A 45,719-nucleotide genomic window follows, 5' to 3' on the forward strand; every position below is an offset into this window, starting at 1 on the left:
GTGCTCGGCATCATCGGCGCCGTCGCCAAGGGCCTGCTCTACCTGCTGTTCATCGGCGTCGCCGTGCTGATCCTCGCGCTGGCCGTCTCCGCAGTCCGGTTCCGGCGCGGAGGCCGACGCCCCACCCGCTGACGCATCCGACGCACCCGCCATACGGCGCGCGGCGGGTGCACCGGTGCGGCCTGCGGATCAGTACTCGGAACCGCTTCGCCGGTAGGTGCCCACGACCTGGAGCCACGCGGTGGGGCCGAAGTACGCCTCGACCACGTGCGGAGTGTCCTGGAAGACGCGCACGATCCGCAGCGCTCCGCTCGGGTGCAGGTCGTACTCGTACGTGGTGCCGCCGGGTTTGTCCTGGTACTGCATGTCCAGCGGCCCCGTGGACGGCTCCGCCGGTGACCGGGCCTCGGTCGAGAGTTTCACGTAGACGGACATGTCGTTACCGCCCTTCCCGGTGGCGTGCAGCTCGTGGGGCCCACTGGTCAGGACGGTTCGCCGGGAGGCTCGGAGCTGATGCCGGTGGCAATGAGGATCTGCCGTGCCGAGTCGGTGCCACCGGCTTGAACCGCCTGCGCCATCGCCGCATGTGCCGCCTCCAGACTCGCCTGCGGAGGGATGACGAGCAGGCTGAAATGATCGCGATCACCTCGCGTGATGATCACTGTGTCATCGCCGACCGGGTACCGGTCGATGTGGACGGACCGGCCGTCGATGACCAGCCGGGCCGGGACGTCGTCCCACGCGTCCGCGTCCAGACCGACGCTCGCGATGGGCCCCAGGTGCTCGGTCAGCGCGGTGACCAGGCCGGGCAGCTCGGCGCCGATGTCACGGGAGCGCGGCCACCACGCGCCGTCGAGCGCTCCCTCGCGCGAGCGCGTCGTCTCCAGCCGCAGCAATACCGAACCCGGCTTCGCCGACTGACGGAACCTGTCCGGCAGGAACCCCGGGAACGAGGTGTCGGAGTCAACCGCCATGGCCCGCCGCCCATCCACAGGCCCCGAAGGAGCCCGCTGATCGCCGAGGGGGACGCGCCGGTCGCGGACATCCAGACCACCCCCGGTATCCCCACCGTACTCCGCTCCGTGGTCTCGGCCTGCCTACGGTCCGTGACGCACCTGGCAGCGGTCGTAGAACCGGTCCGGAAGGCGTACGGCATCCGCGATGATCATCGCCGGAGAAGAGCGGGAGTCCCACGCCTGGCTGCGGTGTCGCTGATGCCTGGCCGGAAAGCCGCATCTTGATCGCTATATTGAATTTGGGGGGTTGCGCTGCAGTAGAGGGCAGGAACACCGGATGGGCGCGTCTGATGACACGGACCAGAACCCGATCGGAGCCATCGGACGAGTGACCGTTTCCATCCCTCTCGGTGGTCCGGGTGAGGTCCTGCTGCCGGTACGCGGCGGAAGCGAGGCGTACGCGGCCTGGGCCGACGAACCGATCGCCCGGCACACGCGCGTCATCGTCGTGGAGTGGACGTCCGCGCGTTCCGTTGTCGTCGTCCCTTTCGCATCCCCGTAATCCGACATGGCAGGAGTCCGCACATGTTGTTCTGGCATGTTCCCGCACCGAACGAGGCACTGCTGATCTCCGGCTCCAAACGGCAGGCACAGGACACCCAGTTCCGGATCGTCACCGGGCACGGCAGCTTCGTCCTGCCGGTCAAGCAGAAGGCTCGCATCCTCTCCCTGGCGCTCCGGGAGGCCGAGATCACGGAGGACTGCGTAACCCAGCAGGGCATCCGACTCAACGTCCGGGCCGTCGCCGTGTTCAAGGTCGGCGACGACTTCGCGTCGATCGCCAATGCGGCCCGCCGGTTCCTGTCCGAGCAGAATCGGATGGAAGAACTCGTCGGCCGGATCTTCGCGGGCCACCTGCGGTCCATCATCGGCGGGCTGACGGTGGAGCAGATCATCCGCGAGAGGGACCGGGTGGCCCAGGAGGTCAAGGAAGGCAGCCACAGCGAGATGGAGAAGCTGGGTATCGTCGTGGACGCGCTGCAGATCCAGGAGATCGAGGACGCCTCCGGCTACATCACCAATCTCGCCGCCCCACACGCCGCCGTCGTCGCCAGCCTGGCCCGCATCGCCCAAGCCAAGGCCGATCAGGAGGCCACCGAGCGCGAGCAGCAGGCAGCCGCTCTGCGGGCTGAGTACGAGCGGGACACAGCGATCAAGCGCGCCGGTTTCCAGGCCGAGATCGAACAGGCCAACGCTCGGGCGGCCCAGGCCGGACCGCTGGCCGAGGCCCGGGCCTCGCAGGAGGTCATCGAGGAGCAGACCGCACTGGCCCAGCGGCAGGCCGACCTGGCTGCCCAACGACTGGAGGCCGAGGTGCGGCGCCCGGCCGACGCGGAGGCGTACCGGCAGCGCACCCTCGCCGAAGCCCAGCGCGACCAGGCCAAGTTCCAGGCGGAGGGCGAGGCCTACCGGCGGACCACCCTCGCCACTGCGGAGGGGGAGGCGGTCAAGGTCCAGGCCGACGCGAGCGCCTATGCCGAACGGACCACGGCACAGGCACAGGCCGACGCCAACAACGCGCGCGCCGCCTCACTCAAGGGCGGTAACCAGGAGCTCATCGCCGCCAACCGGGTCATCGAATCCCTGCCCGCACTGGCCGACTCGGCCGCCCGCGGCCTCGCCGGAGCGAACCTGACCGTCCTCAACGGAACCGAGGGGGTCAGCCAGATCGTGGCAGGAATCGTCGGACAGGGCCTGGCGATTCTCGACACGCTGAAGCCGTCGCCCAACACCCCGGGTCGAGGGCAGCAAAGGCCCGCGAGGGCAACCGTCGACACGGCCTCCGAAGACAGCTGACCGCCGTGATCGACTCCGTCGAGGAACTGCAACAACAGCTCGGTGCCCCCGTGGAGGTGGAGATCGCATGCAAAACGGGGACGTCCGGCGCGGGTCCTCCGCGTGGCGATCGGGATCGGACAGCAGCGGCGGTGGTCGGGGGCGGTCGCCTGCCACTGGACGAGCGGCGCTCAGGCCACCAGGTCCCGGGCCCGGTCGGGCTCAGGCGAGGATCAGTTGCCACTGCTGGTTGGCGGCACCGGTGCTGGTTTCCTGCTCAAGGCCGGCGAGGTCGGCCGTCGAGGAACCGACGACGCCGACCAGTTTCTGGCTTCGGGCGCTCACCAGGTTGACGTATCCGTCGCCGACGTCCTTCAGCGTCCACTGCTGGTTGGTCGCCCCGGTCGGGGTCCACTGGATGATCGCGGCGCCGTCCGACGTCGAGCCGCCGAACACGTCCATCGCCAGGCCGGAGGCTCCGTTGACGAGGGTGAAGACACCCGGCCCGGCGGGTTGCAGCGTCCACGACTGGTTGGACCCGCCATCGGGCGAGTACTGGATCAGCCCTGTCCCGGCGGCGCCCGAGGCCGCGGGGTCGTCGATGGCCTTGCCGCTGCCGCGGTTGACCAGTACGAACCTGTCGAACGTCGCCGACTGTCCGGGCGGGAGGGTCACCTGCCTGCTCCACGCGCCCGATGCCACCGTGGTGGTGGCACTGGCCGGGCCGATGTTGTGCAGGGTGAACGAGGTCACCTGCCCCGCACTCCAGGCGAGGTCGACGGTGAATCCGCCGCGGACGCCGACTCCGCTGACACCGCCGGAAGCCGACCAGGCCGACGGCAGCGCCGGGAGCAACTGAAGCAGGCCGGGCCGACAGTAGACCAGCATCTCGATCACGGCGGCGGGCAGGCCCATGTTGGCGTCGATCTGGAAGACCTGCCCGCCGTAGATGTCGAAGAAGTTCCCTGCGGTCCCGGTCGAGCCGTTCACCGAGGGAGTGAGGCCGTTGACGAAGCACTGGTAGGCGTTCGCCGGGTTCTTCAGCCGTGACCAGCAGATCGAGCGCCAGGCAACACCCCAGCCGTAGCTGGTCATGCCGCGCGCGGTCAGGAGGTCCGTGACACCGGTGAGCAGCTCCGCCGGGCTCTGGTCGGCGGTGATCCGGTCCCCCGGGAACAGCCCGGCCAGCGGCGACAGGTGGCGGTGGGTGATGTCGGAGGTGTCCAGGTCCTGCGGTGTCATCCACTCCTCCAGCCACCCGGTCAGGTTGCTGACCTGCGGCAGGTAGAGCCGACTCCGCAGCCCGCCGATGGTCGCGGCATAGGCCGCGTCCTGGCCGAGGGTGGCGGCCGCGGCCTGGTAGTTCCGGAACAGCTGCCAGACCAGCTCCTGCGCATAGGTGATGCCGATCGCGTTCGTCGGGCCGTGCTCGGGTGACCAGTCCGCGTCGTCGACCAGCACGGTGTGGCTCACTCCGGCCGCATCCGTGTAGCTGGTGGTGGTCAGCCGCGCCTCCCAGAACTGGCACGCACCCTTGAGCAACGGGTAGATCTTCGCGAGGTACGCGGAGTCCTGCGAGTACTCGTAGTGGGCGTACAGCTCGTTGCACAGCCAGGCGTTGCCCGCCGGGTGCCACCACCAGCCGAGGCCGCCGTAGATGTTGGCGGAGATCGCGACGGTCCAACCCGCGGTCAGGCCCGAGGAGTTGCGGAACCCGTTGGCGGAGGAGTCGAACAGTGCCCGAGTGTGCTCCTCCCACTGCGGTAGCTGGTTGACGCAGTAGTCGGCGAAGGCCTGGTAGCAGGACGGCAGACCGGCCCGGTCCGGGAGCCAGTAGACCATCTGCACGTTGATGTCGGTGTGGTAGTCGCTCATCCAGTCGGGCGAGTTGTCCAGCTGCCACGGTCCCTGGAGGTTGATCGGCAGGCTGGTGCGGGAGCCGCTGATCATCAGGTACCGGCCGAACTGCACGTAGGCGGCGTGCAGTTCCGGGTCCGATGCCGCGCCGGAGGCGTACGCTGCGGTCAGCCGCTGGTCGGTCGGCAGAGCTCGCTGCGCGGCGGTCGAGCGGCCGAGGTCGAGCGTCATCGCCTGCTGCAGCCGCTGGTAGTCGGCCAGGTGGGTTCCGAGCAGTGCGGACGCGCCGAGGCCGACGGCCCGGGATGCCTGGTTCGCTGCCACCTTCGCCGGCGCGATGGTCGGGTCCATGAACCCCGCTGCTGTCGGGGAGTAGTCCGTGCCGCCGCTGATGACGAGCAGGACGTCGGTGCAGTTGGTGAAGGTCACCGCCGTCCCCGAGGCGCTGGTCGCGCCGGCGGTGCCGGTCGCGTGGACCAGTGCCGCGTAGGCCAGGCCGTTGGCGAGCGTGCCGGTGAACGACGCCCTGGCCGATCCGGGGTTCACGGTGGTGCGTTCGGCGTGGGTTCCGTTCAGGCTGAGGGTACCGGTGTAGCTGCCGCCGCCACTCTGGCTCAGGTGGATGACGATCACGTCGTCCGGATGGCTCGCCCAGACGTCACGGCGGTAGCTGACACCGCCGGCCTGGTAGGACACCGATGCAAGGCCGTTGCTCAGGTCCAGCTGCCGCCGGTAGCCGCTGACTGCGGAGCCCGAGTGGGCGGGAATGCTCAAGTACGCCTTGGCGAGCAGCTGCTGCGTGCCGAAGTCGGCGGCGGTGTAGGGAAACTGCCCGCCGGAGTCGAGGGATGCGTTGGCCGTGCCCTCCCAGAAGGTCACGTCGGTCACGTGGTAGGCCTCGTACCCGGGATCGCCGGTGAGCAGGGCGCCGATCCGACCGTTGCCGACCGGCAGGCCCGTCGCCGTCAGAGCGGACTCGGTGCCCGGTGAGGCGTACCAGAGCGCTGTCGCCTGGTCGGCCGGCACCAGACCCGCCGCCCTCGCGGTGGACGGGGTTGCCGCTGCGGCACGTGGAGTGAACGTCGGCAGTGCCGGCACCGCCAGCAGCGCCCCGAGGGCGGCTGCGCCGCGCAGCAGTGATCTGCGCGAGGAATGGGCTTCCGACACCAGAGCCTCCAACAAGAGATCGAGCAGGCGCTCACGACCCACGGCTGTGCGTCCAGTACGAGTTGACGGGGAGACATGTTCGGACATGTCAAACATGGAGCCAGAATGAGCAACAGTCAACAACTCTGAACAGAATCGCGCGCATTGCTGCCCGGGGCCCGGAACCGGCTGCATGGCCGTGGCGTCGGACTCCCATGGCCACCATCACGATCAGTACGAGCAGCAGGAGCACGACGTAGGCGGCGGAATGAACGCGGTCACGGACACGGCCGGGGGCCGGATTCGAACCTGCGATCCCTTGACCCCAGGCCCGCATGACGCCTGATGCCACCTCATGATGCCCAATCCGTGAGAGGCAGAACGGCGCCGCCTGCTGCCCGCCGAGCACCTGGTAGACGGCGGCTACGACTTCCATCGTCCTGCTCGGGCCGCACCTCAGGTTTGCCCGACCGCCTGGTTCAGTGGCACAGGGCGTTGTCCACGACACCCTCCACGCGCATCGAGGCTGCCCCGTCGGGCGACATGCTGGTCACCGCGACGCTGGCGGTGCGACCGTCGTCGGTGGCTCCGACCTGGGTCTCGTATCCCGGGATGTCACCGCCGTGACCCCAGTAGACCCCGCCGCACGACAGTGGCCTGCTCACAATGCCCAGTCCGTAGCGGGCGCCGGGGCCCAGGGATTCAGCGGGGAGGGTGGTGCGCATCTCGGCGAGCTGGGCCGCCGGGAGGAGGCGGCGGCCAGGAGCGCGGTGAAGAACCGGTTGAGGTCGGAGTCGGTGGAGATCATCTGACCTGCCGACCAGCCCATGGAGGGGTCCAAATCCGTGACGTCGCGCAACGGCGCGCCGGCCGAAGCCCTGAAGTAGCCCTCGGGATGGGGTTCTCGGATGGCCGTGTCACCCGGGGCGGGGAAGTAGGTGTGGCGCAGCCCGATGCTCTTGATGATGCGCTGGTCTATCTCCTCGGCGAGGGGTCGGCCGGTGACCTCCTGGACGATCAGGCCGGCCAGAATGTAGTTCGTGTTGCTGTACTCCCATTTCGTCCCTGGGGAGAAGTCGGCCTTGTGCTGGAGGGCGATATCAAGGAGGTCGCGGGCGTCGAAGTAGCGGTGCTGATCGGCGGCGAAGTCGATGTACTTGAGGTAGTTGGGAAGTCCGCTGGTGTGCTGCAGGAGCTGACGGACGGTGATGCGGCGTCCGTCGATCCCGTCCCCGCGGACGAGGCCCGGCAGATAGGTGTCGACCGTGGCGTCGAGGCCGATCTTCCCTTCGCCGACGAGTTGCAGCACGACCACCGCGGTGAACGTCTTGGTGTTGCTGCCGATCCGCACCTGACCGTCCTTGGGCACCTTCGCGCCGGTGGCCAGGTCGCCGACCCCCGCGGTGTAGGTACGGGTGCGGCCGTCGCGGTCCGTGACACTCGCCAACGCGGCGGGCGCGTTGGTGCGCACCAGTGCGTTCACGCCCTGCTGGACGGGGTCAGGGGCGGCGGCCGGCGCCGCGGGGGTGCTCAAGGTGGCGACGCTCACGGTGAGTGCGGCCAGGACCGTCGCGTATCCACCGGTGGTCCGGAGCCTCGGGTGGGAAACCCGGAACATGAAAGAACTCCTTCGGGGCTGGGCTGTCTGATGTCCAGCTCATCAGCGTGCCCGGCGCGAATCGTCGGAGCGGGGAACGAGAACGGACCTGGGAGCGGAGGACCAGAAAGGCTGCCGATCAGGACCGTGCTCCCGGAACGGGACCAGCGTCGGGGCCCAGGACCGTGGGGCGACGTACCCGGCAGCGGACACGGCACCCGGCCGGGGTACGGGCGGATCGGCATGCGGGAGCGTCTCGCCCCGCACGGTGGGCCCCTGGAGGCCGGACGCTGGCCGGGGGCGACTTCCACGTTCGAAGTGAGTGGTGAGGATCGGTGATGGCGGTGATCTGGGCGTGGCCGTTGACGGTGTAGGTGGTGGTGTGGCCGTGGACGTTGGTCTCGGTGTGGGTCTTGAGGCCGGTTGCCGGGTCGGGGTCGCCGTAGGTGAAGTGGAAGCGCAGGGTGCCGTCGGCGCCGCCCTCGTCGATGACGCGGTCGAACTGATCGTAGGTGTACAGGTATTGGAGTTGTTGCGGTCGGTCCAGGACAGGATTCGGCCGGTGGAGTCGTTGGCGAAGCGCATCGGCTTGCCGGAGGAGTTGTAGACGCTGGCGAGGTGGCCGTCGGTGTAGCCGTACCGCATGAGCAGTACATCGCCACCGCTCTCGCTTGCCTGGGCCAGACGCAGAGCCGTGATGCGGTCTGCGTCGACAGTGACCAGGAGGACTGGGGGGCAAGACGTCCGTGAGAGGCGCGTGAGAGGCGGTGTACGAGAGCCGCATCGGCTGTGCCCTCACGACCTGATTTGTAGCGGGACAGAGCCGTCAACTGGACAGGCCCGGTAACGGTCCGCAGGTCGCGTCGGCGGGTGACTGAACGGGAGGCCTCAGCGGTGCGTAAGCCTGCGCGAACCCCGAAGTCGCCTCCCCAGCCCGGAAGGTCTCGATGCCGTGCGCGCCATGAGCAGGATGAATCTGCTGTTCACGCTCACCTCCCTGTCCGTCGTACTCGTCGCCGTCGAGCGCTTCTCCTTCACCACCAAAGTCATACTGCAGCCATACGGATTCCTGCGCCTGCACGAGCTGCTGCAGATGACCACATTGATCCTCGTCACGGTGATCGTTCCGGCGCTGATCTTCAGGGAGGTCTCCCGCGACTTCTCGGCCCTGCGGTCGAGGGAGGGGAAATGGCTCTTCCTCCTCTTCGTCACCGGCGTGTACTTCTATGCCACCGGAAACGGCCTGCACGAAGTCGCCTCGGCCGCCTTCAGCGAGTACTGCGATCCCAACGCCTTCACCGGCGATCTCTGCGGCGGCCTGTTCTTCAACGACTTCTACACCGGCAACGCGATGTTCTTCGTCGGCGCCCTGCTGATGAACACGAGCCTGCTGATCACCGAGAGCAGGAACCCGGACGAGTCGTCTGCCAGGAGCTCCCAGGCAGCCCTCGTGGTCAACGCGGCGGTGTACGCGGTGACCATCCTGGCGTACGCCGGGTTCGACCGGGCCCCCGTCGGCCTGGTGTACTCCGCCGGGATGTTTTTGATCGCAAGCGCGTTCTTCCTGAAGGTCCGTCGGCAGTACCGGAAGTTCCCGTTCACCACCTACTGCGCCCTCGTGTACGCGCTCGGCGGGTCCGCGTCGATAGCGGTTCGGATATTCGCGTGAAGCCCCCGATGGCCGTTTCTCACGGCCGAGGTCGCGCTCGACAAGGCCTGGACCTCGGCGTCCTTCCGCACTGCCGCCCACATATGGAGCGACTACCTCGTCAACCCCCGGGTCGCACCGCGCGCCCACCGGCCTCCCGTCAGCACCAAGGGCGTCGTCAAGGTGATGGACGGTCGCACCGCGCGCCCACCGGCCTCCCAGGCGCGAGCGCAGATGGCTGGGCGATGCGCCACGGGCGGATCCCCTCTCGCCGCGGCAGTAGCGTGAGGGCGGCACGCCGACCACAGCGGTGAAGTCCCGGGTGAGGCGGGACTGGTCGGCGTATCCGAGATCGGCGGCGAGCTCCGCCCGGTCGACCTCACCGCTGTTGGTGCGCTGCGCCACCTCGTGCAGACGGGCGCGGCGCAAGCTTGAAGCGGGCGGTGGCCTGGTCGACCCGGAGCAGGCTGTGGTCGTCCGTCATCTTCCGGACCATCACGGCTACTTGTACCGGCTGCAGGTCCGGCCGGGCAGAGACACGGGTCCGCAGGAAGGACTCGACGAGGGCGACCATCGCGTCCGTCTCCGCTCAGACGAGGACGCGCGGCCAGAGCTCCGCAGCCTCCGGACCGAAGGTACGGTCGGCGGACAGGACCTGGTCGGTGAGATCCTGGACCGAACCTGCGGCGAAGGCGCGGAAGCCGCCCGGGAGGAACTTGACCCCATGCACCTGGCCCGCCCCGACCAGGCGGCGGGTGCAGACCCCGCCGCCGGCCTGCGGACCTGTCTGCGCCAGGCCCGAGCTGCCCGACCTGTACACCTCGCTGTGCAACGCCGCCGCCGAGACCGTTCGCGTCGTCCAAGGCATCGAGGACGCCCCGGCCATGCTTGGCGCCCCGACCCCCTCGGCCGGGTGGGACCTGCGCACGGTCGTGAACCACGTGATCCTGTGAACCGCCCACAACTTCGCGCTGCGCGCCGAGGGCGGCGCGGTTCCGGCCGAGTGGTACGAACGTGACTTCACCGCCGAGCCCGACTGGACCGCTGCCCATGCCGAGCAGGTCGACAAGGTGCTTGGCGCGTGGTCCGAACCGGCGGTCTGGCGGCGGGACATGCCGCTGGGCGACTCGGCAGCCCCGGCGACGGCGATTGCCGGGATGATCCTGCTCGACTACGCCCTGCACGGTCGGGAGGCCGCACAGGGCTCCGGCCAGGTCTACCAGCTTGACGAGACGACGGCTGCTGCCGTGCTCGGCCAGGTCGAGCAGTGGGCCGACGCATTCCGCCAGTACGGCGGCTTCGCGGAGCCCGTCCCGGTCGCCGCCGACGCGTCCACGTTCGACCGCGCACTGACATTGTCCGGCCGCCGGCCAGTGGCCGGTCGAAGCCCGCCTCAAGGCTGAGAAGGGATCCTCCCTCCGAGACACCGGGCATGGATGCGGCGGGCCTACTGCGGGGCGTTCACCACCGCACCGGCGCCGGAAGAGGGCGGGCGGGGCCTGCAGCTGACGGCCAGTACGAGCCGGTTCGGGCGGACGGTGCGGCCGAGCACCGGCTGTACCGGCTGGTCCGACACCGGCAGGAAGCGCCAGCGGGAGAGCAGGGCGACCAGTGCGATGGTCGTCCCCTGCCAGGCGGACCCCGCGCCGACGCACCCGTGGTCGTCCGAGCCGAACGGGATCAACATGCGCCGTGCGGCGGGGCCGTTGTACCGGTACGGGTCGAAGCAGTCCGGCTCGGGGAACAGGCCCGGGTCGTGGTGCAGTGCGTACGGGCTGATGAGGATCTCGTCGCCGGGCGCCAGTCGCCGATCGCCGAGCAGCACCGGTTCGGACGCGCGGCGGAGCAGGAACGGCCGCGCGTAGCAGCGCAGTGCCTCGCCGACCACCTGCCTGGTGTACAGCAGGGCTGTGAAGTCGGCGGCGGTGGGCGGCCGGTCGCCCAGCACCTCGGCGATCTCGGCAAGGATCCGTTCCTCGATGTCCGGCCGGCGCGACACCTCGTGGAGCACCCAGGACAGCACGGCGGCCGGCGCCTCCGTGCCGGCCAGGACAAGGCCGGTCAGTTCCTCGGCGATCTCGTCGTCCGTCAGGGCTGAGCCGCCGGCCTCGCCCTGAGCGGCGAGCAGCAGGGACAGTGCGTCGGTGTGGTGCTCAGGAGAGCTGCGGCGGTGGTCGAGTGCTTCGGCGAGGGCCGTGCGGACCGCGTCGGGCGTCGGCCGGAGCGGCGGCTCGGCGGAGGCGAGCCCGGGGAGGTCGTCGAGCATGGCCGGGAGTGTTTCGCGCAGTGCCCGGGTCAGTTCGAGCCCAGCCGGCCCGGCGACGAGCGACCGGGTGATGGTGGCCAGCGAGAGGTGCGTCATCTCGCGCGGGATGTCCAGCTCGGTCCGGTCGGTCCAGGAGCCCGCCGCCTCCGCCGCTGTATCGGCGGCGATCCGCGCATGGTCGGCGAGCCGGGACCAGTGGAAGGCCGGCTCGATCACCCGGCGGCGGGCCGCGCGGACGGATCCGGGGCACGCCGCGAGCCCGTGGCCGAAAGCCGGGCCCGGTCCGTCAGGAGCCGACCCGGCGTCGAACTTCGTGGCCTCGTCCACCAGGATCTGTTCGACCAGGTCCGGGGAGGTCACGAGGTGCAGCTTCCGAGACCCGAGGCGGATCGCGACGACCTCCTCGGCGGAGCGGACGGCGGCCACGAAGCCGCGCGGGTTCTCGAGCAGGTCGGTGAGCTGCGGCCCATCGGCCGCGCCGGAGCGGTGGGGGCACTTCTCGGTGGGCACGGCGCGCTGGGCCGGGGTCGCGGACATGGTCTCTCTTCGCTTTCGGGGTGTCGCCGACCCGCATGACGGGTGCGGTGGCACGGAAGTTCAATCGCGTCCGGACCGGGTTCTGCCGAGTCCGGCGGGCCGGGGAGTGGAGCCGTGCGGGCACCGCACCCGGCCCGCCGCAGCGGGTCAGTCGGCCATGGCCGGGACCGGACCCGGCGTCGACTCGGGAGTCTCCGCTTCGGCCCGGTAGTCCTCCGGGCTGGTCTCGTCGGTGCCCTGCGGAGTCCGCGCGAGGCGGAACAGGACGGTGAGCACGGCGGCGACCAGGAGGTTGAGCACGAAGGCGGTCAGGCCGATGTAGCCGTTCTGGCCGATCAGTGGGATCAGCGTGGTGCTGCCGCCGAAGTGCTTGGTGGCGGGCGTGGCGATCCCGTACGCCTGCCAGGTGCCGTAGGCCATGCCGACCGCCCAGCCGGCCAGCAGCGCCCAGTGGTGGAACCACCGGGTGAACAGGCCCACGGCGACGGCCGGCAGGGTCTGCAGGATCCACAGGCCGCCCAGCAGCTGGAGGTTGATCGCGAACTGCTTGTCCATGCCGAGCACAAAGGCCAGCGCGCCGACCTTGACCAGCAGCGAGGCGATCTTGGCGACCTTGGTCTCCTGCTCGGGCGTGGCGTTCGGCTTCAGGAACTCCTTGTAGATGTTCCGGGTGAACAGGTTGGCCGCGGCGATCGACATGATCGCCGCGGGGACCAGCGCGCCGATGCCGATCGCCGCGAAGGCCACGCCGGTGAACCAGCCCGGGAACAGTTGGTCGAACAGCTGCGGCACCGCGAGCTGGGCGTTGTAGCCCTTGACGTCCTTGCCCACGCCGGCCGCGATCGCCATGAAGCCGAGCAGCGCCAGCAAGCCGAGCATCAGCGAGTAGGCGGGCAGGAGCGCCATGTTCCGGCGCACGGTCTTGCGCGACTTGGCGGCCAGCACGCCGGTGACGTTGTGCGGGTACATGAACAGCGCCATCGCGGAGCCGAGCGCCAGCGTGGCATACGCCCACTGGGCGTTCGGGCCGGTCACCATCGAGCCGGTCGGCTTGTGGGTGATGGGGCTGACCGTGCTGAACTTGGTCGCCGCCGCGTCGAAGATGTGCCCGTAGCCGCCCAGCTTCATCGGGAGGTAGACCACCGCGACGGTGATCACGATGTACACCAGGGTGTCCTTGACGAAGGCGATCAGCGCCGGCGCCCGCAGACCCGAGGAGTAGGTGTACGCGGCGAGGACGGCGAAGGCGAGGAACAGCGGCAGGTCCTTCATGAACCAGTTCCCGCTGCCGCCGACCCCGAGCACGTCCAGCACCGCCTGGATGCCGACCAGTTGGAGCGCGATGTACGGCATGGTCGCCAGGATGCCGGTCACCGCCACCGCCAGCGACAGCGCCTTGGAGCCGTACCGCCCGCGCACGAAGTCCGCCGGGGTCACATAGCCGTGCACCCGGGCCACCGACCACAGCCGGGGCAGGAACAGGAACACGAGCGGGTACGCGATGATCGTGTACGGCACCGCGAAGAAGCCCGCCGCACCCGTGCCGTAGATCGCCGCCGGCACGGCTATGAAGGTGTACGCGGTGTACAGGTCACCGCCGAGCAGGAACCAGGTGACCCACGTCCCGAAGGAACGCCCGCCCAGGCCCCACTCGTGCAGGTGCAGCGCGTTGTCCGCCTTGCGCCAGCGCGCGGCCAGGAAGCCGAGCACCGTCACCAGCAGGAAGAACAGCACGAACACCACGAGCGCCGGCACATTGACGTGATTGCTCATCACACATCACCGCCCCGGACAGCCTTGCGCTGCTTCTCGTCCCGCCCGAGCAGCAGGTACGCCGCACCGGTGAACACGGCCGACACCGGGATCCAGGTGATCTGGTACCAGTAGAAGAACGGCATCCCGCCGAACGCCGGCGTCAGCTTGGCGTAGGAGGAGACCCACAGCATCGTGACCACCGGCACGGCCAGGGCCAGCCCGGCGAGCACCCGTTCCGGTGCCACCGGCGGCAGGCTGCGCGACACCTCTTCCCCGCTGGTTCGACGGACTTCCGTTGACATCTGTGCAGCCTCCGTGTTTCTGATCCAGCATCCGCTCGGTCGGGCTCTCCCGGCTGGCGCATGCCCACCCTTACGGCGGTGCACCGGCTCGGGTTCAAGCAGTGGAGGGGCTCATTGCCCGGAGAGCCGTCCGGGCCGCCAACCGCGCGGGACGACCACGGCGAGGCCGGCGACCAGCAGGCTCACCCCGAGGGAGACCGCGCCCCAACGGCGTTCCTGCCCACCACAGTTGGCCGAACCCCCGGGTGACCTACCTCACATGCCGGAGTTGGGGCGCGGTTGAGGAATTCGCGGACCGGTTCCGTCAAGTCGCCGGACGGCTGCCACGGCAACAGGCGGCCGACGGACTACCGAGGGAACGACATGATCCGAGCACGCGCAGCGGTACTCGCGGCAGCCCTGGCAGTGGGCGCGGCGGCAGTGACGGACTCCGAGCGGAACGGCCGCGAAGCCCCAGCCGGCCGACAGCGCGACGGCGTCCAGCCCCGTCAACTACGTGCCGGGTACGGCGCAGGAGAACAACGCCCCCGCCGGCACTGGCGACTTCGCCGACGGCCCCGCGAACTCGCCGGCCGCGATGAAGTGGGTGCAGCTCAGCGCCGGGGCGGCGGGCGTGCTCAACCCGGTCGTCCACAACGCCGCCGGCTTCACGCTCTACCGGTTCGACAAGGACACCACGAAGCCGTCCAAGTCCAACTGCAACGACGCCTGCGCCACCACCTGGCCGCCGGTCCTCGTCCAGCCGGGCTCGCGGATCTTCCTGGACGGCGTGTCCCGGGCGGACATCGGCGTCGTCAAGCGGGACGACGGCGCCCTCCAGATCACGATCGGCGGCTGGCCGGTGTACCGCTTCAAGAACGACACCGCACCCGGCCAGGCCAACGGCCAAGGCGTGGGCGGCACTTGGTTCGCCGTGACGCCGGAGGGCGGCAAGGCCGGCCAGTCCCCGCAGGGTACGGACACCAACACCCAGCTGGACTACCAGAACGGCACCGCCAAGCGGCACGACGCGCCGCCGAACACCGGTGACATGTACAACGGGCCGCGCAACAGCCCCGAGGCGATGAAGTGGGTGCAGCTGACGGCCGGTTCGGCCGGCGGGCTCAGCCCGATCGTGCACGACGGCGCGGGCTTCACGCTGTACCGGTTCGACAAGGACACCGCGACCGTCCAAGTCCAACTGCAACGACGCCTGCGCCACGACCTGGCCGCCGGTCCTGGTGCAGCCCGGTTCGCGGATCTTCGTCGACGGCGTGCCCACCTCGGAGATCGGAATCGTGGACCGCGCCGACGGAACCCGTCAGGTCACCATCGGGGGTTGGCCGGTCTATCGCTTCAGCAAGGACACCACCGCAGGGCAGACCAACGGTGAAGGTGTCGGCGGTACCTGGCCTGCGGACCCCACCGCCCACTGGCGCCGGCCTCCGGGCGGACTGCCGCACGCCGCCTGATGGGAGCTACCGAGTCGGAGAGACTCGGTGCCGTAGCCGCCGGCAGGTGAGCACTCTCGCGGCCGGAGCCGTTCGAGCACTGAAGTACCTGACCAGGGGAGGAAGAGTTGCTGCTGATCTGAGGAGATCGACCCCGCGGTGACCGGCGATTCGTCGCGGTGAACCAGTGTCTGCACACGTCCGTAAGACGGCGGGTGCAGGAAATCCCTGCCCGGGCAGAGCAGTAAAGGCCGGCCGTGAAGACCCTTGCCACCCCAACCAGCCGGGACACCGCCGACTGTGCGCTCTTCGGCCCGTCCTCGGTGACCTGGCACCTGCACGCCGATCCCGCGATGTGGGCCGGTGGGATCAGCGCACTCCACCTGCAGGCGCTGCATCCCCTCGCGGCGCTCGGCATCGTCCAGAACTCCTCGTTCGAGACGGACCCCTTCGGCCGGCTCTTCGGCACCGGCTCCTTCATCGTCGCCACCACCTGGGGCACCTGTGCCCGGGCGGAACAGGCCGGCGCCCGGGTGCGGGCCGTGCACGAGCGGCTGCGCATCCACGATCCGCGCAGCGGCGCGCTGCACCGGCTTGACGACCCGGACCTCCTGCTGTGGGTCCACTGCGCGCTGGTCAGGTCCAACCTGCACGCCGTCCAACGAGGCGGCCTGCCGCTGCGTGCCCGGCAAGCGGACGACTACGTCCGCGAACAGCGGCGCATCGCGGCACTGGTAGGGCTCGCCCCCGGCGATGCCCCCGGGTCGGTCGCCGACCTGGAGGACTACCTGGCGGGCATGCGGCCCGTGCTGACCGCCTCCGCCGAGGCACTGGACATCCACCGCTTCGTCTCCCGCCCACCGCTGCACGGGCCGCACCGTGCGCTGCGCCCCATCTGGAGCGCGGCCTCCCGCCTCGGCTACTCGCTCATGCCCTCGTGGGCCCACGACCTCTACGGCCGGCCCGGTCGGCCCGCAACGGTGGCGACCGGGATGCTGCGCGCCGCTCGGGCCGCGGCTCTGCTGGTCCCGTGGCGCACCCGGCTCGGCTTCCCCACCCGCGATCTGCACCAGGCCGTCGAACGACTGGGACGGACGGCCCTGCCCTCCCGCCGCCGACTGCGTGGGCGCACCACGCCTACGGCGACTGATCGCAGCCAGCGAGGCCCGGTTCAGCGTCGGCGCAGTGATCTTCGTCGCGGCTTCCCTCTGAACATCGGCCTGGCCGGGGCCGTCATCCAGGCTGAGCGACACACACAGCGCGTCCCGGATCACGAGGAGATCTTCATGACGGACTTCTGACAGCAGTCGGGCTCTCGCCCTGTCTTGGTGGTCAGTCACCGGTGCCGGTGGCCCTGCCCCGGGCGTACCGGTCGAGCATCGGCCAGTTGTGACCGATGCGCATGCTTCACAGCCGCCGCATCGCCACCACGGCGGCCCCGTACACGTAGAAAACGGAAAAAGGTTGCACGCGACCGTACGCGCCATGTTCAGCACAGTTCCGCCAGACCGGGGTCCCGACTCCCCGGCCGACCCGCGGCGCCGCCTCCTGCTCGAACTCGGTGCAGGCCTGTTGAGCGGCGGCCTGCCCGTCCACGATGTGGAGGAGGAGTTGCGCAGGCTCGGACGGACGCTGGGAGCGCCCGATGTGCGGGTCGCCGCCCTGACCACCGGGCTGTTCGTCGCGCTGAGCGCGGACGACGCAACCGCGTTCGAGCCCGTCGGCCCCGCACTGCGGTTCGATCAGACGGCCGACCTCCTCGACGTGGTGCACCGGCTGCGCGCGGGCGGACTCGAAGGGCACCGTGCGCTGCGCGACCTGGACGCGATCCGCCGGGCACCGGCGCGCTGGCCCGCCTGGGTCGCGGACCTCGGGATGGTGCCGGTCGGGGTGGGGCTCTGTCTCTACCTGCAACCAGTGGCGTCGAACGTCCTCGCCGCCGCGATCGGCTCGCTGCTCGTGGCGGGCCTCACCATGACGGCTCGCCGGCTGCCGCTGCTGCGGCCACTGCTGCCGGTCACCGCCGGCTTCCTCGTCTCCGTTCTCGTACTGGGAGCAGCCCGGGTCTCACTGCTGGACGGTCCGCTGCGCACGATCGTCGCCACCCTGGCGGTCCTGCTGCCGGGCGCTCTTCTGGTGACCGGACTGTCGGAGATCGCTGCGGGTGCGGCCAGCGCCGGAACGGCCAGGTTGGTGTCCGGCTCCGTGCAACTGGCGCTCTTCCTCACCGGCGTGGTGGCCGCCGCCACCGTCACCGGCGTTCCCGTCTCCGCGCTGGCCGACACCCAGGTGGCCACACCCAGTTGGTGGGTGATCTGCCTGGGACTGGCGCTCGCCGTGGCCGGGCTCGTGATCAACGTCAACACGCCGCCGCCGGCCATCCCGTGGATCGTCGCGGTGATCGCGGTGGCGGCCGCCGTCCAGGTGACGGTGGGCTCCGCCAACGGCGCGGCAGTGGGCGGCCTGGCCGGCGCGGTCGCCGCCGCGGCTGCGGCCACCGTCGCGCATTGGCTATGGGGCGGCTCATCCTGGCAGGTGCTGTACCTTCCCGCGTTCTGGGTCGTGGTACCCGGCTCCTTCGGCCTGCTCAACACCGCACAGATTGAGGTCGGCAACGGGGCACACGCCGTGCTCGCAGCTGTGTCCGCCATGTTCGGGGTTTCCATCGGCACGCTGATCGGCTCGGTTATCAGCCGGATTCCCCAGCCCACAGCCGCTCCGCCGCGGCCGCGGCCCTGACCACGCAGACAGCCGCGATGCCACCGGCTTCACACGAGTGGCGCAGTCGGCGAACGCCGCGGCCCGCCACCCAACCGCTCGCACGGTTCATGGGTCAGGAACTCGAGCCGCCGGGGATCGGAGGCGAAGATCCGGTTGCAGTGCATGTGCAGCACGGTTGCCAAGCCCGGGACTTCGGCGCAGGATACCGGTCCGCTGACCGAGCTGGCGCACTGCCTGGGCCGGCACTTCAGCACGCCCGCCAGGCAGCGCTACGCGACACGGGGCCTCGACCCGCCGCACCGGCTGGTGTATCTGCTCGACCACGAGTACACCCAGCGAGGCCTGAGCTGGGAGCGGCTCAAGGGTGCCGACGCCGAGCGCGCCGCGCTGCTGCACGCCGCCGCCGGGCAGGCCGGCTGCGAATCGGTGCTCGCCCTGTGGCTGCTGCTGGTGTCGACTGGGTTGCGCCGTGGTGAGGCGCTCGGGCTCACGTGGTCGGACGTCGATCTGAACTCCCGGCAGCTTCGCGTGCGTCGAAACCTCCAGCGGGTCAAGGGCCGTCTGGTGTTCGGCACTCCGAAGACAGCGCGCTTGCTGCGGACCATCGCCCTGCTGGCGTCCTGCGTCGCTCGCCTCCGGGAACGCCGGGAACAGCAGGTTCAGGAACGGGCGGAGGCCGGGATGGACTGGCAGCCGCTCGACATCCAGCCCGACGGGTTGGTATTCACCACGCTGACCGGAACCGCACTCGACCCCCGGAACCTGAACCGCAGCCTCGCCGCGCTCTGCGCGAAGGCGAAGCTGCGGCCGATCCGGGTCCACGACCTCCGGCACACGTGCGCCTCGCTCATGCTCGCCGAGGGGGTCGCCGTCCGGACCATCATGGAGACCCTCGGACACAGCACCATCAGCATGACCCTCGACACCTACGCGCACATCATGGAGACCACGCTGCGCGAGGCTGCTGACCGGATGGATGACGCGCTCGGCTGCCCTTGCCGAGAACCTCATCCGCCCTGGTGAGAAGCACCGTGTGAGGGTGCACAAGTGTCGACCTCGTCGGTCGGGTCTGCGCTCTGGCAGAGCCGACGAGCTCCGCGGCATGATGACCGACCGTGCTGCTACGACTGGCGTACCTGGGTGTGACGAACGCGTTCGCAATGCTGCGACTACTGCCGATGAGCGACCGTGCCAAGGACGTGGAGATCCTTGCCCTGCGCCATCAGATCACCGTGCTGGAGCGGCAGCTGAACGGACAGCGGGTCCGCTTCGAACCAAACGACCGGGCATTCCTGGCAGCACTCCTCCAGGGTTTGCCGACGCAGGTGCTGCGTCGGATGCGCTTGCTGGTGCGGCCCGACACCGTGCTGCGCTGGCACCGCGACCTGGTCGCCCGCCGTCGCGCCGCCCGGTCCCGGCCGAAGCGTGGGGGCCGACCGCGCACCGTGTGCTCCATCCGCGCCCTGGTCCTGCGCCTGGCCGCCGAGAACCCGGGATGGGGCTACCGGCGCCTGCACGGCGAGCTGCTCGTCCTCGGCGTGAAGGTGGCCGCGTCCACAGTCTGGGAGATCCTGAAGGAGGCCGGTATCCCGCCGGCACCCGAGCGCACGTCCAGCACCTGGGCCGACTTCCTGCGCTCGCAAGCGGCCGCACTGCTGGCGTGCGACTTCTTCGAGACGGTCACCCTGTCCGGGGCCCGACTGTACGTGCTCGCGGTGATCGAGCACGCCAGCCGCCGGGTCCGGATCCTGGGCGCGACCGCGCATCCGACCACATCCTGGGTGGCGCAGGCGGCGAAGAACCTCGTCATGGACCTCGAGGACGTTGGCTGCCGGGCACAGTTCCTGATCCGGGACCGGGACGGGAAGTTCCCCGAACTGTTCGATGCCGTCCTGCAGGACGCGGGCATCAAGGTCGTGCTCAGCGGCATCCGTATGCCGCGCATGAACTCCCTCATGGAACGATGGATACAGACCTGCCGCCGAGAGCTACTGGACCGCACTCTGATCTGGAACCAGCGGCATCTACTCCACGCCCTGCGCGAGTTCGAGAAGTTCTACAACGAGCACCGGCCGCACCAGGGCATCGCGAACGCCCGACCCCTCTGCGCCCTTCCCAAGCCAATCAACAACCCGGAGCAAATCGCTCGCCTCGATATACGCCGAACCGACCGACTTGGCAGACTCCTCCACGAGTACCAACATGCAGCCTGAGCAGGGCGGATGAGGTTTTCGGCAAGGGCAACCCCGCTGCCCCCCGCCGAGTGCGACCGCTACGTGGCCGAGGCCGCGTGCGTCGCCGAACGGCTGGGCGCCCGGGAGGTGCGCCGGTCCCGGGCCGAGGTCGCGGCCTATCTCGCCGGGATCCGGCCGGAGTTGCGGGTCACGCCGCCCGCGCTGGAAGTGCTCCGCCTGCTGCGCGGCTTCGGCCGCAGCCGCCGCGAGCGCGCTGCCGTCCGGGTGCTGACGAACGCGTCGATCGGTCTGCTGCCACCCTGGGCCCGGGCCGAACTCGCTGTCCGGCGGCCCTCGTTGGTCCGTACGGTCTGGGACCACCCGCTGGCGCGGGCCGGCGGCCGGGTCATGGTCTGGGCCTGCGGTCCCTCACCGATCCGCGGCGCCACCCACGCCCGGGCCGCCGCCGCGCCCCGGGCGGCGGGGACCTGACGCACCCCCGGGGCCCGCGCGGCCGCGCCGTCACAGTCCGGCCAGGATCTCCTTGGCCTGGGCGGACTCCGGCAGGCCGATCGAGGTCAGGAGTTCCACCGCCTCCATCAGCCGTTGCCGCGCCAGGTCCCGTTCACCGGCCGCCTCGAACGCGGTGCCCACCAGGCGGAGCGCACGGGCCTCCGCTGCCCGCCAGCCGAGCCGGCGGGCAGCGGCCACGGCCCGCTCGCCGCACTCCGCGGCGTCCGAGGCCCGGTTCGCGGCCAGGAGGGCGGCGGTCTCCGACACCCCGTTCAGGACCTCGAACGCGGGGTACCCGTTGCGGGCCCCGAGTTCCGCACTCTGCCGGTGCCGGGCGACGGCCTCCTCGAACTCCCCGAGGTGCCGGGTCACCACTCCCAGCTGGTACAGGGCGTGGGCGTGCCCGAAGTGGTCCTTCGACGCCCGGACGCTCTCCAGGGCGGCCCGACAGGTCGTCGCCGCGTCGTCCAGCCGGCCCAGCCGCAGCAGCGAACTGACGCTGTTCAGCATCGAGTTGCCGACTCCCCAGGTGTTGCCGCAGTCCTCGCCGACGGCGATCGCCCGGCGGAATCCGGCCTCGGCCCGTTCCCAGTCACCCCGGCACTGCCACACCAGGGCCTGCCGGGTGAGCGCCTCGGTGCGCACGGCCTCGTCCCCGACCATGAGCATCGCCTGTTCCGCCTGGTGGAGCGTCTTCTCGGCCTCGTCGAAGCGGCCCACCATGGTCAGGGCGCTTCCGAGCGCGTGCCCGATGCGTCCCGCCGCCCGCAGGTGCCCCTGCTCCTCGGCGACGTCCAGGATCCTGCGGGCCGGGGAGACCAGGCAGTCCCACCGGAACGAGCGGTCCAGGAGCGGTTCGAGGGCGAGCACCAGATTGGCGACCGGACCGATTGCCGCGGGCGCGGCTTCCAGCACCTGTTCGGCGACGGCGAGCAGGGTCGAGGGCTCGGGCAGGCCCCGGGGCGGTCCGTCGTCGGGGGCGGTGTGCGACGGGCCGGGCGGCGCGGCGGGCAGCAGCAGGCCAGCGAGCGGATGGCCCGGACGGTGCCGAGCGTAGGCGGCGCAGGCCAGGGTCAGGAAGTGGTCCAGCAGCCGGGTGAGGGCCGCCGCCCGTTCCTCGGGCCGGTCCTGCTCCTCCGACCGCGCCGCCGCGAATTCCCGGAGCAGGTCGTGGAAGCGGTAGGTGTCGGGGACCGGTGTTTCGAGCAGTCCGAGGTCGGCCAGCCGCTCCAGACATCGCCCGGTCTCGGCCGGAGGCAGCCCGGCGAGCGCTGCCGCGCCTTCGGTGTCAGTGGTCGGCTGCCGCGGTATCGCCATGAGCCGGAACAGCCGGGCCTCCTCGTCGCCGAGCAGGTCGTAGCTGTGCCGGAAGCAGGTGGCCAGCCCGTCCGCGCCGCCGGCGGGCGCGTCCATGGCCCAGCGGGACCCGTCGAGCAGGCGGACCATGTCGGACAGCGACCACGCGGGCCGGGCCACCAGGCGGGATCCGGCGAGCCGCAGCGCCAGCGGCAGCCCTCCGCACCGGGTGGCCAGTGCCGCGGCCGCTTCCGGCTCCGCTGCGACACGTTCGAGTCCGGCGATCCGGCGGAACAGGGCCAGCGCCTTGTTGGTGGGCAGCACGTCGAGCCGCAGCTGCGGTGCGGCCGGCAGTTCCGGGATCGTGGTGCGGCTGGTCACCAGCACCGCACAGTCCGGTGAGCCCGGCAGCAGCGCCTCGATCTGGAGGTAGTTCCGGGCGTCGTCGAGCACCAGCAGGATCCGGCGCCCCGCCAGCCTGGTCCGATAGAGCGCCGCACGCCCCTCCTGGTCGTCGGGGATCGCTGAGTCCGCCACACCGAGCGCCCGAAGGAAGCCGGCCAGGACGACGGCAGGGTCGGCCGGGTCCTCCCGCATGCCCCGGAGGTTGGCGTAGAGCTGTCCGTCGGGAAAGTGCCCGCGCAGCCGCTGGGCCGCGTGGACGGCGAGCGTGGTTTTTCCGACGCCTCCCATGCCGCTGACGGCAGCGATCATCAGGCCCTCGGCGCTGGTCGGCGTCAGCGCCTCCACCAGCGTCCGCATCTCCTCGTCGCGTCCGGTGAAGTCACCTGGCACGTAGGGAAGTTGCGCCGGAGGTGGCAGAGCCGCAGCGAGCGCGTCAGCCTTCTCTGGTGCTCGCCGCGAAGGCGGGGAGTCGGCCGCGGTCCGTACGGTTCCGTTCCGGCCGCTGTGCGCTCGCGCGGTGTTGAGCAGCAGGTCCAGCCGGCCGTCGCCGGGGTGTTCCTCGCACAGCGCGGTCAGCTCGGGGATCAGCCGGGCATGGTGCCCCAGTTGCAGGTCGAGTTCGATCCGCTCCAGCAGAACGGCCAGGCGCAGCTCGGATAGGCGCTCGCGGTGGATGCGGGCGTGCGGGCCCGGCAGCCCCGCCAGGGGGACGCCCCGCCACCAGGTCAGCGCGCGCGCCAGCAACTCTGCCGCGGCGCCCGGCCCGTCGGTGGTGAGCCGGGCGCGGGCCCGGGCCACCTGCTCCTCGAACGCGTCGAGGTCCAGGGCGCCGGGTGCGACGCGCAAGGCGTAGGACTTTCCATGGGTGGCGATCACGGGCCCGAGCGCGTGGCGCAGCCGGTGGACGTAGAGCCGTACCGTGCCTGCCGCGGCGCGGGGCGGCTCCTCGCCCCACAGGCCGTCGATCAGTTCGTCGAGCCCCACCGTCGTGTTGCGCCGCAGCAGCAACATGGCCAGCAGCGCACGCTGTTGGGGAGGGCCGACGGGAAGCGGGTCCTCACCCCGCAGCACCTCGACCGTTCCCAGCACGGTGTAGCACGGCCCGGACGGCATGCCGGTCATCGGTGTCGACTCCCTCGTTCCCCCGGTACCCGGCGATGGCGGACGGCCGGGACGGAAACCTTAACAAGTCGCCGTTCCGGATCGGGACCGTGTGCGATCGGGAGCTGACGGAAAGTCGGGATTCCGGAGGGAGCGTGCGGCGCCCCAAGTCGGCCTGCCGGCGGCCGGAATGGGAAGACAGACCGCGGGGCTGGACCCCGCGGCCTGTCGTACTTCGTGACCGATCTCACCGTCTCCGGTGAGTACGGTGCGTCAGCCCACGAAGCTGGTGTTGTGGCACTGGAAGCTGGCGGTGCTCGCGAGCAGCACCTCGTTGTCCTCGTGGGCGTCGAGCTGCTGGAGGCTGAGGATCGACATGGGTACAACTCCTTCTGTTGGTCGGGGATTTCGCCGGGCCTGGTGAGGCCGGCGGACTCCTGGGGGCCGACGGTCCGCGGTGTCGGACCGCCGCCGAGGGGTGCGCAGGTCACCCGCTCAGATGGTGGTGCCGTGGCACGCCCAGCTGAGGGCGCTGGCCAGGAACGGCTCGTTGTCCTCGGAACCCTGGAGCTGCTGGAGGTTGAGGATGGACATGGTGGTCACCTCCTTCGGGTGGGTGGGGGTTGCGCCGCGCCGGTCGAGGCGCAGCGGGCTCAGGAGGCGGCGGTGGCCGGGGCCGTTCCGCCGAGCAGGGGGAGAAGAAGGTCGGTGCGGCGGTGGGCGGCATCCATCGCCAGGAGCACGCCGGCCGACCCGGTGGCGAGGTCCATCGACAGCCGGACCAGGTGGTCCCCGGGGAAGCCGAGGCCTTCGCCGTGGGGGACGGAGTGGCGCCACAGCTCGCGCAGGTGGCCCTGGAGCGCGGTGTCGTCCGCGCCGTCCTGCCCGGCGGCCGCCAGGAAGTACAGCAGGCCGGCACGGCCGTTGAGGAGGCCGGGGAAGACGGTGAACCCGCAGTGCGCCGCCTTGCGGATCGCCCGGAGGGCGTCGGTGAAGCCGGGATCGGCGCGGTGCTCGAGGTAGGCGGAGAGGGCGAGCCCGATGCCGGTGGTGCCGGTGCCGAGGTAGATGACGGACCGCCAGCCGTCGTTGACCTGGAGGGAGCCGCCGACGTCCTCGCACTGCGCGAGGTCCAGGCGCAGCGCCTTCTCGGCCAGGTCGAGGTAGCCCGGTTCGCCGGTGCGTTCGTGCAGGCGGACGAGGAACAGAGCGGATCCGGCCGCCCCGGTCGTGAGGCCCGCGCCCGGGCGGGCGCCGCTCGGGCGGGCGAGGGCGGCTTCGATCCGGTCGGCGATCCGGGCGGCGTGGTCGAGGTGGCCGCCGTCACCGCTGCGGCGGTGGAACCCGAGGACGGTCAGGCCGGTGCCGGGCAGGCCGGTCAGCAGGCCGAGGCCGGTCGGCTCGATGGTGCGGCCGAGGATCCGGCCCATGATGTCCGCGGCTTCGTCGCGCCGTCCGAGGAGGTCCAGGACGGTGGCCGCCCCACAGGAGCCGTTGAACAGGCCGACCGGTGCGGTGGCGAGGTTGCGCAGGGTCGCGGCCGTGAGCCAGTCGGTCCAGGCCGGGTCGACGGCGTGGCCCGTCGCGTGGAGGGCGTACAGGACGCCCGCGGCTCCGTGGGACAGGCTGGTGCCGCCGCCCTCCTGCGACCCCTCGGGGGCGTTGGGGAAGAGCCGGTCGGTCCGCTCCGGGGTGGCCGAGGCGACGAGCGCCGCGACGAGCCGTGCCCGGTTGTCCTCCCCGTCCGCGTCGGCGGGACCGGCCGCGCGGACCGCTGCTGGTACGGTGGTCCCGGCGATGGCCGCCATGGCCGCCGCGGCGTCCCGGGCGTGGCCGACGGGCAACGGGAAGCGTTCGTGCGCCCACCGCGCGAGCTGGGCGGGCTTGGCCGGATCGAGGCCTGCCAGCGCTCCCAGCGGGATGAACTGCCCCAACCGCAGGGCGGCCAGTCCGTAGGCGTCGATGTCGGTGCCGGTGACATGGGCGGGTGCGGCGAACCCCGGTGCGCCCAGCAGGCCCGTGCGCGGCTCGCCCACCCGGTGGGCGGCCTCCAGGTCGATGAAGGTGACGGAGCCGTCCGGGCGCACGATGACGTTGTTGGGGTGGAGGTCGCCGAAGACGATCCCGGCCCGGTGGACGACGGCCGTCGCCGCGGCGACCCTGTCGAGGACGTCCAGCGCCCAGCGGGTGTACTCCTCGTACGCGGCCGGATCGGCGTCCGGACGCACCAGCGGCTGGCGCAGCACCCCGGCCTTCGCCAGCGGCTCGCCGTCGATGTACTCCTGGATCAGGAAGTGGTGCTCCCAGTAGGTCCGGTAGCCCAGCACGCGCGGTACGAGGCCGGTGCCGGCCAGCGCGGTGAGCATCCGGTGTTCCCGCTGGAGCCGGGCCACCGCGTCGAGCCCCTCCGCGTCGAGTCCAGCCAGCGGCCGGGCCTCCTTCAGGACGACCAGGTCCCCGCCGGCCCGGTCCTTGGCCAGGTAGACCCCACCTCCGTTGGAGAAGTGCAGCGGCCGGACGATCTCGTACGGCAGGTCCACGTGGCTGATCTCGGCGAACCGGTCGATGCGTTCCCGGACGAAGTCGGGCACCGGTGCCCAGTCGGGCGGGGTGAACGCGGCGGTGCGCGGATCGTGCACCGGCGTGCCGTCCGGCCGGGCGATGGCCGGTACCGGGGCGTCGCCCCCGACGGGGGCCCACTGCGCGGCGAAGGCCCCGTAGCGCACGAACACCGGGCTGCGCTCGCTCCACCGCAGGTCGGACAGGATGTAGGGGCCCTGCTGTCCGTCCAGCGCGGCCGTGAGCTCGTCCAGCAGGGCCTTCAACTCGCCGTCGTCCGCGGGGTAGACGGTGATGAACTTCCCCGAGGAACCCCGGTGGGAGTACTTGGAATTGAACGCCGACAGCAACTGGGCGCTGCGCAGGTACTTGAAGGCGGCGCGGCGGGCGGTGCAGACGGCGGCGGCCGCGTCCAGGACCTCCTGGGCGGCGGGCACCGCGGCCGACACGTGAATCTTCCACCCCTGTAAGGGCAACGGCCGGCCGAAGGAGACCCGCGTCCACACGTCCTCGTCAGTCTCCCGGCGGGTGCCACCGCCGACCGGCGGCGGTGTCCAGCGGGAGCCCCCGTCCCGGAGGCGCTGCGGTGCCTCGAAGAACACCGGGTCGGCGAGGCAGTAGGCGTGTATCTCTTCCATGTTCATCGTCTTCCCCCTCCCCGGGAGTGCGGTTCGGCCGCAGGTGCGGCCGGGCCTGGAGCGCGGTCCGGCCTGGAGTGCGTAGGGCCGCCGTCGGCGGTCCCCGGACGAGGACCACCGGAGTGCCGGGCTCGGACACCACCTTGCGACGGCCCGATCCATCGCCGATGAGCGCCCGGTTAGCGTCGGCCGCGGACCCCGTTAACCGCCCGCTGATCGCCCGTGGACCGGCACCGGTCACCTTGATCACGGCGGCCGATGGGCCGTGCATGCACCGAACGGACAGTGGAGTCATCGTGAACAGTTCGAAGCGTCTTCGCCTCATGGCCGTCAGCGCCGTCACCGCCGCTGTTGCGGCGGTCGCCGGGCCGGCACTGGCCGTACCGGCGTTCGCGGCTCAGCCCACCGGGCAGGTCGCGCTCGTGAACCCGCCCACCCGGGGCGGGCACGAGCCCACCTTCGCCGACTGCGGCTCCGACCACGCTCCCGGCTCGTTCGACCGGATCAGCCAGCACGCCGAGCAGCGGATGAACGAGCGCGGCGTGAGCGAGGACGAGCTCCGGAACGCCGTCCGCATCAATGCCAAGGACGCCTGGTGCCAGTCAAACGGCAACTGGCACTACTCGCTCGGCATGGCCGGTGGTCAACTGGAGGTCATCATCGGCGCCAACAGGGGACAGTGGGTCGTCGTCACCGTCTTCTGGAAGGGTGAGCCGAACATCTAGCGACGGGGAGCGATGAAGCCCGGATTCCGGCTGCTGGGGGCCACGGGCGTACGGCTGGGGGACCAGCCGGTACGCCCGGGCCCGCCGCAGCAACAGGCACTGCTCGCCGTGCTGCTGCTGCGCGGCGGACGGACCGTCACCGCGCGCGAACTGGTCGCCGGCGTCTGGGGGCAGGACGCCCCGGCCCGTGCGCTGCGCTCCGTACGCACCTACGCCTGGGCGCTGCGCGCACTGCTGGAGCCGGACCGTGCGCCGCGGGAGCCGAGCACCCTCCTGCGCTCGGACGGGGACGGCTACGCACTCCGGGTGCCGGACGATGCGCTGGACGTCACGGTCTTCGAACGGCTGCTGGGCGTCGCCCGCGAAGCCCGCGCCCACGGCGACCTCGCCTCGGCCCACCGCTCCCTGGGCGAGGCCCTCGCCCTGTGGGGCGGAGAGCCGTTCACCGGCGTGCCCGGCCCCCACGCCGAGCGCGAGCGGACCAGGCTCGTCCGCCTGCGGTTGGAGGCCCAGGAGCAGTACTTCGATTGCGCCCTCGACCTGGGCATGCACGGCCGGGTCCTGCCGGAGCTGTCCGCGCTCGCCCGGGAGCACCCGCTCGACGAGCACCTCCAGGGTCTGCTGATGCGTGCCCTCGACAGCTGCGGGCGGCAGGCCGAGGCCCTGAAGGTGTACGGCGACACCCGCCGGCTGCTCGCCGCGGAACTCGGCGTCCCGCCCGGGCGCGAACTCACCCGCATCCGCGACGGGTTGGCCACCGGCGGGCGAGCGGCCCGTTCCGGCCCGCCCGCCACGCCCCGGTCACCGGCCGCGGGCGGAGGGCCCACCGGCCGGGAGGGGGCGACGGTCGAGCTGGAACGGACGCTCACCGACCCCCGGCGCCACCGGGTGCCGGTCGCCGTGATCACCGGAGCCGGCGGAACCGGCAAGACGACGCTGGCGACGCGGGTGGCGCACCGGGTCGCCGCCGACTTCCCCGACGGACGGCTGTCCGTCGACCTTCGCGGGTCGCACCCCACACGGCTCCCCGAGGGCGACGTCCTCGCCCGACTCCTCCGCTCCCTCGGGGTCCCGCCCGAGGACGTCCCCGCCGAGACGGAGCAACGGGCCGCCCTGTACCGGTCCATGCTCGGCGGACGGCGCATCCTGATCATCCTGGACGACGCCGCGGACGCGGCGCAGGTCGCCCCCTTGCTGCCCGGCTCGCCCGGCTGCGCCGCCGTGGTCACGGCCCGCAGCCGGGCCTTCGTCCTGCCCGGCGCCACCCAGCTGGCACTCCCGGCACGGCCCGGGCCGGCGACCGATCGCCGCCGGCAGCTGCCGCCCCGCCTCGCCCTCGCCCTGGACTCGCTCGCCGGCAGCGGAGCGCCGACCCTCCCGATCGAGCTGGTCGGCAGGCTGCTGGGCACCGACCGGGAGGAGGCGGAACACATCGCCGAGTCCCTGGTGGACGCCGGGCTACTGGACAGCCCCGGCTACCGCATGTACCGCATCGCTTGCCCCGATGCGCCGTCGCCGGAGGGCAGTTGACCCGGTGGCGGCCACCCGGCGAGCGGCCGAGCACGCCGCCGCGGACGGCGGCGCTCAGGCCGCGGGGGTGTCGAACAGGTACGCGCGGGAGGCCGGGACCTCGGCGCGCAGGGCGGGCAGGTCCCGGCACCCGCTACCGGTGATGCGCTCGCCCGCGACGTTGATGTCGAACAGGTTTCGCCCCAGACCGCCAACGCCACGCGTGGCGTTGGCGGTCTCCGCGACTCCCTCGTAACAGTTGCGATCCTCAGCCGCCCCACAGGAAGACCGCCATCACCCATGAGGAGGCCGACGCCTCCATCGAGATGATGTTGCGATTCTCGGTCTCCCTGAAAGGCAGCCGCCACACCAGCGCCAGTGAGCACGCGTGTCATTTGGGTTTCGTTACGATCCTCGGCCGCCCGGGAGGGCGACCGCCACGCCGCCTGACCAGCGATAACTGGTGCTCCACCGCACGGCCATGAGGTACTCCAAGGACCCGAATGCACTTGATCCGGGCATTTCGCTTCGGTGCGAAGCGCGTGTCGCGTGTGCACTTCGGGTTCCGAGCCGTGTCCGTTGCCTGTCGGCCGACGACCGTATGGTCCGGCCATGGGGAATCTGATCGGCATGGAGGACTCAAGCAGCAGTGTGACGCCGCTGTGGGCGCACAGCCGGAACCTATCAGGCCGGCGACACACTCTGGAGGAGCACCTGCGCGGATCCGCCGTGCTGGCACGGCAGTTCGCAACTGCCTTCGACGCTGGCGAGCTGGCCGAGTACCTGGCATTGGTGCACGACGTCGGCAAGGGGTCCTGTTCCTGGCAGCACGGTCTGCACGCCGCCGAGGCCCGCGGCCGGAAGGTCGGCATTCCGCACAAGGAGGCCGGCGCGTGGCTGGCCGCGTCGCAGGCCGGGCGTCCGATCGCCGCCGTCGTACAGAGTCATCACGGCGGCCTTCCCGGCTATCAGGACCTGCAGACGCTCATCGACTCGGTGAAGGCGCGAACTCACAAGGACCGGTGGTGGGGAAGCGATCCCGGGCCCGGATCCTGGAGGGCTACGATCTCGATGGCCCGCGGGCCTTCTACGCCCACGACTTCTCCTGAGGACTGGTCACGTGACTCCGATAGCGGCTCCCTCCGACGGCTTCGGACCGGACGAAGCCGCGACCGCCCTACGCAAGAACGTGAACCAGCTTGCGGACTTCATCAACCAGCGAGCATTCGACCGGGTCCAGGTCATGGGCGAGAACCTGCGCTCAAGCCCTGGTGACCTGCTTCGCTCTGCCGCCTACGCACACGGCGCTGTTGACACGGCGATCGCCGCCGGGCGGGTGGACCTGGCCGCCGAGCATGTCCGATTCCTGGTGGAGCAGGCACAGGAGTGGGCCGACCACCCCGAGTACCCTGCCGACACGCCGGCTGCCCTGATCCGGGAGGCAGGCGGGACCCTCCTCTGCCCGGAGCCCGCGACACCTCTCCTGCCGGCCACCGCCGCTCCTCGTGCCGCCGCCCGAAGGCCAGCGGCGCGCGGAGGATCACCGCGGAAGATCACGCTCGTTCAGGCCGAGCGCTTGTTCCGCGAGATGGGGCTGGCCGTCGGCTGCGACGACCAGGCCGGCTTCACCTTCCGTGCCGTCGGCGGCCGGATGGGCAACCTGTCCGTCAAGGCCGCCCACAGGATCGATGTGGAGTACCAGGTCGAAGGCGGCTACACCCTCATGAGGGGTGACGTGGAGGGTAACTCCGACGTGGTGGAGCAGTTCCGATGGGCGGTGGAGAAAGCCCCTGGCTACGGCTATACCATCACCTGGGAGCCGGGCAGCTCTCGAATGGAACTGACCCGCTCTGCCGATGCTCCCGGCGGTGGGGACGGCCGATGAGCACCAGGAGCACAGGGTCGTCGTGGCGTGGGGTGAATTGTGGCCCCGGTTCGGATTCACCGTGACCTGGGATCCGGGCACGTCACGTCCGGTCCTTCCCCGGGCCGCGGCACGGATTGTGGACGACGGAGAACAGGCATGACCAGGCCACCGGAACTTACGACAGTCGAAGCCGATCTTCTCGGCTACCTTCGGGCCCACGCCGAGCTGTACGAGCACTCCGCCCCTGGCGCCGTGAGCTGGGCATACCGGTCCGCGTACCATCTCCTTCTCCAGCACGGCCGCTTCTTCGAACCGGCCGACCTGCCCACCGGCATCGCCCCCATGACCGAGAAGCTCTGCTACGGCAACGCGTCCACGACAGCTCGGCGACACCCGGGTCTGGTCTACGTCGAGGGCTTCGCCGCCGCCGGCCTCGGGGGCGCCAGCGTGGTGCCGCTCGCACATGCCTGGTGTGCGGCCGCCGACGGCACGGTCGTCGACCCGACGTGGCAGGACGGGTGGGGCCAGGCGTACTTCGGTGTCCCTGTGGTCGACCCGGGCCGGTGGCCCGACCCGGCGGCCGGCGGCAGTGTGCTGGACTCCTTCGACCTTCTGCGTGCCGGGATGCCCTTCCAAGCCTTCGGTGACATCGGCCGGCGCTGTCCGTGACCGGGTGCAGGGCCGCGGCGCCGAACGGCGGTTCGGGGATGCGGCCGGCGGCGTAGGTGTTGAAGGTGGCAGGGTACCAGGCGGGTCGCGGGGGCGGAGGCATGGTGCCGGTGGGCGGTCCGGGTTCCGTCGACGGACGACCGGGCGGTGACCAGGACACATCACGCAGACGCTCCCACGACACGGGGCCGGACAAGCCGGCACACCCCGCCAACGCGTTCGAGCTGCTGGACAGTTGAGTCATCCCAAGACCGAGCGGCGAAGCCGACGCCCCGCGGCTTCCCCGCCCAGCGCCCGTACGGCGAAACAACCTTGAACGCGAACACCGCAGGGTGAAATGTGCGCGGGCCGCCTCCCGGCTCCTGGGGGAGTTGCCCGGCGGGGCTCTCGGATCCTGACAGCAGAAACAGCCTCTGCCCGACCGACGCACCGGCACAGACCCGACCCCGCCTGCCCCAACGGTCCGGAGCACCTCCGTACCGGATCTCCCCGTGCCAAAGCGGTGACCATTGCAGCGAGTTCATGCGCCGCGGCGATCAGCGCCCGCCACAACCGAGCGGCTTCAACCGCCCCTCTCTCGCGTCTGCCGGCGCCCTGCCGTGCGGCAAGAATGGGGCGCGATGGTGCGATGTGGCACCGCGTCAGTCCCGGAGGTACGAATCCGTGACCCGTTACAGCGTCGACCCCGACCGGCGCGAGCTGATCGTCACCTGGGGAACCGGTGACGGTGACCTCGCCACCCGCATCGCCGGCCTCCCCGTCGGCACGGACACTGGCGCGCTGAGGCGCCTTGCCCGCGCGCTCAGGCAGCTGTCCGAGGCCGCGTGGCGCACCTACACCCACTCGGCCAGCGCCGCCGCCTCCCAGGAGTCCGGCTCCGAGGGCTGGCGCCGGGAGGAGGAACGCAAGGCCTTCGACGAGGTCCCCGGCGCCATCGCCCGGCCCAACCTTCCCCAGGACGGCATGCTCGACGTCTCCTACAGCCCCCTGGTCGAATCCGCCCACCGCGCCGGCCGCGCCCTGCACGCCCTGGACGACCGGACGCTCACGGACGCCGTCCTCGCCGAAACCGCCATCGAGCTCGCCGCCGTGGAGAGCGCCGAGCTCGGCGACCTCACCGGCCGCGCCCGCCAGGCCGTCCTCCTCAGCCGCGAAGGCGCCTCCCCCGTCCAGGTCGCCGCCGCCGACCGCCTCCTCGAACAGGACCCCTTCGGCCCCGCCGCGCTGTTCTCCGAGATCGACCCCACCGCCGCAGCCGTCGCCACCGCCCACTGGCTCGCGGCCGCAGCCGAGGTCACCGCCGAAGCCACCGGCCACTCCCCCACCAGCGTGCTCCTCGAAGCCGACAACATCGAAGCCCTCCCCCACGAGACCCCCACCCACGTCCTCGGCCTCCTCGAAGCCGGCATCTCCCCCTACGACGCGGTCACCGGCCTCGTACGCCACGCCCTCCACGTCGCCGACGGCCTCCTCCCCGACCCCGCCGGCCTGCGCGAGCACCTCGAAGATCTCGACGACCTCGCCGAACACATCGGCCCGGACACCGACCCCGAGGACACCGGCCTGCGCCTGACCCCGCTCGACCCCCGGCGCCCCGCCCCCGACCTCCTCGAAGACCTCCTCGCCGGCATCCACGGCTGCTGGCTCCTCCACGAGGAGTACAGCGAAGACGAGGACGAATTCGACGACGAGGCCTTGGGCGACGGGCAGGTTGGACAGCCCCGCGACCGCAGCCACGGCCACTTCGCCCAACTCGTCCGCGACGCCGCATCCGCCCACCGCGACCGGCTCATCTGACCGCCTGCCGCACCCACCCATCCGCGGACCGGTCGTAGTCCTGTCATCCCCCGGGCCGGTCGGGCCCCGCGGGGCGCCCCAGTATCGGCGGCACCGCCTCGGCCTCACCTCACCCCATTCAGTGACACTGAGTAGCCACAGCAAGGGATGAGAAACGTCCGACGGCCGTACCGAACACCCGCCGGTGCCCTTTATCACGAATATCACGAATATGAACTTCTAAACTCAATACCCCCCCTTTCAGCCGCACCCGACCGCCAGGCTGGGCCGTTGAGACAGTTACGCAAAGTGACGATCTTTGATCGTTTGCATCGTCCGTGCAGGCGTCACAGGCTCCCGCCCGTGAGCGGCACACCCGGGTCCTCACCGCGAGCCCCAGGTCAGAACCCCAATTCGGTGTTGGTGATCGCATGGTGGTCGCAGACGACCCGATGGGCGGTCACCCCGCTAGCCTCCGCGAGCCGATCGAGCACCAATCGCCTCAGGAGGAACAGGAAGTGCGCAAGTCAGGACGGCCAGGCCGGGTGTACCGCCGCTGCGGGTGCCGGGACGCCGACCGGCGCCAGCTCGGCGCCGGGTGCCCGCGTTTGGCCGAGGAGGGGCACGGCACGTGGACCTTCGCCGTCGACATTCCCTCCCTCAGCGGCCGCAGGCGCACCGTGCGGCGCGGCGGTTTCGAGGACGACTTCGCCGCCGAGAGCGCGCTGCGACGCTTCCTCGAAGGCCGGCAGCTGGGGTTCGACGCAGACCCGCACGAGACGGTCGCCGCCTACCTCACCAAGTGGCTCAAGGGCATGGAGTTCCTCCTCAAACCCACCACCTACGCCCGCTACCGCACCTACGTGCTCTGCGAGTTGATACCCGTCTTCGGCAAGCTGCGCCTGGAGGAGCTCGCCCACGACCATATCTCCGCCTACGCCCACGAGCAGCTCGAAGCCGGCCGCGGACGCCAGGCCGTCTACCACTGCCTCGCCACGCTCTCCAGCGCCCTGGGCACGGCCGTGCGCACCCACCGCCTTCCCTTCAACGCCGCCCAGCCCCTGCCCATGCGCAGGCCCCGCCCCGACGAACGCGTCCCGTGGACCGCGGAGCAGGCCGTCGCCTTCCTCTCCCACTGCCGAAACGTCGACCCCGCCTTCGCCGACCTGTTCGAGGTCATCATCGGCACCGGCCTGCGCAAGGGCGAGGCGCTCGGCCTCCAGCGCCCGTGCGTGCGGCTGGACGACCGCGTCATGTACATCCGCCACACCCTGTCCGCGGTCGACAACCACGAACTCGTCCTGACCGCGCCGAAGACCAGGAAGAGCCGCAACTGGGTGCCCCTGTCCGAGCGCGTCGCCGCCGCCCTCCAGCGCGCCATGGACCGGAGCACCGCCACCGTCAACGGCCACGTCTTCCAGGGCCCCGACGGCAAGCCCCTCCACCCGGCCGCCGTCCGCCGGCGCTTCCACGAGCTGCGCGAACAGGCCGCACTGCCCCACGTCACCATCCACGACCTGCGCCACCTCGCCGCCATCCTCGCCCTGGAGGGCAACGTCTCCATGGCCGTCATCTCCAAGACGCTGCGGCACTCCACGCTGTCGACCACCGCGAACATCTACAGCCACCTGACCTGGGACGTCGCCCGGGCCGCCGTGAACACCATCGAGGCAAGGCTCCACCTCGTCGAAGCCCGCACCCAGTCCGGCCCCGACGCCCCTGCCCACGAAGTCGGCTTGCCGAACCCGCTGTTCAGCCACGCGGCCTGACGGCCCCACCGCTGCAGGCGGCTCGGCGCTCCTGGCCGCTCCGGCCACCAGGGCCGACAAGCAACCGGGATTCCCGGCTCATAGCTGACACCCGATAAACGTGCGGCCTGTCGAAGCAGATGACGCCGCAGGTTCTGTCGGCATGCCTATTTCCCGCGAATCCTGGCCCATTTCAGCGCCGAAGAGGCGACCAGTCCGCGATCGACGGCACGCGGATTCCCAGATGAATGAACAAATGCCCCGTCACGACCAGGTCGGAGGGGCCAGGCCTGCGGAAACGCGCTCAGCGAGGCGATGTGAACGAGCGTTCACGACCACATTGCGACCACCAAAGGAAAAGGCCGTTCCTATCATTTCGATAGGAACGGCCTCCGACCTGCGGAAATGCTGGTCGGGACGACAGGATTTGAACCTGCGACCCCTTGACCCCCAGCGGTCATGCTCGGGACACCGAACGGCGAATGATGTCTGATCGTCAGGGACCGTAATGAACATCTTCCGGCGACCCGGAACGTCGGCATGCTCCACGCCTCCTTCTCCACGATCTGTGGGAGGGACAACGCGATACGACGGACATCATCGGCAGCTACCACGGTCACCACCCTAGACGCGCAGCCGCCGCCGCACGATCCGGGCACTTGGCCTTCCCTCGAACGCCATTGGGCGCCCCGCGACACCGGACACGGATCCGCGCACCCGATGCACTGGTTCGGTGAAGCGCCGACTGACGGCCCCGCTCGGATGGCCGCACCGAGTCCGGGGCCAAGCTGCCCCGCTCCACCGACTACCCGAACCAGCACCGATTCACACACCTGGAGGTCTGCCGACGAGATCGACTCGCCAGAACTCTTCACGAGTACCGACATGCCGCCCGATCAGGCCGGATGATCACCGGTACCCGCAGAGTCAACCGTCACCCGTCGGCGTCTGCCGTCTGAACGGGATTCCGCCAGCTCCCCTCAACAGGAGCAACTCCCCGCGGGCCCCTTTCGCTTCCCAACCAAACGACTGTTACTGTCATTTTGTCGTGGAATTCATAGGGGGCGCCATGGCGATCGAGCTGCCCGACGAGGTGGTGTCGTTCCTCCAGTTCATCGGTGTGAACTGGCCGAACGTCAACGAGGACCACGTTCGTGAGCTGGCTTCGCACATCCGGGACTTCGCCGACAACGTGGACGGCACGCACCAGGCGTCGACGGCGACGGTGCGGCAGATGTCCGAGGCCTACGAAGGGCAGTCCTACGAGGCGTTGCTCGCGGCTTGGACGCACATGTCCGGCAATCACATGACCGAACTGATCGACGCCTGCCACGTGGTCGCCACGGCGCTCGATGTGGCGGCGGACGTAATCGTCGGCATGAAGACCGCAGCGATTGCCGAACTGGTTGTCCTGGCAGCCACCTTCGTTGCGGACCAGGCGGCCGCCGTGGTCACCTTCGGCGCGGCCGAGGCCGCCGAGATCTTGGTCATCAAGGCGGCCGAGGCCGCCGTGGACTATCTCGAACAGCAGCTGGTGCAGCACATCATCGGCGAGGTGATCGAGAAGGCGATCGACCCGCTGGTGGACGTGGTCGGCAAGGCGGTGAGCGGACTGGTCTACCAGGCGGCCGCCGACGCGCTCGGCGTCCCCGTCGGAGGCGTCGGCGCTGGCGCCCACTTTCGGGTCGACCCAGCGGTGTTGACGCGGCATGCGGAGACGATGGCCCAGCACGCGCAAGCGGTCGCCGGCCACGCCGACGAGCTGCGCACCAAGTTGGCGGGGGTGACCTTCGTATGACGAACCCGATCGTCCAGGCACTCGAAGGCGGCGCGAAGAAGCTCGGCAAGGCGCTCACCGAGGACGCCGGCAAGGCGGTGCGCGGCCTTTACCACGACACTGCCAACGGCGCGAAGAAGGTGGTGGAGAACACCGCCAAGACCGATGCGGAGCATGCGTCGGCGCTCACCAAGATCCTGAGCGACGGCAAGCACGAGCCGGTTCACAAGCCGCACACGCCCGGCGAGCCCCCGGGGGGCAGCGGGCACCCCGGCCGAAATCCCGGCGGGCCCCCCGGCGGCGGCTTCGGCGGCGGGCACCCCGGCGGCGGCGCGGGCGGCGGCAGCCACCCGCAGGGCCGTCCGATGGACCCGCAGCCCAGCTGGCACGGCAAGAGCGCTGGAGAGATGAAGCACCACCGGCTCCCCGCTGTCGACGTCACCCACCTCGACAGCGCGGACCGGATCTCGGTACTGAAGAACGAGTCCCAGAAGCTGGCCGACGCCGCGCAGAAGACCGAGGCTGACACGAAGAAGGCGGCCGAGGACCAGAAGAACAAGGTCAAGCCCAAACCGCCGGTGCCGGGAGAGGACAAACTGGTGAGCGGCTGCGCCGGCAGCTTCGAACACAACGGCATCATCACCGCCGCCACCAGCACCACGAAGCGGGCGGGACAGACCCTGCCCAAGACACATCCAACCGTGAAGCAAGCGCTGGACGACATCCTGAAGGACTCCCAGGACGGCAAGATCGGCCCGACCGGTATCGGACACGGCAAGTGCGCGGAAGTGTCTCTGATCAGCGACCGGCTGCACGCGCTGGACCCGGACGGGACCAAGATCAAGACAGTCGAGGACGCCAAGGCCGCGCTGTCGGGTGGCAATATGCATTCCAGGCAAATCAACGACATGAAGGACAAGGCCGGCAACCTCGTCCTGGGGCACGGGGCCTACAAGGAGCCGTGCGGAACCTGTACCCACCTGCTACCACTCCTCGGCATCAACGCCCAGGACTGACCCACAGATCGGAACGACTTCGATGGCTCCACTGCCCACCCGCCGCGAGACAGAGGACTGGCTCGCCGCGAACGGCTGGTTCCCCGGCCGTGACGTCGGCGCGCTGGCGGACGAGCTAGTGGCCGTCCGTGTCCAGGATGCCGATGAGCAGGGCGCGCCGCTGGTGCCCTCGAAGGCCGCTGTGGACTTCATTCACTCGTACGGCGATCTGACCCTCACGTATCCCAACAATCCGCAGGTCACCCTGATCCTGAAACCGACCATCGGCTACCGCGGTGACGCAGAGGAGATCAACGAGCTGGGCAAGGAGCTCGGCGAACCGCTCTTCCCGGTCGGCTTCGAAACGGGCGAGAACGGGATCATCTTGGTCACCCCGCGGGGCAGGTTCTTCTACCTGCACCACACGGGCGGGTACTACCTCGGGGAGAACGCCCTGGAGGCACTGGGGAACCGTCTGGGCGGCGGGCTGCTGCAGGACGCGGAGGACTTCTTCGTCGCGCCGAACGCCTCGTCCGAACAGACCTCGCCGTCCCAGCAGAGCCCCTCGTCCGCCCCGAGTCCTTCGTCTGACCGTGCTGTCGAGACCGAACGCGGTCCCGTCTTCGGGCCGTTTCCGGCTGTGGCCTCCTCGCTGCTGGTCTCCAACCAGGTCCTCAGCCTGACCAGCCTGCAGGGCGACGGGCAGCCGAACCTCCACCCGAGTGTCCAGGCATTCCTCGATTCCCTGCCGCCTTCCCAGCGTGAGCCGTTCACCGGCTACTGCGCCGAATCACTGCTGGTCTCCGACCAGTTGTGGCAGCTGGACGCCGAACGGTCGGACGGCTCGGTCTGCTCACTCGAGCAGGCCCGGCCGCATTTCGCGGGCAGTGCGATCATCTCGCGCGCGGTGCGCGAGCCCGGCGACCCCGAGCACGGTCAGCAGATCCTGCCGTGCCGTTCCTGCACCGCCCTGCTCGAAGCAGTGGGCGTGCAGATCCTGCTGCCATGAGCGGTCACGACATCCCGAACGGGCTGCGCACCGCCCTTGCGAACGCCGGGTGGACCGAGGATCGCGATGCCACGCCGACGGCTCGCCGCTGGCTCCTGGAGACCATGGCGACCACCAAACCCACCGCAGCGTTCACCTGGCAGCTCTTCCCGCAGGCGCAGCACCTTCTCTCCCGATACGCTGGCTTGACGCTGCGCCCGATCGGCCCGGGGGCCGAGGTCGCGGCCCGCGGCTGCGTGATCGACCCACGAGAAGCGCGGCACGCCGGTGCAGCCTTCGCGTCCCTCGCCCAGCTGGTCGACTCGGCGGTCTTCCCTATCGGTTCGACCGAGGGATCCCCACTGGCGGTGGACGCCCACGGCCGGCTCTTCCTCCTCAACCACGCCGGCTGGTGGTTCCTGGGCGCCGACCCGCTTGAGGGGCTGGCGCGGCTGGTCGAGGGCTTCGCCCCGGCCCGCGTCAGCTCGCAGGGGCGCTGGCTCGCGCTCGCGCCGCTGCCCCAGGAGGTCTACCGGCGCAGCCGGAGCGCATCTTCGCACGACGAGCCCGATCCCTTGGGCGCCCTGCTGCGAACTGCCATGGTGACGGCGTACGAACTGCGGCGATGCCAGCTGATCACGCCTCGGATGCTGCGCCTGGTCGCGCTCGGTGGCGAAAGGCCCCCTCGGCTCGACCGCGAGTATCCGCTGGGTGCACAAAGCCTCGACCAGCATGCGGCCGAGATCACTGCCGACGCCCGGCTGCCGCAGACTGACGGACACCAGCAGTTCCAGGCCCGCCTGTCCGGCCCGGGCGGCTGGGACTGCCTGGTCACGCAGGGCACAGGCGGCGATCAAGAGGTGGTGCTGCGCCGCCTCGCCCCGCAGGACGCGGCCGCTGACGCCTCGGCAGCCGTCGCGGCATTCGCGGCGGCGATCGACTCTTACGCCGTGCCGTGCGGGTGAGTTGATGGTCTGCGGGTGAGCATGCTGTGCCTCTCGAAAGTCATCGTCGCTGGTGGCAACCGTAACGGTCCGTCGGCTTGGAGCCAAGCCGCTCCGCTCCGCCCACTCCCCTCGACCGATCAACGAACCAGCACAGATCAGACGCCTGGAGATCCGCCGACAAGACCAACTCGGCGGAACCCTCCACGAGTACCTGCGTTGCCCTTGCCGAGAACCTCATCCGCCCTGGTGAGAGTAACTTTTTGGGGGTACACAGGTGCCAACCTCGTCGGTCAGGTCGGCGCTCTAGCGGAGCTGACGAGCTCCGCGGCATGATGATCGACCGTGCTGCTACAACTGGCGTACCTGGGTGTGACGAACGCGTTCGCGATGCTGCGGCTGCTGCCGATGAGCGACCGCGCCAAGGACATGGAGATCCTCGCCCTGCGCCATCAGATCACCGTGCTGGAGCGGCAGCTGAACGGACAGCGGGTGCGGTTCGAAGCGAGCGACCGGGCCTTACTGGCAGCACTCCTCCAGGGTCTGCCGCCGCAGGTGCTGCGTCGGATGCGGTTGCTGATGCGGCCCGACACCGTGCTGCGCTGGCACCGCGACCTTCTCGCCCGCCGTCACGCCGCCCGGTCCTGGCCGAAGCGTGGGGGCCGACCGCGCACCGTGCGCTCCATCCGCGCCCTGGTCCTGCGCCTGGCCGCAGAGAATCCGGGGTGGGGCTACCGGCGCCTGCACGGTGAACTGCTCGTCCTCGGCGTGAAGGTGGCCGCGTCCACGTTCTGGGAGATCCTGAAGGAGGCCGGCATCCCACCGTCACCCGAGCGCGCCTCCAGCACCTGGGCCGACTTCCTGCGCTCCCAAGCGAACGTGCTTCTCGCGTGTGACTTTTTCGAGACGGTCACCCTGTCCGGGGCCCGCATGTACGTGCTCGCTGTCATCGAGCACGCCAACCGGCGGATCCGGATCCTCGGCGCGACCGCACACCCGACCGCCTCCTGGGTGACGCAGACTGCGAAGAACCTTGTCATGGACCTCGAGGACGCCGGCTGCCGGGCCCGCTACATAATCCGGGACCGAGACGGGAAGTTCCCCGAACTGTTCGACGCTGTCCTCAAGGACGCGGGTATCCAAGTCGTGCTCAGCGGAGTCCGCATTCCGAGGATGAACTCCATCATGGAAAGGTGGGTACAGACCTGCCGGCGAGAACTACTGGACCGCACGCTGATCTGGGACCAGCGCCACCTCCTGCACGCCCTCCGCGAGTTCGAGACGTTCTACAACGACCACAGGCCACACCAGGGCATTGCAAACGCTCGGCCTCTCTGTCCCCTTCCCGCCCCGATAAGCAACCACGAGCAGATCGCCAACCTCAACATACGCCGAACCGACCGACTCGGCGACCTCCTCCACGACTACCGACATGCAGCCTGACCAGGGCGGATGAGGTTTTCGGCAAGGGCAAGGTCCAGCACCTTGTAGTCGACCCTCTCCTCGACCTGGTTCAGCTCCGCAAGCTTCTCCTCGATGAGCTCCTTGGTGCTCTGGTCGAGCGGAGCGGTACGCATCAGTGCGAGAACCAGCGTGATCTTCGGCGTGCCGACCTCGAAGGCCTTCTCGATCTCGGGGACGAACTGCTGGAAACGGCTGTTGAACTTGGAGTACTGAAGGTCGAGCATCCTGTTCAGCCCGCGGAACATCCTGTCGACCTCGGTCTCTCCGAAGGCGCCCTTCAGGTTGTCGCTCCACTTGGCCTGCACCAGGCAGATCCTTGGCTGCGCGGACCTCACCTCGACGGCGATCGCGTCGAGGCCGCGGTCGTCATCGCCGTCGAGGATCCTAATCGCCGCGGCGCGGTCACTGCAGGGGTGCTCGATCTGCACGGCGAGTGCGGCCAGCCCGCGGCTGAGGAACGCCTGGACGTAGTCCTTCTCCGCGACCTTCGCCTTGTCCTTCATGTCGATGAAGTCGGTGAACCGGTCCTCGATCGCCTTGCGGACGTACCTGACGTGCAGCTTGCTCATGTTCCACCCCTGTCAGTGCACCAGATCGTCAACACCTTAGAACTCGTAACGCGATCTTGCTGGTCGTTACTGGTGGGGCGTGACCGATGTGACGATTCGTCTGTTCGTGATGGTGTGAGCAACAAGCCGTGGATTGTGGACGACGAGCTGTGGGCCCGGATCGAGCCGCTGCTGCCGGCCTGGCCGGAGCGGTCGCCGGGACCGCGTCCGGTGGACGACCGGTGCTGTCTGCAGGGCATCCTGTTCGTCCTGTACACCGGGATCACCTGGCAGCAGCTGCCCATGGAGCTGGGCTTCGGCTCCGGGCAGACCTGCTGGCGGCGCCTGGGACGGTGGCAGGAGGCCGGGGTGTTCGAGGCCCTGCACCGCATACTCCTGGCCGAGTTGAACGCGGCCGGGCAGATCGACTGGACGCGCGCCTGTGTGGATGCCTCACACGTGCGCGCGAAAAAGGGGGCGAGGCGACCGGCCCGTCGCCGGTCGACCGCCGCAAGACCGGCAGCAAACACCACCTGATCAGCGATGGCGGCGGCATCCCATTCCACGTGATCACCACCGCGGCCAACGTCAACGACGTCACCCAGACCCTCGCCCTGGTCGACGGTGTCCCACCGGTCGCCGGCCGGGTCGGCCATCCCCGCAAGCGCCCCGACGCCCTGCTCGGCGACAAGGGCTACGACAGCAACCCCAACCGCCGTGAGCTGCGCAGACGAGGCATCCTGCCGGTCATCTCCCGCAAGGGGGAGCGCGACATCATCGGGCTCGGCAAGCTCCGCTACGTCGTCGAGCAGACCTTCGCCCAACTCCACCAGTTCAAGCGTCTCGCCGTCCGCTGGGAACGGCGTCTCGACCTCCACAACGCCTTCGTCTCACTCGCCTGCGGACTCATCTGCTGGCGACGACTCAACACCCAGTCATTCTTATCGAGGCAATGGCCTTGATAATGACTGAACGTCACTCGTTGTAGTTGACCGTCCGTGAAGGCTCGCTGCCTGTGGTGGGCAGCATGGTCGCTCCGGTGAGCCAGCCGACTTCGTCGAGGTACGCCGGCCCGGCGACAGGTGCCGGAGCGAACCCTGGGGACCTGCGCCGGTGGGGGCTGCCGTTCCAGCATCCGGACAAGCGGGCCGTCGAGCATGATCCCGAGGCGGTGCGTGGCTGACTGGAGGAGATCTGGCCGACGATCCGCGCGAAGGCGGAGGCGAAGGCCAAGGGCGCCGAGGTGCTCGTGACACATATTGATCACAAACTCAATTGGGTCGACCACTCCACGATCATCGGGGCTTTCGCCGGCCAGGTCGGCATCCGATCCGACCAGGTCACCGGCCGCACGTCCCTTTAGTCGCAGCGGACAACCTACCGGCAGTCAAATCGGCGTTTCCGGAAGATCAAACTGATGAATCGTCAGCTAATGCCTGGAATATGCACAGTTGGAACGCCATAATATCTGCATGACCAATGACGGCGTGCTTACCTGCAGCGACTACAACAACTGCCCCCACGGCGACGATGTGGACTGCGAGACCTCGTTCGAGGTGACGCAGCCCGGCGACCGCCGACGCTGGTACGTTCAAGAACACAACTTGCTCGTCGATGACGGTGGCGGTTTCGAGATGGACGTCGAGTTCCTCCGCCGGGACCCGTCGTGGTTGGCAGATCGACGGATCGTGTACCGGATGCCCAGGAAAATCCTGGAGGAGATCGCCGTGGGCATCGGACAGAAAGCAGAGCGGGATCGCCGTCGCCAGCAATCGTGATCAACAGGCCACCAGAACGGCGAGCTGACGACCGAGCCGAGCACGACGAACCTCCATCAGGCCCCCGTGTCGCCCACTGACCATGGAACGCCACGCTGGAATCGGCTGCCGCCGGTCACGCGTACGGGTCCCTCAGTGGACGGGGCTCCCGCACGCCGCGAGTGATCGCCTCAGGCAGGTCGGGGCCAGCAATGTAGTAGCGCCCCTGGGCCTCGCCCCTGGCTGCAAGCCAGCCGGTGCGGACGAGCTCGCGGATGTCGCGTTGGGCCTGCTGCTCGCTGAGTTCGGCGTCGGCCTGGTAGGTGGCGCGGCGCAGGCGGTTGCCCATGGCCGCTGGGTAAAGGGCGTAGAGCATGCGGTCGGGCCAGCCGCGCTGCTCGACGGCTTCATCGAGGGCGGTCCAGACCTCGCGGGTGTTGGTCACCTGGCGCTCGACGCTCTGGGCCTGCTGGTGGTGGGCGCGCAGGCAGAACCGCACCCAGGGCAGAGTGTCGCGGTCCGGAGTCCAGACCGGGCCGCCGACCTCGGCGAGGACGTCGTAGTAGCGGTAGGTGTTGCGGGCCCGGCCGAGCCATTCCTCGATACTCGAGAACTCCGGCGCCATGATCCCTTCGCGGGCCAGGACCAGGGTGTGCAGGGCACGCGACATCCGCCCGTTGCCGTCCGACCACGGGTGGATCGACACCAGGTTCAGGTGCGCCATCGATGCGCGCACCAGACCCGGTACGTCGAGGTTTCCCTCGTTCAGCCACTCCACCAGCTCGCCGGTCAGGCCCGCCAGCTGTTGGGCATCAGGGGCAGTGTAGGCAGCGATGGTCGGATCCTCGGCGGACGTGACGTAGACCGGCCCGGTACGCCACCAGCCGGGCCGCTTGAGCAGGTGGTGGCCCTGCATCATGAAGTGCAGCGAGTTGAGCAGGCCCTTGCTGTAGGCGAAGTCATCGCCCGCTTCGGCGAGGCGCTGGATGTATGTCATCGCCTGCCGATAGCCCTCGATCTCGGCCGTGACGGTGTCGTTCGCATCGATCGGCGCCTCGCCCACCATGATGTCCTCGACGTCCGACACGCTCGCGGCATAGCCCTCGATCGTGTTCGATCCGGCGATCGCCCGCGCCGTGAGATTACGCCGCAGCTGCCCCTCCCAGCGACGTGAGGTACGCAGATGGATACGCAACCGGTCCCGAATCTCGTCGATCTCCGCGAGGACGGACTGGTCGATGTCCTGCAGCGATGGCACACCATAGAGCATGAAGTAATGACACCATGACGGCATCAAGCAGTCAAGGAAATTTGGCGCAACCATGGTGCATGAATACCTCAATAAACCCTTGGGAATCGGCCACCCTGGATCCGTTCAGCGAGATCACCACTACCAGCCTTCCGGCTCCGGCGAGCGCCCGGCGCTCGCAACACCACACTTCACCGCTTACCGGCCACCGCCTGCCGTCCACCCAGGTCGCCCCGGCCCAGACGCACGCCTGGGCCAGCTTCCTCTCAGGCGCCGTCCACAATGGGCTCGACCCGACGCTGGTCACCCAGTGGCTGACCGTCCTGGCCGATGCCACCGGCAGCCCCGTGCTCCCGTCCCTGGCCTCCATGCCGCTGGCTGACTACGTCAACCTCCGCCTCTCGGCCATCCTGGCCGGCCTGGAAACCACCACGCACGCCCCATACCTCGCCGGCTGGCACCTGCGGATCGAGCCCGAGCTCGGGCGGCTCCCCCTCCGCCTGATCACCACAGCTCTCATCACTGCGGCGGTTTTCAGCTGGATCGCCGATGGCTGCAGCCGCTCCACGATCAAGAACACCCTCGCTATGCTCTCTCGTATCTTCGAGCAGGCCATCGTGGACGGCATCCTCGAACGCAACCCCGCCCACATCACCGGCTGGCAGCGCGAGTACCAGCAGGTCGAAGACGAACTGCGGGACCCCCGCTCCCTCGCCCTGCGCGACTGGGGCGCCCTCACCGAACTCGCCGATGCCCTGGTCGCAGCCTCATACAAGCGCTATCGCGGATGGGGTGATGTCGTCGTCCACAGCGCCTGCACCGCCACACGGATCGGCGAGGTCTCCGGAGTCCGGGCCCGCGACGTCGATACTGAGCTTGCTCCGCTTTGACGGACACCGTTGGTGTGGTGGTCAGGCCGCCAGGACGGTCTCGTATTCGGCGGGACTGCGGTAGCCGAGGCTGCTG

General features: G+C 70.0%; 37 protein-coding genes and 4 pseudogenes. 27 read left to right on the forward strand and 14 right to left on the reverse strand.

Annotated features, from left to right (window positions below):
• Nucleotides 1–189: 189 nt before the first annotated feature.
• Both ACWDAK_RS32370 and ACWDAK_RS32375 read right to left on the reverse strand, forming a co-directional pair.
• Complete coding sequence (locus tag ACWDAK_RS32370) at nt 190–435, reverse strand: hypothetical protein (RefSeq protein WP_344639253.1); 246 nt, start codon at nt 433–435, stop codon at nt 190–192.
• 47 nt (nt 436–482) lie between these two features.
• Nucleotides 483–974 (reverse strand): DUF5994 family protein, encoded by a 492-nt coding sequence (locus ACWDAK_RS32375; protein ID WP_344639254.1) that lies wholly within the window; start codon nt 972–974, stop codon nt 483–485.
• Nucleotides 975–1,541: 567 nt separating this feature from the next.
• Between ACWDAK_RS32375 and ACWDAK_RS32380 the strand changes: the two genes are divergently transcribed.
• Nucleotides 1,542–2,813, forward strand: a complete 1,272-nt coding sequence (locus ACWDAK_RS32380) for an SPFH domain-containing protein (protein WP_427394155.1) — start codon at nt 1,542–1,544, stop codon at nt 2,811–2,813.
• A 201-nt stretch (nt 2,814–3,014) separates the two neighbouring features.
• Here ACWDAK_RS32380 and ACWDAK_RS32385 read toward each other — a convergent pair whose 3' ends face one another.
• The gene (locus ACWDAK_RS32385) at nt 3,015–5,816 is read right to left on the reverse strand and encodes a glycosyl hydrolase family 95 catalytic domain-containing protein (RefSeq protein ID WP_427394154.1); all 2,802 of its coding nucleotides are present in this window, start codon (nt 5,814–5,816) and stop codon (nt 3,015–3,017) included.
• Between the two features lie 458 nt (nt 5,817–6,274).
• Nucleotides 6,275–7,413 (reverse strand): annotated as a pseudogene (locus ACWDAK_RS32390) (serine hydrolase domain-containing protein).
• A gap of 361 nt (nt 7,414–7,774) precedes the next feature.
• Between ACWDAK_RS32390 and ACWDAK_RS32395 the strand changes: the two are divergent.
• Together ACWDAK_RS32395 and ACWDAK_RS32400 are read left to right on the forward strand one after the other, a co-directional pair.
• Nucleotides 7,775–7,999 carry a hypothetical protein gene (locus ACWDAK_RS32395; RefSeq protein WP_427394153.1) on the forward strand — a complete coding sequence of 75 codons (225 nt, stop codon included), beginning with the start codon at nt 7,775–7,777 and terminating at the stop codon, nt 7,997–7,999.
• A gap of 354 nt (nt 8,000–8,353) precedes the next feature.
• Nucleotides 8,354–9,061 carry a hypothetical protein gene (locus ACWDAK_RS32400; RefSeq protein ID WP_344639258.1) on the forward strand — a complete coding sequence of 236 codons (708 nt, stop codon included), beginning with the start codon at nt 8,354–8,356 and terminating at the stop codon, nt 9,059–9,061.
• Nucleotides 9,062–9,328: 267 nt separating this feature from the next.
• Here the strand turns inward: ACWDAK_RS32400 and ACWDAK_RS32405 are convergent.
• Together ACWDAK_RS32405 and ACWDAK_RS32410 are read right to left on the reverse strand one after the other, a co-directional pair.
• Nucleotides 9,329–9,481: pseudogene (locus ACWDAK_RS32405) on the reverse strand (AraC family transcriptional regulator); the annotation flags it as partial.
• 148 nt (nt 9,482–9,629) lie between these two features.
• On the reverse strand, nt 9,630–9,770 hold the full coding sequence (locus ACWDAK_RS32410; protein WP_344639259.1) for a hypothetical protein: 141 nt from the start codon (nt 9,768–9,770) through the stop codon (nt 9,630–9,632).
• A gap of 25 nt (nt 9,771–9,795) precedes the next feature.
• Here ACWDAK_RS32410 and ACWDAK_RS32415 point away from each other — a divergent pair, with 25 nt between their 5' ends.
• Entirely contained in the window at nt 9,796–9,993 is a 198-nt protein-coding gene (locus ACWDAK_RS32415) for a hypothetical protein (RefSeq protein WP_344639260.1), read from the forward strand.
• Nucleotides 9,994–10,110: 117 nt separating this feature from the next.
• Nucleotides 10,111–10,443 (forward strand): DinB family protein, encoded by a 333-nt coding sequence (locus ACWDAK_RS32420; RefSeq protein WP_427394152.1) that lies wholly within the window; start codon nt 10,111–10,113, stop codon nt 10,441–10,443.
• A gap of 44 nt (nt 10,444–10,487) precedes the next feature.
• On the opposite strand, the gene ACWDAK_RS32425 is transcribed toward ACWDAK_RS32420, so the two are convergent.
• The 3 genes from ACWDAK_RS32425 to ACWDAK_RS32435 all read right to left on the reverse strand — a co-directional run bounded on the left by ACWDAK_RS32425 (nt 10,488) and on the right by ACWDAK_RS32435 (nt 13,900).
• Complete coding sequence (locus ACWDAK_RS32425; RefSeq protein WP_427394151.1) at nt 10,488–11,843, reverse strand: cytochrome P450; 1,356 nt, start codon at nt 11,841–11,843, stop codon at nt 10,488–10,490.
• Between the two features lie 147 nt (nt 11,844–11,990).
• A complete protein-coding gene (mctP, locus tag ACWDAK_RS32430; protein ID WP_427394150.1) occupies nt 11,991–13,616 on the reverse strand; it encodes a monocarboxylate uptake permease MctP in 1,626 nt (541 codons plus the stop codon).
• On the reverse strand, nt 13,616–13,900 hold the full coding sequence (locus tag ACWDAK_RS32435) for a DUF3311 domain-containing protein (protein ID WP_344639264.1): 285 nt from the start codon (nt 13,898–13,900) through the stop codon (nt 13,616–13,618). Before ACWDAK_RS32435 ends, mctP begins: the two co-directional genes overlap by 1 nt.
• 496 nt (nt 13,901–14,396) lie before the next feature.
• On the opposite strand from ACWDAK_RS32435, the gene ACWDAK_RS32440 reads away from it, so the two are divergent.
• The 7 genes from ACWDAK_RS32440 to ACWDAK_RS32470 all read left to right on the forward strand — a co-directional run bounded on the left by ACWDAK_RS32440 (nt 14,397) and on the right by ACWDAK_RS32470 (nt 20,717).
• A complete protein-coding gene (locus ACWDAK_RS32440; RefSeq protein WP_427394149.1) occupies nt 14,397–15,272 on the forward strand; it encodes a hypothetical protein in 876 nt (291 codons plus the stop codon).
• Nucleotides 15,211–15,351, forward strand: a complete 141-nt coding sequence (locus tag ACWDAK_RS32445) for a hypothetical protein (RefSeq protein ID WP_427394188.1) — start codon at nt 15,211–15,213, stop codon at nt 15,349–15,351. Before ACWDAK_RS32440 ends, ACWDAK_RS32445 begins: the two co-directional genes overlap by 62 nt.
• A 236-nt stretch (nt 15,352–15,587) precedes the next feature.
• Entirely contained in the window at nt 15,588–16,631 is a 1,044-nt protein-coding gene (locus tag ACWDAK_RS32450) for an oxygenase MpaB family protein (RefSeq protein WP_427394148.1), read from the forward strand.
• Between the two features lie 184 nt (nt 16,632–16,815).
• Nucleotides 16,816–18,069 (forward strand): threonine/serine exporter family protein, encoded by a 1,254-nt coding sequence (locus ACWDAK_RS32455; protein ID WP_427394147.1) that lies wholly within the window; start codon nt 16,816–16,818, stop codon nt 18,067–18,069.
• 144 nt (nt 18,070–18,213) lie between these two features.
• Nucleotides 18,214–19,074: a site-specific integrase gene (locus tag ACWDAK_RS32460; protein WP_427394146.1), complete on the forward strand. Its 861-nt coding sequence runs from the start codon at nt 18,214–18,216 to the stop codon at nt 19,072–19,074.
• A 92-nt stretch (nt 19,075–19,166) separates the two neighbouring features.
• Complete coding sequence (locus ACWDAK_RS32465) at nt 19,167–20,264, forward strand: integrase core domain-containing protein (RefSeq protein ID WP_344639268.1); 1,098 nt, start codon at nt 19,167–19,169, stop codon at nt 20,262–20,264.
• Nucleotides 20,265–20,273: 9 nt separating this feature from the next.
• Complete coding sequence (locus ACWDAK_RS32470; protein ID WP_427394145.1) at nt 20,274–20,717, forward strand: oxygenase MpaB family protein; 444 nt, start codon at nt 20,274–20,276, stop codon at nt 20,715–20,717.
• A gap of 30 nt (nt 20,718–20,747) precedes the next feature.
• Here the strand turns inward: ACWDAK_RS32470 and ACWDAK_RS32475 are convergent, their stop codons facing one another.
• Together ACWDAK_RS32475 and lanKC are read right to left on the reverse strand one after the other, a co-directional pair.
• The gene (locus tag ACWDAK_RS32475) at nt 20,748–23,561 is read right to left on the reverse strand and encodes an AfsR/SARP family transcriptional regulator (protein WP_427394144.1); all 2,814 of its coding nucleotides are present in this window, start codon (nt 23,559–23,561) and stop codon (nt 20,748–20,750) included.
• 632 nt (nt 23,562–24,193) lie between these two features.
• On the reverse strand, nt 24,194–26,737 hold the full coding sequence (lanKC, locus tag ACWDAK_RS32480; protein ID WP_344639271.1) for a class III lanthionine synthetase LanKC: 2,544 nt from the start codon (nt 26,735–26,737) through the stop codon (nt 24,194–24,196).
• A gap of 296 nt (nt 26,738–27,033) precedes the next feature.
• Between lanKC and ACWDAK_RS32485 the strand changes: the two genes are divergently transcribed.
• From ACWDAK_RS32485 to ACWDAK_RS32515, 7 genes and pseudogenes are all read left to right on the forward strand, one after another.
• Nucleotides 27,034–27,462 (forward strand): DUF4258 domain-containing protein, encoded by a 429-nt coding sequence (locus ACWDAK_RS32485; RefSeq protein ID WP_344639272.1) that lies wholly within the window; start codon nt 27,034–27,036, stop codon nt 27,460–27,462.
• Nucleotides 27,463–27,474: 12 nt separating this feature from the next.
• Nucleotides 27,475–28,992 (forward strand): AfsR/SARP family transcriptional regulator, encoded by a 1,518-nt coding sequence (locus tag ACWDAK_RS32490; RefSeq protein WP_344639273.1) that lies wholly within the window; start codon nt 27,475–27,477, stop codon nt 28,990–28,992.
• 609 nt (nt 28,993–29,601) lie between these two features.
• Nucleotides 29,602–29,925 (forward strand): annotated as a pseudogene (locus ACWDAK_RS32495) (CRISPR-associated endonuclease Cas3''); the annotation flags it as partial.
• Between the two features lie 166 nt (nt 29,926–30,091).
• A complete protein-coding gene (locus tag ACWDAK_RS32500) occupies nt 30,092–30,856 on the forward strand; it encodes a hypothetical protein (RefSeq protein WP_427394190.1) in 765 nt (254 codons plus the stop codon).
• A gap of 138 nt (nt 30,857–30,994) precedes the next feature.
• Nucleotides 30,995–31,507, forward strand: a complete 513-nt coding sequence (locus ACWDAK_RS32505; RefSeq protein ID WP_344639275.1) for a hypothetical protein — start codon at nt 30,995–30,997, stop codon at nt 31,505–31,507.
• A gap of 663 nt (nt 31,508–32,170) precedes the next feature.
• Complete coding sequence (locus ACWDAK_RS32510; RefSeq protein WP_427394143.1) at nt 32,171–33,304, forward strand: hypothetical protein; 1,134 nt, start codon at nt 32,171–32,173, stop codon at nt 33,302–33,304.
• Between the two features lie 497 nt (nt 33,305–33,801).
• Nucleotides 33,802–35,052 carry a tyrosine-type recombinase/integrase gene (locus tag ACWDAK_RS32515; RefSeq protein WP_427394142.1) on the forward strand — a complete coding sequence of 417 codons (1,251 nt, stop codon included), beginning with the start codon at nt 33,802–33,804 and terminating at the stop codon, nt 35,050–35,052.
• A 432-nt stretch (nt 35,053–35,484) separates the two neighbouring features.
• Here ACWDAK_RS32515 and ACWDAK_RS32520 read toward each other — a convergent pair.
• Nucleotides 35,485–35,645, reverse strand: a pseudogene (locus ACWDAK_RS32520) (MmcQ/YjbR family DNA-binding protein); the annotation flags it as partial.
• A gap of 455 nt (nt 35,646–36,100) precedes the next feature.
• On the opposite strand from ACWDAK_RS32520, the gene ACWDAK_RS32525 reads away from it, so the two are divergent.
• From ACWDAK_RS32525 to ACWDAK_RS32545, 5 genes are all read left to right on the forward strand, one after another.
• Entirely contained in the window at nt 36,101–36,829 is a 729-nt protein-coding gene (locus ACWDAK_RS32525; RefSeq protein WP_344639278.1) for a WXG100-like domain-containing protein, read from the forward strand.
• Nucleotides 36,826–37,824, forward strand: a complete 999-nt coding sequence (locus ACWDAK_RS32530; protein WP_344639279.1) for a YwqJ-related putative deaminase — start codon at nt 36,826–36,828, stop codon at nt 37,822–37,824. Before ACWDAK_RS32525 ends, ACWDAK_RS32530 begins: the two co-directional genes overlap by 4 nt.
• Nucleotides 37,825–37,846: 22 nt before the next feature.
• On the forward strand, nt 37,847–38,812 hold the full coding sequence (locus ACWDAK_RS32535; RefSeq protein ID WP_344639280.1) for an SUKH-3 domain-containing protein: 966 nt from the start codon (nt 37,847–37,849) through the stop codon (nt 38,810–38,812).
• Nucleotides 38,809–39,756 (forward strand): SUKH-3 domain-containing protein, encoded by a 948-nt coding sequence (locus ACWDAK_RS32540; protein ID WP_344639281.1) that lies wholly within the window; start codon nt 38,809–38,811, stop codon nt 39,754–39,756. Before ACWDAK_RS32535 ends, ACWDAK_RS32540 begins: the two co-directional genes overlap by 4 nt.
• 324 nt (nt 39,757–40,080) lie before the next feature.
• Nucleotides 40,081–41,178, forward strand: a complete 1,098-nt coding sequence (locus ACWDAK_RS32545) for an integrase core domain-containing protein (RefSeq protein WP_344639282.1) — start codon at nt 40,081–40,083, stop codon at nt 41,176–41,178.
• Here ACWDAK_RS32545 and ACWDAK_RS32550 read toward each other — a convergent pair.
• Nucleotides 41,160–41,768, reverse strand: coding sequence for a hypothetical protein (locus ACWDAK_RS32550; protein ID WP_427394141.1), 609 nt, complete (start codon nt 41,766–41,768; stop codon nt 41,160–41,162). The two genes, ACWDAK_RS32545 and ACWDAK_RS32550, sit on opposite strands and share 19 nt — an antisense overlap.
• A 114-nt stretch (nt 41,769–41,882) precedes the next feature.
• On the opposite strand from ACWDAK_RS32550, the gene ACWDAK_RS32555 reads away from it, so the two are divergent.
• Nucleotides 41,883–42,709 (forward strand): IS5 family transposase gene (locus ACWDAK_RS32555; protein ID WP_449806520.1). Its coding sequence is split into 2 segments (ribosomal slippage): nt 41,883–42,216 and nt 42,216–42,709, totalling 828 coding nucleotides; the frame shifts between segments, so codons are not numbered across the junction.
• A 510-nt stretch (nt 42,710–43,219) separates the two neighbouring features.
• Nucleotides 43,220–43,525 (forward strand): hypothetical protein, encoded by a 306-nt coding sequence (locus tag ACWDAK_RS32560; protein ID WP_344639285.1) that lies wholly within the window; start codon nt 43,220–43,222, stop codon nt 43,523–43,525.
• A gap of 115 nt (nt 43,526–43,640) precedes the next feature.
• Here ACWDAK_RS32560 and ACWDAK_RS32565 read toward each other — a convergent pair whose 3' ends face one another.
• Nucleotides 43,641–44,798, reverse strand: coding sequence for a Fic family protein (locus ACWDAK_RS32565; RefSeq protein ID WP_449806521.1), 1,158 nt, complete (start codon nt 44,796–44,798; stop codon nt 43,641–43,643).
• Between the two features lie 35 nt (nt 44,799–44,833).
• Between ACWDAK_RS32565 and ACWDAK_RS32570 the strand changes: the two genes are divergently transcribed.
• Complete coding sequence (locus ACWDAK_RS32570) at nt 44,834–45,643, forward strand: hypothetical protein (protein ID WP_427394138.1); 810 nt, start codon at nt 44,834–44,836, stop codon at nt 45,641–45,643.
• The last annotated feature ends 76 nt before the right edge of the window (nt 45,644–45,719 follow it).

This window comes from Kitasatospora sp. NPDC001175, from assembly GCF_053598215.1.

Coding starts and splice junctions, on each gene's coding strand:
- ACWDAK_RS32370 (WP_344639253.1), bottom strand. CDS start 435: ATGTCCGTCTACGTGAAACTCTCGACCGAGGCCCGGTCACCGGCGGAG.
- ACWDAK_RS32375 (WP_344639254.1), bottom strand. CDS start 974: ATGGCGGTTGACTCCGACACCTCGTTCCCGGGGTTCCTGCCGGACAGG.
- ACWDAK_RS32380 (WP_427394155.1), top strand. CDS start 1,542: ATGTTGTTCTGGCATGTTCCCGCACCGAACGAGGCACTGCTGATCTCC.
- ACWDAK_RS32400 (WP_344639258.1), top strand. CDS start 8,354: ATGAGCAGGATGAATCTGCTGTTCACGCTCACCTCCCTGTCCGTCGTA.
- ACWDAK_RS32425 (WP_427394151.1), bottom strand. CDS start 11,843: ATGTCCGCGACCCCGGCCCAGCGCGCCGTGCCCACCGAGAAGTGCCCC.
- mctP (WP_427394150.1), bottom strand. CDS start 13,616: ATGAGCAATCACGTCAATGTGCCGGCGCTCGTGGTGTTCGTGCTGTTC.
- ACWDAK_RS32435 (WP_344639264.1), bottom strand. CDS start 13,900: ATGTCAACGGAAGTCCGTCGAACCAGCGGGGAAGAGGTGTCGCGCAGC.
- ACWDAK_RS32455 (WP_427394147.1), top strand. CDS start 16,816: ATGTTCAGCACAGTTCCGCCAGACCGGGGTCCCGACTCCCCGGCCGAC.
- ACWDAK_RS32460 (WP_427394146.1), top strand. CDS start 18,214: ATGTGCAGCACGGTTGCCAAGCCCGGGACTTCGGCGCAGGATACCGGT.
- ACWDAK_RS32470 (WP_427394145.1), top strand. CDS start 20,274: ATGAGGTTTTCGGCAAGGGCAACCCCGCTGCCCCCCGCCGAGTGCGAC.
- ACWDAK_RS32475 (WP_427394144.1), bottom strand. CDS start 23,561: ATGACCGGCATGCCGTCCGGGCCGTGCTACACCGTGCTGGGAACGGTC.
- lanKC (WP_344639271.1), bottom strand. CDS start 26,737: ATGGAAGAGATACACGCCTACTGCCTCGCCGACCCGGTGTTCTTCGAG.
- ACWDAK_RS32490 (WP_344639273.1), top strand. CDS start 27,475: ATGAAGCCCGGATTCCGGCTGCTGGGGGCCACGGGCGTACGGCTGGGG.
- ACWDAK_RS32505 (WP_344639275.1), top strand. CDS start 30,995: ATGACCAGGCCACCGGAACTTACGACAGTCGAAGCCGATCTTCTCGGC.
- ACWDAK_RS32525 (WP_344639278.1), top strand. CDS start 36,101: ATGGCGATCGAGCTGCCCGACGAGGTGGTGTCGTTCCTCCAGTTCATC.
- ACWDAK_RS32530 (WP_344639279.1), top strand. CDS start 36,826: ATGACGAACCCGATCGTCCAGGCACTCGAAGGCGGCGCGAAGAAGCTC.
- ACWDAK_RS32535 (WP_344639280.1), top strand. CDS start 37,847: ATGGCTCCACTGCCCACCCGCCGCGAGACAGAGGACTGGCTCGCCGCG.
- ACWDAK_RS32540 (WP_344639281.1), top strand. CDS start 38,809: ATGAGCGGTCACGACATCCCGAACGGGCTGCGCACCGCCCTTGCGAAC.
- ACWDAK_RS32550 (WP_427394141.1), bottom strand. CDS start 41,768: ATGAGCAAGCTGCACGTCAGGTACGTCCGCAAGGCGATCGAGGACCGG.
- ACWDAK_RS32560 (WP_344639285.1), top strand. CDS start 43,220: ATGACCAATGACGGCGTGCTTACCTGCAGCGACTACAACAACTGCCCC.
- ACWDAK_RS32565 (WP_449806521.1), bottom strand. CDS start 44,798: ATGCCGTCATGGTGTCATTACTTCATGCTCTATGGTGTGCCATCGCTG.
- ACWDAK_RS32570 (WP_427394138.1), top strand. CDS start 44,834: ATGAATACCTCAATAAACCCTTGGGAATCGGCCACCCTGGATCCGTTC.